Origin of the sequence: Bacillus cereus group sp. Bce019 (assembly GCF_051781745.1) — a bacterium.
GTDB classification, from domain to species: Bacteria; Bacillota; Bacilli; order Bacillales; family Bacillaceae_G; genus Bacillus_A; species Bacillus_A cereus.
Genome location: NZ_JBPWJX010000009.1, coordinates 1 through 57,671 on the forward strand (window position 1 = coordinate 1; position 57,671 = coordinate 57,671).

The window sequence follows — 57,671 nt, forward strand, 5'->3', positions numbered from 1 at the left end:
TCCGCAGTAGCTCAGTGGTAGAGCTATCGGCTGTTAACCGATCGGTCGTAGGTTCGAGTCCTACCTGCGGAGCCATATTTATAGAGAAGTACCCAAGTGGCTCAAGGGGCTCCCCTGCTAAGGGAGTAGATCGCGAACGCGGTGCGAGGGTTCGAATCCCTTCTTCTCTGCCAGAACTGGCCCGTTGGTCAAGTGGTTAAGACACCGCCCTTTCACGGCGGTAACACGGGTTCGAATCCCGTACGGGTCATACTAAAAGAGATAGCATAATCTGCTATCTCTTTTTTGTTGTATAAATATGAAGTATTCGCTGTTGCAGTTGGGTACATAGAGAGCCGTAAATACAATCATGTTAATTATTTGGACCTGTATGAATATGAAGGAATTAACTTCAACTTGAACTTTTACCCCAGCTGTATGGCTGTAGCCTCCTACACTTGGAGAAACCGATGAAAATGCATCTGGGAGCTACTGTGGAAAATAAATAATATATAGAAGAAGTTGCTTTCTCTCAATAGCTGTGATCTACTGAAGACAGCTTTTTTATGTTGTCAGTATTGTCGAGTTTTGTCGGTAAGTCGATATATTGCAAAAATCGCTGATATAATTTGAGTTACGATCGATAAATTTTAATAATCGCTGATATATTTGGAGTTACGGTCGATATATTCTAAAAATCGCTGATATAATTTCACTTACCGACAAAAACCACAAGAAAATCCCTTTCACAATCTAAAGAAAACGCCTCCATTGAAATGGATTCCACACCTATTCCAATAACTTTACACTCTATGTGAAAAAGTTCACAAATAGGTCATAATTTGTGAAGTAATTCACAATAATACGTGCTACAATATGAATGTAAAGAAGTTAAACAACATTAAATTAGTATTTTAATTAATTACTTAAACAATCATAAAAAAATATATGTGAACAATAGAGAGGGGAAATTACCATGAAAAAAGGTATCAATCGTGTAGTATTAGTAGGAACAGGAGCTGTAGGTTGTAGTTATGCTTACTCAATGATCAACCAAGGTGTAGCTGAAGAATTCGTATTAGTAGATGTTAATGAAGCAAAAGCAGAAGGGGAAGCAATGGACTTAAGCCATGCGGTACCATTCTCTCCATCACCAACAAAAGTTTGGAGCGGTAGCTATGCAGATTGTAAAGATGCAGATTTAGTTGTTATCACTGCTGGGTTACCACAAAAGCCAGGTGAAACTCGTTTAGACTTAGTTGAGAAAAATACAAAGATCTTTAAACAAATCGTTCGAGGCATTATGGATAGCGGATTCGATGGAATCTTCTTAATCGCAACTAACCCAGTTGATATTTTAACCTACGTAACTTGGAAAGAATCTGGTTTACCGAAAGAGCGCGTAATCGGTTCTGGTACTACTTTAGACTCTGCTCGTTTCCGTTACATGTTAGGTGACTACTTAGATGTAGATCCACGTAACGTTCATGCTTACATCGTTGGTGAACACGGTGACACTGAACTTCCAGTATGGAGCCACGCTACTATCGGTGTACAAAAATTAGAAACAATCTTAGCTAACAACGAACAGTACAAACAAGAAGACTTAGAAAAAATCTTCGAAAACGTACGTGATGCAGCTTACCATATCATCGAGCGTAAAGGTGCAACTTACTACGGAATCGGTATGTCACTACTTCGTGTAACTAAAGCAATCTTAAATAACGAGAACAGCGTATTAACTGTATCTGCATACCTTGAAGGTCAATACGGCGAGAAAGATGCTTACGTAGGTGTTCCAGCTGTAATTAACCGCGAAGGTGTACGTGAAATCGTAGAACTTGAGCTAAATGAAGATGAAAAAGCGAAGTTCGCTCATTCTGTAAAAGTATTAAAAGAAACAATGGCACCAGTACTATAATAATTGCTAAATAGTTCAGAGGTGGGAAACTGCTTCTTACCTCTGAACTTATATAATTTAATATAAATTCCTTTTCCGGTTTCCCTTGTATATCCCCAATATACCCCTTTTGCTGGATAAGGGTCGTTTATAGAAAAAGAGCACTCTATTTTACGTAGAGTGCTCTTTATTATTCCGCTATTTGCCGGGCAGTAAAACCTCAATTGATTAAAGTTTCACTTTATTATTTTTTAGGCATTAATCCTAATTTCTTTAAAATATCTGCCAGTGTACCGCTTTTTGATTTTTCAGCAGCTGTTTGTGATTTAGATACATCCGAACCTTTTTTTCAAGAAGTTCTTTTCGACGAAACGAATATCTTTATCACCTGCAAGGTTTTCGTCATGTTTTGCATAATAATATTGACCAAGTAGCTTTCAGTATCTAATTTTGTTATTAGACAGCTTGAAATGAGTTACTCGGTGTTTCGGAATCACTGAAATAAGCAAATAAACCACCGAATGTAAGTGATAAACTGAGCGTTGCCGTGCCAATTTCCATTTCTAATTTTTGTTTTACTGGCATAAGAACCTACTTTAATTTAATTTTTTATCACATTTTCATTTTGGATATAAATAGGGTAGAACAAATTATTTTAGTATGCTTTATTGAGAACAAAAATGTCTACTTATGAATTTCGCATTTCAATAAAATTGTTGTAAAAATGTTGAGAAATATTTTTTATGACAGATTATTTTTCTATGATTTCAAGTAGGAAATAACGTGAAAAAGAGGAAAAAGCTAATAAAATAGAGGTTGAGAAATAAATATGAAGATGAAAGATTAGTGGGAAATAAAGCGTTTTCAATGAATATTCGTCAAAATTCGATATTTTACACGGAAATGTGAAGGAAAACTAACATTTTTAAGAAAAAAACGAATGTTTTTTATAAATTAACAAGGATATTGCAGTTTTTCGCAGAAATAGTTAAAGTATAAAAAATTCTGTCATCTAAGTGAGGTGAGCATATTGAGTGTAATAAATTGTGAAGAAGTGAAACGAGATGAGTTTCATACAGAAAAGTACTATGAAAGTTATAACATCTTTGGCGCACATGTTGTGACGGAAGATGAGATTCAAGGGGTACGATTTACAGTGTGGGCTCCTCATGCGAAAGCAATGAGTGTTGTTGGAGATTTTAATGAGTGGGATTATGAGCAACATAAAATGCTACAAGTGACAGAAGAAGGCATTTGGTCCTTGTTTATACCGCATATTGAAGAAGGAGAAATATATAAATATGCGATTGAAACGTTGGCTGGTGACGTCATTTTAAAGGCAGATCCGTATGCTGTATATGCAGAAGTAAGACCGAATACGGCATCTGTAGTTTTTGATATAAAGGGATATGAATGGAATGATAAAAACTGGACTCGTAAGAAAAAGAAAAAATCGATTTATAAAGAAGCGATGACAGTTTATGAATTGCATTTTGGTTCTTGGAAAAAGAAAGAAGATGGAACACTGTATTCTTACAGGGAAATGGTAGAAGAACTCATTCCATATGTGGTGGAACATCAATTTACACATATTGAAATTATGCCGCTTGTTGAGCATCCATATGATCGTTCTTGGGGATATCAAGGAACGGGATATTATGCAGCGACGAGTAGATTTGGTACACCGCATGATTTAATGTATTTTGTCGACGAATGTCATAAATATGGAATCGGTGTCATTTTAGATTGGGTGCCGGGGCATTTTTGTAAAGATGCTCACGGTTTATATTTGTTTGATGGCACACCGACCTATGAATATAAAGATAAAGATGTACAAGAAAATCCAGTATGGGGAACTGTCAATTTTGATTTAGGAAAGAGAGAGGTACGTAATTTCTTAATTTCAAATGCGTTATTTTGGATGAGATATTTCCATATTGATGGTTTCAGAGTAGATGCAGTTGCGAACATGTTGTACTGGAATAAAGAAGGACAAGAGCAAAGTAATGAGCATGCTGTTTCATTTTTAAGAGAGTTAAATGAAGCAGTGTTTGCAGAGGATGAAGATTTTCTTATGACGGCAGAAGATTCAACAGCTTGGCCACTTGTAACAACTCCAACGTATGAAGGTGGGCTTGGATTCAATTACAAATGGAACATGGGCTGGATGAATGACGTGCTGAAATATATGGAGTGTGCGCCTGAATATAGGAAACACATTCATGAGAAAATGACGTTTTCTTTGCTATATGCGTACTCTGAAAACTTCATATTACCGCTTTCTCATGATGAAGTCGTTCATGGGAAAAAGTCGTTATTAAATAAAATGCCAGGTGATTACTGGGATAAGTTTGCTCAGCTTCGTTTATTATATGGATATTTCTTTACTCACCCAGGAAAGAAATTACTTTTCATGGGAGGGGAATTTGGACAGTTTGATGAGTGGAAAGACCTTGAAGATTTAGATTGGAATTTACATGATTTTGAAATGCATCGTTATATGCATGATTACTTTAAAGAGCTCATAGCATTGTATAAGCGCTCAAAACCACTTTGGCAGCTTGATCATTCGCCTGAAGGTTTTCAGTGGATTGATGCTAATAATAACGAGCAAAGTATTTTCTCGTTTATCCGCCAAGGGGATAAACAAGAGGATGCGTTAGTTATCGTATGTAATTTTACGAAAGCTACATATGAAAACTATAAAGTAGGTGTACCAGATTTCGAGTATTATAACGAGATTTTAAACAGTGATGCACAGCAATATGGCGGTTCGGGGCAAGTGAATAAGAAACGTCTTAAGACGATTCTAGAACCGTACCATAATCAAGCAGCACATGTAGAGATTACAATTCCACCATTTGGCGTATCCATATTACGACCAGTGAAGACGAGAAAGGGGAGCAAAAAACAAGATGGCTCAAAAACAAAAGTGCGTAGCAATGTTACTAGCAGGGGGAAAAGGTAGTCGATTAAGTGCATTAACAAAAAATTTAGCCAAGCCAGCTGTTCCATTTGGTGGTAAATATCGCATTATTGATTTTACGCTAAGTAACTGCGCAAATTCTGGTATTGAAACGGTTGGGATTTTAACGCAATATCAACCACTAGAACTTCATAATTATATCGGAATCGGCAATGCGTGGGATTTAGACCGAGTAAGCGGTGGAGTCACAGTATTACCTCCTTATGCGGAGTCTTCAGGTGTGAAGTGGTACACAGGTACGGCAAGTGCCATTTATCAAAACTTAAACTATTTAAGTCAATATGAACCAGAGTATGTTCTTATTTTATCAGGCGACCATATTTATAAAATGGATTACAGTAAGATGCTAGATTACCATATTGAGAAAGAATCGGACGTATCCATTTCTGTTATTGAAGTACCTTGGGATGAAGCGAGTCGCTTTGGCATTATGAATACAAATGAAGAAATGGAGATTGTTGAGTTTGAAGAGAAACCACAATTTCCAAGAAGTAATCTTGCATCAATGGGAATCTATATTTTTAATTGGTCAATTTTGAAAGAGTATTTAGAGATGGATGCAAGAAACCCTGAATCTAGTAACGATTTCGGAAAAGATGTACTTCCGCTTTTATTGGATGAAGGGAAGAAGTTAATGGCGTATCCGTTTGAAGGATATTGGAAAGATGTTGGAACGGTGAAGAGCTTATGGGAAGCGAATATGGATTTGCTTCGCGATGAAACATCACTGAATTTAAACGATCGTAATTGGCGTATTTACTCTGTCAATCCAAACGAACCGCCTCAATATATTGCTGAAAAGGCGAAAGTAGAAGAATCGCTTATTAACGAAGGATGCGTCATTGAAGGGGACGTGAAGCATTCTGTGTTATTCCAAGGAGTGACGGTGGAAGAAGGAAGTATGGTGATTGATTCTGTCGTTATGCCAGGGGCTAAGATTGGTAAAAATGTTGTGATTGAAAGAGCGATTGTTGGATCAGAAATGGTTATCGAAGATGGAACAATCATTCGTCCAGAAAAGAATGTTGACGATGTAGTATTAATTGCTGAAGGGAAATAGAAAAGGGGGATGAAATGAATGGGAGAAAAAATGTTAGGAATTATTAATGCAACGGGAAGTTTTCCTTCCTTAAAGAAAGTAACAGGGCATCGTTCACTAGCGGCGTTACCGTTTGGGGGCCGTTATCGACTCATTGATTTCATGCTTTCAAATATGGTGAATTCTAGTATTCATAGTGTGGCAGTTTTTACAAGCCATAAAAATCGTTCGTTAATGGACCATGTTGGTTCAGGAAAACAGTGGGATTTAGATAGAAAACGAGACGGACTATTTTTATTCCCGCCAAACTGCCAATGTGACCAAGATGAATTTGGGTCTTTTGCACACTTTAGAAGACATATTGATTATTTTCTAAGAAGCAGAGAAGAGTACGTTGTTATTACGAATAGCCATCTCGTAACAGCATTAAATTTTCAAGCGGTGTTAGAGCGACATATACATACGGCAGCTGATATTACAGAAGTTTGCCATGAAGGGGTTTCGCTTCAAACATACGTGTTAAAGAAACAATTATTGTTAGACTTATTTGAGTCATATAAAGGTGTGGAACAATACAGTTTATTTGATGTAGTGAGAGAAAAGCGCGGGAAATCATTACACATTGCTACATATGAACATACTGGATATGTAGCAATTATTGACTCGATTGAAAGTTACTATAAACATAGCTTAGAAATTTTGCAACCTGCTATTTGGAAGCAATTATTTAAGAAAGAAGCACCGATCTTTACGAAAGTAAAAGATGAGCCACCAACTCGTTATTTAAAGGGTGCAGTCGTGAAAAATACAATGATTGCAAATGGCAGTATTATTGAAGGGGAAGTCGAAAACAGTGTTGTTTCCCGTTCGGTTAAAATTGGAAAAGGTTCAATTATTCGTAACAGTATTATTATGCAAAAGAGTCAAATTGGAGATAACTGTATAATAGACGGTGTTATTATTGATAAAGACGTGAAAATTGGCGACGGTGTCGTATTAAAAGGAAGCGCCGATGAGCCGTATGTTGTAGAAAAAGGAAGCGTACAAAACAGTACGATTAATAGTTATTCCTAAAGAATCAGTGGGGGCTTTTTCCTCCACTGATTAAAGTTTTAATTTAAATGAAAACTCGAAGGGAGGAAGCTGCAAGAGGAGTAATAAAAACTTTTCGCGCAGTGGGACAACAAGTGAATATTTTATTTGCAGTATCAGAATGTGTACCGTTTGTGAAATCGGGAGGATTAGCTGATGTAGCGGGTGCGCTCCCAAAAGAGCTAAAAAAATTAGGAGTGGACGTTCGTATTATACTTCCGAATTATAGTCTCATTCCGCAAAAGTTAAGAGATGGATGTACGTTACATAAAGTAATTAACGTCCCTCTTGGGTGGAGAAATCAATATTGTGGAATTTTAAAAGGTGAGCAAGACGGAATTACGTATTACTTAATAGATAATGAATATTATTTTAAGAGAGATTCTCTGTATGGTCATTATGATGACGGAGAGCGTTTTTCTTATTTCTCAAAAGCGGTGTTAGAGTGTATTCCGTACCTTGATTTTGAAGTGGATGTTCTTCATAGCCACGATTGGCATACGGCTATGGTTAATTTCTTACTTCGTGAAAAGTATCAAGATAACCCGTTATATGAGCGTATTAAAACGGTATATACGATTCATAACTTGCAGTTCCAAGGAGTATTTCCTCCTGAAGTGATGTACGACTTGTTAGAGCTTGGTGATGAATATTTTCATAGTGAGCAGCTAGAGTTTTATGGAAACGTAAACTTTATGAAAGGCGGTATTATTGCTTCGGATCAAATTACAGCGGTGAGCCCGACGTATAAGGAAGAAATTCAATATGAATTTTTCGGTGAGAAGTTAGATGGATTACTGCGAAAATATAATGATAAGCTTAGCGGCATTGTAAATGGTATTGATACGAGCGTATATAATCCAGAAACGGATTCGTATATTAAGGCCCAGTATGATGCAGAGTCATTATATGAAAAGAGTGAAAATAAACGCGCCTTGCAGCGTTATTTTGGTTTGCCAGAAAAAGAGGATACACCAATTATTTCAATGGTAACGAGATTAACGAAGCAAAAAGGTCTTGATTTAGTACGTACTGTATTCCGCGAAATAATGGAAGAAGATGTACAATGTATTATTTTAGGTTCAGGTGATTCGGAATATGAGCAATTCTTTGAGTGGATGGCATATGAGTATCCGGAGAAGGTAAAAGTTTATATCGGATTTAATGAAGAATTAGCTCACCAAGTGTATGCGGGAAGCGATTTGTTTTTAATGCCATCGCTGTTTGAACCGTGTGGACTTGGACAACTTATCGCATTAGCATACGGTACAATTCCAATTGTAAGAGAAACAGGTGGGTTAAACGACACGGTACATTCTTATGATGAAGAAACAGGCGAAGGAAATGGTTTCAGTTTCACGAATTTTAATGCACATGACATGCTGCATACGATTCATCGTGCAATTGAATTCTATCATGATAAACCAGTGTGGGAGCAGCTTGTAAAACAAGCGATGAATGAAGATTATAGCTGGGAGCAATCGGCTCTTGCTTATAAGGAATTGTATAAAAGTCTCATGGAATAACATGTAGGTGGTGAAAAAATGTTTACTCATGTTGAAAGTTTTAAATCAACTTTTCTAGAAAAGTTAGAGACGATGTATGGTAAAAGTTTTAAAGATTCTACAACTCGTGATCAATATAATACGCTCGGCCATATGGTACGTGAGTATATGAATAGTCAATGGATTGCAACGAACGAGAGTTATCGATCCAGAGAGCAAAAGCAAATGTATTACTTGTCTATTGAGTTTTTGCTTGGACGTTTGCTTGGAAGTAACATCTTGAATTTAGGTATTCGAGATGTATGCGAGCAGGGGTTATCTGAACTAGGGATTTCGTTACAAGAGTTAGAAGAAGTGGAAGCAGATGCAGGCCTTGGTAATGGTGGGCTTGGACGCTTAGCAGCCTGTTTTCTCGATTCACTCGCATCTTTAAACTTACCAGGACACGGCTGTGGAATTCGTTATAAACATGGTTTGTTTGATCAGAAAATTGTTGATGGTTATCAAGTTGAATTTCCAGAACAGTGGCTTCTTCATGAAAACGTATGGGAAGTAAGAAGGTATGATCAAGCTGTAGAAGTAAGTTATTTCGGCAGTGTTGAACCGCTAGAAATTGACGGGCGTTTAGAGTTTAGGCATACAAATGCAGAAGTCATTATGGCCGTGCCATATGATGTGCCGGTAGTTGGCTATGAGACGAGTACTGTAAATACACTTAGACTTTGGAATGCTGAACCAGTTCCTTTCCCGCAAAACTGCAAAGATATTTTGAAATATAAGCGTGAAACAGAGGCTGTATCGGAGTTTTTATATCCAGATGATACGCATGATGAGGGAAAAATACTTCGTTTAAAACAACAGTATTTCCTCGTATCAGCAAGTTTGCAAAATATCGTTCGAATGCATAGAGAAAGATATGGTGACCTTCGTCAACTACATGAAAAAATTGCGATCCACATTAACGATACACATCCGGTTTTAGCAATTCCGGAACTGATGCGTATTTTACTAGACGAAGAAAAGTTAGCATGGGAAGAAGCTTGGCACATAACGACGCAGACGATTTCTTATACGAATCATACGACGTTATCAGAAGCGCTCGAAAAGTGGCCAATTCACATTTTTAAACCGTTATTACCGAGAATTTATATGATTATTGAAGAGATTAATGAACGTTTCTGTCATGAACTGTGGGAACAGTATCCGTATGAGTGGGATCGTATTGAAGCAATGGCGATTATTGCACATGACCTTGTGAAAATGGCTCATTTAGCGATTGTCGGTAGCCATAGCGTAAACGGTGTAGCGAAAATTCATACGGAAATATTAAAACAGCGGGAAATGCGATTATTTTATGAGTTTTATCCAGATAAGTTTAATAATAAGACGAATGGAATTGCTCATAGGCGCTGGCTTATGAAAGCAAATCCACAGTTAACAAATCTCATTTCAGAGGCGATTGGAACAGAGTGGAAGAAAGAACCGATTAAGCTTCAAGAGCTACAATTAGTTCAATATGATGCGAGTTTCCAAGAGAAATTTGCAGAGGTAAAACAAGAGCGTAAAGAGATTTTAGCGGAGCGTATTCATAATACAATGGGGATTACCATTGATCCAAATTCTATTTTTGATGTGCAAGTGAAAAGATTACATGCTTATAAACGACAATTATTGAATGTTCTTCATATTTTATATTTGTATAACCGTTTGAAAGAGGATGCTAGTTTTACATTTTATCCGCGTACTTTTATTTTTGGAGCGAAAGCATCACCTGGCTATTATTACGCGAAAAAAATTATTAAATTAATAAATGAACTCGCAAGAAAAGTAAATAATGACCCGTATGTCAGTCAATATATGAAAGTTATCTTTCTAGAAAACTATCGAGTTTCTTTAGCAGAAGATATATTCCCAGCGGCGGATGTAAGTGAACAAATTTCAACGGCGAGTAAAGAAGCATCGGGAACAGGTAATATGAAATTTATGATGAATGGTGCGATTACACTCGGAACGCTAGACGGTGCTAACGTTGAAATAAAAGACCGGGTCGGTGATGATAACTGTTTTATTTTCGGTTTAACGGCCGAAGAAGTCCTTCATTACTATCAAAATGGTGGCTATCGTGCAAGTGATTATTATCACCACAATAGACACATTAAAAAAGTAGTTGATCAATTAACAAATGGTTTCTTTGCACAATCGGGAGCTGAATTTGAAGCGATTTACGATTCTCTCGTTATTCAAAACGATGAATATTTCGTTCTGCGAGATTTTGGTCCATATGCTGAAAGACAAGAGGCTGTCGGTAGAGCTTATGAGAACCGAACGAAGTGGCTAGAAATGTCGATTTTAAATATTGCACAGTCTGGTCATTTTGCGAGCGATCGAACGATTTTGCAGTACAGTAATGAAATTTGGGGTATTGGTAATGCAGTTAAACAGTTTTAAAGAGGTTGCTATATTGGGAGATATATTATCGATTTACCAACAAAAATGGATATTAATAAATAAAACGAGCTTAATAAAATTAAGCTCGTTTTATTTATTTTGCTTAAGAAAGAAATGGAACAGTGGTATATATGATACCTGCCCCATCATACTCTCCTGTCGCAAAGTATGAAAATGTAAAGAAACCTGTAACCGTAAAAATTACAATGAGAAAAAATGCGAAGATAAATTTTAACATGTAAGGTCCCCTCATCCAAAAATAACTTCATAGATTATTATAGTATACGAATATTTTATTTCCAATTGTTTACTGGTTAAAAATGAGAAGTCAGACATGTTTTGTATGTTGTAATGGAATGATTATTTGTAATGGATTTTGTGTTTTTTGTAAATGTCATGTTGTGATGGACGTGTGCATACTCCCAATCATGATCATTAAAATTTATGTTTCGGGGAGGGAGAAGTGGGACGACATCGAACAAGTTGACGAAACGAAAGCTACTAGCTACTTGTAGTTTATAATAATTTCGAAAAGCGATATCTCCTACTTTTGGAGAAGCGAATGTATAAAGTCCATACTGTGCGAAGGCAGTATTTATACGTGCATCTAATATGTGTAATGTGGCAAGCGCGCCACCTAGGCTATGCCCAGTAGCTAGCAGTTTTTTATGTGCTGGCAATGATACGAGCATATCCATAATAGAATCACGACAAGACTCATAAATAGAGAGAAAACCGTTATGGACATTTCCGCCATTTAAAGCATAAGGATAAGGTTTTTGATTGACAAGAGAATCAATAATCCAATCGGGGTCTGTTTGAGTGCCTCTGAAGGCAACAATAATTGTATCCTCAGATTCTAATATAAATCCGAACCATTCTGTTGTTTGAATGGCCTTTCCTTGAAACCCTTGTACATATTGAAAACCATCTGGTATTTCGAAAATGCCATTTTGTTTATATTGTTCATACGTTAACTCACAACAAGAAGCTAACAGTATGGCAGTGTCTTTATCAAAGGATAAAGGAGTACGCATTAAGGAAGCCCTCCTTAAGAAAAAGTATAGTTTAATATATGCAGTGAGGAACTTGATTCATGCTTTTGGAAAAAAGGCTTGAACCTACAGTTACGTGAGGGAGTATGATTTTTGTAAACATATTGTTAGGAGGAGTGTAAGATGAGCAAAAGGGAAGGCTGTTCAATTGGTGAGTTTGCAAAGAGGACAGGCACATCAATACGGACACTACAATATTACGATGAAATTGGACTACTTAAGCCTGAAAAGAATGTTAGCTCTGGTCACCGTGTGTACAAAGGAAAAGATATATTAGAACTACAGAAAATAGTGAGTCTTAAAGTATTAGGATATAGTTTAGAAGAAATACGCGTTATGCTGAAAATGCCAAGTTTGAATGTAAATTTAAAAGAAACGTTGGAACAACAAAGAAAAGCCTTTGAAGAAAAGAGAAGACACATTGAAGCTTCGATAAAGGCGCTTGAACGAACAATGGTATGTCTTGAGGAAGATGAAGAGTTGGATAGTGACATATTAATGAGTCTAATTAACAGCATTCAAAAAGAAAACGAACAACGTTTATGGCTTGAAGGATATGTATCAAAAGACTTGGCTGATGGATTATATAATAAGTCGGAAGAAGAGGGCATAGCACTTGATAAAGAGTTTGTGCGTTTAGCAAAAGAAGTGAAAAGGTTATTTGGAAGACAAATTGAGGATTCAGAAGTGCAAAAATTGGTTGATGAACATATGAAGGCGACTCTTAAGTATGTTGGTGAAGAGACAATATATTCTTTAGGTAAATTAGAGAATGTAGAAGAACAATATAATAATATGATGCCATCTCCTTACACGGAAGAAGAAGAGGCATGGCTTAATGAAGCGATGGAGTATTATATGATTCGAAATGGTATGTATAGCCCTCCGCAGTAAAAATAAAGTGCCATAGTCATAAACTTTAGAGAAATACCTCCGATGTTTTTTTACATTGGAGGCATTTTTTACTCTTTTCCATCTAAAAGGTGAACAAGGCCACCTAATATACTACTTTCACCAGTACTTTATAATGCTGGGCTTGTAAGAGGTTTGAAAAAATAGTCTGTATATATTTGAACGATGAATAACTTACCTATTTTCTTGTGTTTGTTTACACTATATACAGAAAAATTTGAAAAACAAAACGTATTATTTATCTGTTTGTTTTTGCTTCTTTTTCAAATACTCCGTACGCAATTTTTCAAGTTGTTGCTTTTTATCAAATTTGGCAGGTTTCTGTTTTTCATGGAACTTTGCCACAGCTACCTGACTTTTGGAATCCAATTGATATTTTCCCACTTTGTTCACCTACTTTTCTTGTTTCTAAAGAGAATCTATTCAACAAATATAATATACCTTATTTTCCTGAAGTAAACCTTATTACTTTATTTTAACTGCTTTTTCTCGTTTGTAGACGTAAATTAAAACACCCTTTCACTGCATTACTGCAAGCAAGGGTGTTTTAATTTTATTATTTTATTAGTTGATGGCCATGCCTACATAAGGGTACAGTTTACTCTTTCCCATCTAATAAACGACCAAGTCCACCTAATACACTACCTTCGCCAGTACTTTGCGCTGCTGGGCTTGTAAGGCGTGCTGCTAAGCGGCTAAGTGTTAAGGACTGAATCCAAACTGTTCCAGGACCTTCTAATGTTGCGAAGAATAAACCCTCGCCGCCAAATAGAGCTGTTTTTACTTTACCGACGAACTCGACATCATAGTTAATGTCTTTTGTCATAGCAACGAGACAACCTGTATCAATGCGAAGTTTCTCACCAGGTTTTAATTCACGTTTATATACAGTTCCACCTGCGTGCATGAAAGCAAGGCCGTCACCTTCAAGTTTCTGCATGATGAAACCTTCACCACCGAAGAAACCAGTTCCTATTTTTTTCGTAAATTCAATTCCGATAGAAACACCTTTTGCGGCACAAAGAAAGGCATCTTTTTGACAAACTACTTTTCCTTGATATTCTGTTAAATCTACAGGAATAATTTTACCAGGATAAGGAGCAGCAAATGAGACGTGGCGTTTGCCGTGACCTGTATTTGTAAATACAGTCATAAACATACTTTCGCCTGTAACGAGACGTTTACCAGCCCCCATTAATTTTCCGAATAAACCTCCAGATGGGCCAGAACCATCACCGAAGATTGTTTCCATTTCTATGTAATCTTCCATCATCATCATTGCACCAGCTTCTGCGATTACGCTCTCTTCTGGATCTAACTCAATTTCAACAAACTGCATATCATCGCCATATAACTTATACTCGATTTCGTGTGCTCTCATTTTTTTCACCTCGTATGTAATAGATACTTATATTGTACAGAATTTAATAGGATTAGAATACTTTAGTTTTGTTAATTTTCAAATAAAGTGGAACCAACCAAAACTGATTATCAGCTCCCGCCAATCAAGCTGTCCGCAAATGGCGGGATAATATATGAATATGGAAATTCAACATTATATTAAAATTATAAAAAAATGGTGGAATGAAAGTGTTCTCATTTGACGTTTTGGATATAGCGTGATATAGTGAAATCACTATTGAGCTACATAATGTGGTACGGAAATAAAGCACGTTGAATTAAAGGCTGTAAGCTTGTTATACATTCATGTCCTTTATATCCACCTTTTCATGTGGATTCATAGTTTCATTTTTATTTAGGAGGTACATGACATGCAAACAGGTAAAGTTAAATGGTTCAACAGCGAAAAAGGTTTCGGTTTCATCGAAGTTGAAGGTGGAGACGATGTATTCGTTCACTTCTCAGCTATCCAAGGTGACGGATTCAAAACTTTAGAAGAGGGTCAAGAAGTTTCTTTCGAAATCGTTGAAGGTAACCGTGGACCACAAGCTGCTAACGTTACAAAAAACTAATTAGCTAGCGATAAAAAGCATTCCGATTTTCGGAATGCTTTTTTTTATTCTTTGGAGCTCGACTCATTTGAAGATAATTCACCTTTGAAGGTACGTTCTTCAAAATCATCAAGCATTTGTTCATATTCTTCATGCTCTTCTGTAGCGAAAACTTGTGGGTTTTTCCCGTACATATCCGTACCGATAAAGTTTTCAAAATCCTCCACGTAGCCTACGTTTTCTTCACTATTTACGTACATGCCATTATAGTTTTTTGAATCTTGTCTTTCTAAATCGGACGGCGTTTCAGATGTTCCGTAATTTGCGACATCTTGCCACGCATCTTCCGCATCGTACTCAACAGAATTGTCCTCATCATGCTTGTGGAAAGAAGGAGACAACACTTCTTCTTCAACTGGTCGTGTATTCATATTTAACTTATTTGTCGCGTGCTGGATGCATGTTGTAGCAGTCGGCATTGCTTCCAATCTTTCAAATGGAATCTCTTCGCCAGACACTTCGCAAATGCCGTACGTACCCGCTTCTATTTTTTGTAGGGCGTGTTTCGTGTCCTCAAGCTGTTTATGCCAAAGTTCAATAAGCCCGAAGTCTTTTTCCCGTTCATATAGCTCTGTAGCCATATCAGCTGGATGGTTATCATAGCTAGATAATTCTCCAACGGAATCACGTTCAGAAGCACGGTCTGTATTTTCATGAGTTTGTATCGTTTGCTCTAGTTCTTGTTTTTGTTTTTCTAAAATGGATTTAAATTGACCTACTTGTTGTGGAGTTAACATAGTCGTCCACCTTCCTACAATTCAGTTTCTTTACATAGTATGAGCGTTGCGAGGAGGAATTATGAGCTGAAATTGGTATATGAAAAAGGAGCCGCATTAGCAGCTCCTTTTATAGAAAGTATCCAAGTAATAATCCGATTCCCATGAGGAGACCGAAGATTGTATTTGTTTTTGCTGTTGCAATCATCGCAGGTACCATTTCTATTGGAATGCTTTTGCCGATAAAGCCTTTCGTCGCTTTAAATGCTTTCGGCGCACTTAAAAATACGATAAGCATCCATGGTGATACGATGCCCACGATAATTAAAGCAATTGTCCAAATGTAGGAAACGATGAACATCGAAGCAAGTACACCAACCGCTCGCTCGCGTCCAACGAGAATTGCTAACGTTTTACGACCGTTTTTTTTATCGCCATCCAAGTCGCGAATATTATTAGCTAGTAAAATGGCACCAATTAAAATGGAGCTTGGAATAGATAGTAAAATGACTTCTGATGTTACAGTTCCAGTTTGAATAAAGAATGAAATCCCAATAATAATGACACCCATAAATAATCCGGCTGTCAACTCTCCAAATGGTGTATATGCAATTGGAAGTGGGCCACCTGTATAAAGGTAAGCAACGGCCATACAAACAAGACCGATTGCAGCAAGCCACCAGCTAGAATTCATACAAATATAAACACCTAATAGTATTGCGATGCCGAAAAATCCAAATGCTAAGTTAAGCACTGTTTTTGGCTGAATGCCATCGCGAACGATAGCGCCGCCGATACCAACTGAACCTTCGTGATCGAGTCCTCTTTTATAATCAAAGTATTCATTAAACATGTTTGTTGCTGCTTGAATGAGAAGACAAGCAAGAAGCATCATAAGGAAAAGAGGAAGATGTATTTGATTTATACCTCCGACCTGCATCGAATATGCTGTTCCGATGAAAACAGGCACGAAGGCTGCTGTTAATGTATGGGGACGTAGTAAACTCCACCAGATGCGCCAGCCTGTTTGCTTACTTGGCTTTGGCGCCGTAGGAGAGGAATTCGTTTCGACGTTCATTTCCATGTTGAATCCTCCTTTGGTCACATATTGTACACAACTAAGTGTAGAAAAAGCATCATTTAGTGTCAACGTTTATTTTCTAGGAAGAGAAGGTGAATTTCTCAGAAATGCTAAACGTTGACAGGCCTTTCGTTTGAGGTGTATCTTAAAATCAAGCGTAATTATGACTATTTTTCGCCCATAGGGGGGAGACAATTGTGATTCAAACGAAACAAAAAGGCTTGCAAGAAGTTCTTATTGCAGCCATCAAGCGTGCAACTAACGAAAAAACATTAGTTAGTTTTGTAAAACAAATAGACTGGGTGGATCCGCTTCTGTTCTATGCAGCAGGAAAAAGGATTTCATTCGAAAATAGATGTTATTTTGCAGATCCGGCTCAGCGTGTAATATTTGCAGGAATTGGCTCTGTTTTCACTATAGCAAATTCTTCTCATAAGCGCTTTCAAACCGCTCGCGACGAGTGGGAGAAAGTAAAAGAGAATGCATTTGTCCAAAGAGATGAATATGAATTTGGAACGGGTCCGCTTTTATTTGGTGGTTTTTCCTTTGATCCAGAAAAAGAGAAAACGGACCTATGGAAAGAGTTTAAAGATACGACATTTTCACTACCAGCATTTTTATTAACTGTAAAAAATGAAAAAGCATGGTTAACGATGAATACATTTGTTTCAGCAGCAGATTGTGCAGAAACTCTTTATAACGAAATGATTTCTTTAGAAGAGAAAATTTTGGGAGAGAGTAAATGTGCGCTAAACGGATCGAAATTGACTGTTATTTCTAAAGTGGAAGTGGATCCGAAAGGCTGGATGAAAGCAATTGAAAAAGTACAAAATGAGATGAAGCAGGGGAACGTGCAGAAGGTTGTATTGGCGAGGGAACTAAAAGTAGAGGTGAATCATTCGATTGATTCTGCTCTTGTTTTAGAAGCACTTCGTATTGGTCAACCGGATTGTTACGTATTTTCTTTTGATTATAAAGGAGCATGCTTCTTAGGAGCGACGCCTGAGAGATTAATTCGCAAAGAAGATGAGAAATTTACATCGATGTGTCTTGCGGGTTCAATCGGTCATGGTCATTCTATAGAAGAAAGTAAGCGAAATAGTAATGCGCTTCTTCATGATGAAAAGAATTTAGCTGAACATGGGTATGTTGTTAACATGATCCGCTCGGTACTAAATGAACATTGCGAATACGTTAATATTCCGGAAAGCCCAGGTTTATTAACAACGAAAAACTTAATTCACTTATATACGCCTGTAGAAGCAAAAGGCGATGCGAGTCTTTTAACAATGGTAGAAGAATTACATCCAACACCAGCTCTTGGCGGGACCCCTCGTTTGGAAGCGATGAAACTAATTCGTGATGTTGAATTGTTAGACAGAGGGTTGTATGGTGCACCGATTGGCTGGATAGATGATGAAGGAAATGGTGAATTTGCGGTTGCGCTGCGCTGCGGATTATTAAACGGCGAGAAAGCATCCTTATTTGCCGGTTGTGGTATTGTAATTGATTCAGTCCCACAGCTTGAATATGAAGAAACAAGTTTGAAGTTTAGACCGATGCTTGGTGCTTTGGAGGAATTAATGAAATGAACAATCATATAGAAGCATTATCATATTATTTAGGCGCGTTCGTGGATGAACTGACGCGTCTAGATGTATGTGATGTTGTCATTAGTCCAGGCTCACGGTCAACGCCGATTGCTTTACTAATGGAACAACACGAAGGAATGAACACATATTTACATGTAGATGAAAGATCAGCAGGATTTTTCGCGCTCGGTATTGCGAAAGCAAAAAAACGCCCAGTAGCATTATTATGTACGTCAGGAACAGCAGCAGCGAACTATTATCCAGCTGTATGTGAAGCTTTTCATTCAAGGGTCCCACTTATCGTCTTAACAGCGGATAGACCGCATGAATTAAGAGATGTGGGTGCACCACAAGCAATGAATCAATTTAATTTATACGGTACTTTTGTGAAACAATTTACAGAGATGGCACTGCCAGAAGCAAGTGAAGCGATGTATCATTACGCTCGTATGACGACGCAGCGTATAGTAGCAAATGCTTGTTTAGCGCCGCAGGGTCCTGTTCATCTTAATTTTCCAGTTCGCGAGCCACTTATCCCTGATTTCTCACTAGAAAGCTTATGGGATAAAGGACGTAGTGAATATACAGGAGTAGTTCAGCAAGGAAACGCGGTGATGCCGAGTGAATATGTAGATTCTCTTGTAGGGCGCCTTTCACATATGGAAAAGGGGCTTATTATTTGTGGAGATGATAGTCATGCAGAAATCGCAAAGTTTGCAACGCAACTAGCTGAAAAAACTGGCTATCCTATATTAGCAGACCCACTTTCTAATATTCGTAGCGGACACCACGATAAAACGATGGTAATTGACTGTTATGATACATTTTTACGAAATGAAAAGTTAAAAGAAACATGGAAACCGGACGTTTTAATTCGCTTTGGTGGTATGCCTGTTTCTAAATCATTAACGCAGTTCATAAAAAAACAAACAAAAGCAGTTCATATCGTTGTCGATGAATCAGGACAATGGAGAGATCCAGCTCTTGTTGCGACAGAAGTTGTGCAAGCAAGTGACATTGAATTCTGCAAGGTATTAATAGAAAAAATGCCAGTTATGAAAAAGAATGATTGGTCCCTAATGTGGCAACATATAAACGAAAAAACGAAGGAAACGCTTCGTGAAATGGAAACATATGAAACTGCATTTGAAGGAAAGGTTATTACAGATATTGTGCGCGTATTACCAGAAGACGCAACGTTATTTGCGAGCAATAGTATGCCAATTCGTGATACAGACTCATTCTTCTTCACATCGGATAAAAACATCCATGTGATGGCAAACCGTGGTGTAAATGGTATTGATGGAATCATTTCGACAGCTCTAGGAGCAAGCGTTATTTGCGACCCACTTGTATTAGTAATTGGTGATTTATCATTTTATCACGATTTAAATGGACTGTTAGCAGCGAAATTACATGAATTAAATATAACAATTGTCGTTGTAAATAATGATGGTGGGGGTATTTTCTCATTCTTACCACAGTATGAGAAAAAGGAACATTTTGAATCATTATTTGGAACACCAATTGGACTTGATTATGAGCATGTTGTCAAAATGTACGGCGGTTCATTTAGCCGTGTAAATGGTTGGGAGCAATTCCGAGAAGAAGTTCGAAAAGGAACGACGACAGAAGGTTTACACGTTGTGGAAATTTGTACGAATCGTGATGAGAACTTAACATTGCACCGTACATTATGGGCAAAAACGATGGACGTAATTACTACATCTTTACAAGGTGAATCAAAATGAAAGTAACGCTGCAAGGTGTATCGTATGAATATGAAGTAGTCGGAAGCGGGGAACCACTTCTACTTCTTCATGGTTTTACGGGAAGCATGGAAACGTGGCGTTCTTTTATCTTTTCATGGAGTGAGCAGTGTCAAGTTATTGTAGTGGATCTTGTTGGACACGGAAAGACCGAGAGTCCTGAAGATGTTGCGCATTATGACATCCGAAATGTGGCATTGCAAATGAAAGAACTATTAGATTACCTTCATATTGAAAAAGCACATATACTTGGCTATTCAATGGGCGGTAGATTAGCGATTACGATGGCATGTCTATATCCAAATTATGTACATTCTCTTTTATTAGAAAATTGTACAGCTGGGCTCGAAAACGAAGCAGATAGAAAAGAACGTCGTGAAAAAGATGATCGACTTGCCGATAAAATTGAGCGAGAAGGCATAGAAAGTTTTGTATCCATGTGGGAAAATATTCCGCTTTTTGAAACGCAAAAACGTTTAGCAAAAAATGTACAAGAAGCGGTGCGAAAAGAAAGACTTGCTAACAATCCAAAAGGGCTCGCAAATAGCTTGCGCGGCATGGGAACTGGGGCTCAGCCTTCATGGTGGGATGAGCTGAAAAACTTAAAAATATCTGTTCTTTTAATGAACGGAGAGCATGATGAAAAGTTCTTTCGCATATTAAAAAACATCGAAAAATGCGTGTCTGATGCGAAATTTGTCAAAATTCATGGTGCTGGCCATGCAATTCATGTGGAACAACCGGAAAAGTTTGATACAATAGTAAAGGGATTTCTAAAAACTATGCAGTGATGCTTTTTTCAGTTAAGAATGAAGTTACACTTATAGAGGAGATCAGAAATATACAAGGAGGTAGTTGTAATGGCTATTGAATGGGTAAAAGAAGGCAATTACGAAGATATTATTTATTCAACATACAATGGTATCGCAAAGATTTCGATTAACCGTCCTGAAGTACATAACGCATTCCGCCCAAAAACGGTAATGGAGTTAATCGACGCTTTTGCACAAGCTCGTGATGATGCAAATGTTGGCGTTATCATTTTAACAGGTGAAGGTGGACGTGCATTCTGTTCTGGTGGCGACCAAAAAGTTCGCGGTCATGGCGGATATGTAGGTGATGACCAAATCCCACGTCTAAACGTATTAGACTTACAACGTCTAATTCGCGCAATTCCTAAACCAGTTATCGCAATGGTAGCAGGTTATGCAATCGGTGGAGGACACGTACTTCATATCGTATGTGACTTAACAATCGCTGCAGACAACGCTGTATTCGGACAAACAGGTCCTAAAGTAGGAAGCTTTGACGGTGGATACGGAGCTGGTTACTTAGCTCGTATGGTAGGCCACAAGAAAGCTCGCGAAATTTGGTACCTATGCCGTCAATATAGTGCACAAGAAGCACTTGATATGGGCTTAGTAAACACTGTAGTACCATTAGAAGAGCTTGAAGCAGAAACAGTACAATGGGCACAAGAAATTTTAGCAAACAGCCCAATGGCACTTCGTTTCCTAAAAGCTGCATTCAACGCAGACACAGACGGTCTAGCTGGTATTCAACAACTAGCTGGAGATGCAACGTTATTGTACTACACAACTGACGAAGCAAAAGAAGGCCGCGACGCGTTCAAAGAAAAACGCAGTCCGGACTTCGGTCAATTCCCTCGTTTCCCGTGATCAAACCAAAAGCGGAAGCGGCTTGCTTAGAACAAGAGGGCATTGGAACTCCTGACGTAGAGGCGCTTTTTGCCTCGTAGGAAGGCGTGAAACGACCGACTGTTCTAGCCGCTGTAGCTGGATGAAACCAAAAGCGAAAGCAGCTCGTTCAGAATGTGAGGGGGATGGAGCTTCTGACGTAGAGGCGCTTTTTGCCTCGTAGGAAGAAGTGAAGCCACCGAACATTCTAGCCGCTGTAGCTGGACGTGACCAAAAGCGGAAGCGGCTCGCCAATAAAGTGAGACGCAACGAAAAGGTCAAACCGGAAACAAAACAACTAAGAGACTTGATATCATATCAAGTCTCTTTCTTTCATGAAAGGAGAATGAATGATGGAGACGATGCCAAATTGGTTAATGCAACGTGCATTTTTAACACCAGATCGCACTGCAATTGAAATAGAGGAAGAGAAAGTTACTTTTATGGAGCTGCATGAAAAAGTAGTATCTGTTTGTGAACACCTCACGCATGTTGGAGTGGAGCGAGGGCAAAAGGTGGCTGTTCTGATGAAAAATGGTATGGAGATGATTACAGTTATTCACGCCCTATCTTATGTAGGTGCAGTAGCTGTGCTTTTAAATACGCGTCTTTCAAGAGAAGAGCTACTTTGGCAAATGGATGATGCTGAAGTTGTTTGTTTAGTAACGGATCAAGATTTTGATGCTAAAGATGTTCCTGTTTATTCATTCGCTGAAGTGATGAATGGACCAAAAGAGGAAGCCTCTATACAAGAAGAGTTTTCTTTAGAAGAAACGATGACAATCATTTATACGTCAGGGACGACAGGAAAACCGAAAGGCGTTATTTTAACGTACGGTAATCATTGGGCAAGTGCGGTTGGCTCTTCGCTTAACTTAGGGCTTCGTGATGATGATTGCTGGTTAGCTTGTATGCCGATGTTCCACGTTGGCGGACTATCTCTTTTAATGAAAAATATTATGTATGGCATGCGCATTTTACTCGTTCCGAAATATGATGCGGATTTTATTCATAAAGCACTTCAAACGAGAGGCGTAACGATTATTTCTGTCGTTTCTAAAATGTTAACTGATTTATTAGAGAGACTTGGGGCAGAGACATATCCATCTTCTTTACGATGTATGTTACTTGGCGGAGGACCAGCGCCGAAACCGTTATTAGAAACGTGTGTAGATAAAGGAATTCCTGTGTATCAAACGTACGGTATGACAGAAACGTCTTCGCAAATTTGTACGTTATCAGCTGATTACATGTTAACGAAAGTAGGATCAGCTGGAAAGCCACTATTTCAGTGCCAGCTTCGTATCGAAAAGGACGGCGTAGTAGTGCCGCCACATGCGGAAGGTGAAATCGTAGTAAAAGGGCCGAACGTAACAGGCGGTTATTTTAACCGTGAAGATGCAACGCGTGAGACAATTCAAAACGGATGGCTTCATACTGGCGACCTCGGTTATTTAGATGAAGAAGGGTTTTTATACGTATTAGACCGCCGTAGCGATTTAATTATTTCTGGCGGAGAGAATATATACCCAGCTCAAATTGAAGAAGTGTTACTCTCCCATCCGGCAGTAGCGGAAGCTGGTGTTGTCGGTATATCTGACGACAAATGGGGACAAGTACCAGCTGCTTTTGTTGTGAAAAGCGGGGCGGTAACAGAAGAAGAAATTCTTCACTTTTGCGAGGAGAAATTAGCGAAATATAAAGTGCCGAAGAAAGCATGTTTCTTAGAGGAATTACCACGTAACGCTTCGAAAAAATTGTTAAGACGAGAGCTAAGACAATTAGTGGAGGAGATGTAGGTGGAAATAAAAAAAGCGACACTGTATATAACAGAAATGCCACTCGTAATCCCGTTTGCTGCAAGCTACGGGACTTACGAAAAGCGTGAGAGTATAGTCATTGAATTAGAAGATGAAGAAGGGTACATTGGATTTGGCGAAGTCGTTGCGTTCTCTGAACCGTGGTATACGGAAGAAACGGTGAAGACAGCGCTGCATGTACTTCAGGATTTTTTATTACCTGATTTATTAAAAGCTGAAATTTCTCACCCGAATGAGGTACCGAGCTTGTTCCAGCATATAAAAAGAAACCGAATGGCAAAGGCCGGAATTGAAGGGGCTGTTTGGGATTTATATGCGAAGCGTCAAAAGAAATCGTTAGCGACATTGCTGGACGGAACGAAGTCTGAAATTGAAGTCGGCGTTGTAATTGGGATCAATACGATTCCGGTTATGTTAAAACAAATTGAGAAGTACGCAGAAGAAGGATACGAGCGTTTTAAAGTGAAAATAAAGCCAGAGCATGATTATGAGTTATTGAAAGAAATTCGTAAAGAGTTTCCGCATATCCCGTTAATGGCTGATGCAAATTCAGCATATACATTAGGGGATACGGAGAGGCTGAAACGACTAGATGAATTCCAATTAATGATGATTGAACAACCGTTAGCGGATTACGATTTTCTTGATCACGCGGAATTGCAAAAGAAAATTGAAACGCCGATTTGTTTAGATGAAAGTATTCATAGTTTAGAAGATGCACGCGTTGCGATTACGCTTGGCAGCTGCCAAATTGTGAACATTAAACCAGGGCGAGTGGGCGGATTAACAGAATCGGTTCAGATCCATAATTATTGTATGGAGCATAACGTACCCGTTTGGTGCGGTGGTATGGTAGAAATGGGGATTTCACGAGCGCAAAATGTTGCTCTTGCGTCATTGCCTAACTTTACGATTCCAGGAGATATATCTGCTTCTAGTAGACATTGGGATCAGGATATTATTTGGCCGGAAGTGACGCTTGAGGGCGGGAAAGTGATGGTGCCGCAAAGCGTTGATGCTGAGTATGAAGTAGATCGCGGAAGATTGGCGGAAATTACGAAGCAGCGGATTGTGTTTGAGCGGTAAATGGAAGTTTCATTAGGATGCCCGCAAATAGCGAGAGGATTTTGTCGTTCATTGTCGGTAAGTCGATATATTTCAATAATTGCTGATATAATTTGAGTTACGGTCGATATAATTGGAAAATCGCTGATATAATTCAAGTTGTGTTCGATATAATTAGAAAATCGCTGATATAATTTTATTTACCAAGGTTACTCTAACGAGTAGCCTTTTTGTATTGTACAAATTGGATAGACTAGTTTACAATCGAGCGTATAAAAATGGAATGAAAAAGGGGGAGTAAAATGAAGCGCATTTCAATTTTAATAGCGGATGACGAGGCAGAAATTGCTGATTTAATTGAGATACATTTAGAAAAAGAAGGGTACCATGTTGTGAAGGCAGCGGATGGGGAAGAGGCGGTTCATATTATTGAAACGCAGCCAATCGACTTGGTAATTTTAGATATTATGATGCCGAAAATGGATGGGTATGAGGTGACGCGTCAAATTCGCACGAAACATCATATGCCGATTATTTTTTTAAGCGCGAAAACTTCGGACTTTGATAAGGTGACAGGTCTTGTACTAGGCGCGGATGATTATATGACGAAGCCTTTCACACCGATTGAATTAGTTGCACGTGTAAATGCACAACTGCGTAGGTTTTTTACGTTAAATCAACCGAAAGTAGCGGAGAGTAAATCTGCTTTAGAAATAGGCGGAGTCGTAATTAATCCCGAGCGTAGGACGGTTGATGTATATGGTGAGCAAATTGAATTAACGCCGAAAGAGTTTGATATTTTATATTTATTAGCGAGTCATCCGAAGAAAGTGTACAATGTAGAAAATATTTTTCAGCACGTATGGGCAGACGATTATTATGAAGGTGGAAATACAGTAATGGTACATATTCGTACGTTGCGGAAGAAACTTGGAGAAGATAAAAGAAAGGATAAATTAATAAAAACAGTGTGGGGAGTAGGTTATACTTTTAATGGCTAATATGATGAAAAGTTTTCGATTTAAAATGATTGCCTTATTTGCGTTAAGTATGGTGCTTGCAGCAACTGTAACTTATATAATTTATAAAGGATTGCAGCTGTATTATAAAACGATGGTTCGCTACGAAGAGCCTTTAGCACAATTTAGGTCAATGGTAAGGGAATTTGGAGACATTAATTTCTTTTTAATTTTCTTTATTCCGTTATCTATTATCTTTTTCTTCTTTTTGACAAAACCGTATTTGAAATACTTTGATGAAATTTCTAATGGGATTCATCATCTTGCGAACGGTAACTTTACGAATAAAGTTCAAGTTTCATCAAATGATGAGTTTGGAAATATCGCGCGTGAAATAAATGTTGCAAGTGAAAAGTTAAAAGAAGCTGTTGAAAGAGGAGACTTTGCTGAAAGTAGTAAAAGTCAGCTCGTTGTGAATTTAGCTCATGATTTAAGAACACCATTAACATCCGTGTTAGGATATTTAGATTTAATTCTTAAAGATGAAAATTTAACAAAAGAACAAATTAAACATTTCTCCACAATTGCATATACGAAATCGCAAAGACTGGAAAGTTTAATTGATGAGCTATTTGAAATTACACGTATGAATTATGGCATGCTAAAGCTGGATAAAAAGCCGATTGATATAAGTGAGTTGCTTATACAGTTAGAGGAGGAATTGTATCCGTTATTAGAAAAACATCATTTAGAAGCTAGATTGAATGTGGCTCCTCATTTACCGATGCACGGTGATGGAAAATTGTTAGCTAGAGTATTTGAAAACTTGTTAACAAATGCCGTTCGTTACGGCTATGATGGACAATTTGTTGATATGAATGGGTATGTTGATAATGGAGAAGTTGTCGTACAAATTATGAATTACGGAGATAGCATCCCGGAAGAAGATTTACCGTATCTTTTTGATATGTTCTATACAGGTGATAAAGCAAGAACTGAGAACCGTGGTGGGACAGGCCTTGGGCTATTTATTGCGAAAAATATTGTTGAACAGCATGATGGGACGATTTCTGCTGAAAGTAATGTAGTTAGAACAATGTTTGAAGTGCGATTGCCAAAAGACGAGAACGTAACAATTTAATAAAAATTTAAACTTTACCCCACTTTTTATTTTAATAGTTTTTTCTATTCTATACGTAAGTTACGTTAAGGAGGAACTAGAAATGAAAAAGTGGGTATTTATTTCTTTTTTTATAGTATGCACAGTATGTGTAGGCGTTTATATATCACCGTTATTTCAAAAGGAAATCGACGTTAAAATTGTCGGGAAAGATGAGCTAGTAAAGGCGGCAAACACCGAGGGGAAAGAGATTACGAAGGAACAAATTTATAAGGGCGATTTATTATTAGTTAACAGGGATTACCCAGTAAAAAAAGATAGTATTAGGTCTGATATTATAAATGTAAATCATAATAGTGAATTAGTGAGAGGCTATGTAATATTTGATAGAAACCTTCGTTTATCAAAGGATGTTGTGAAAAAGTTTTTGAACGTTGTCGATGCGGCTGGAAAAGAAAGTGTTAACCATTTTTTGATTAGTAGTGGCTATAGAGATTTCCAAGAGCAAAAACAGCTATATGAAAAAATGGGATCTGATTATGCACTTCCAGCAGGATACAGTGAACATAACTTAGGATTATCACTGGACATTGGGTCTACTCAAAAGAAAATGGAGAAAGCGCCTGAAGGAAAATGGATTGAAGAGAACGTATGGAAGCATGGCTTTGTATTACGTTATCCGAAAAATAAAAGTAACATTACAGGCATTCAATATGAGCCATGGCATATACGTTATGTAGGCTTACCTCATAGCGCAATTATGCAAAAAAAGAATTTTACACTAGAGGAATATTTAGAGTTTTTAAAAGAGGAAAAAGAGATTTCAACTGAAGTCGAAGGTAAGAAATATACTGTTTCTTATTATAAAGTTTCTGAGAATATGAAAGTGAACGTTCCAGCAAACAAGCAGTATGAAATTTCCGGGAACAATATGGATGGGATTATTGTGACGGTTCAGGAATAGAGAAAAAGGCTGTGCCATTTGGGACAGCCTTTTCTTATATAAGAAAGGAAGTGACGTTTTTTGTCGGTAAATCGATATTCTTTGTCGAATCGTTAATATATTATAAGTTATGATAGATATAATTGAAAAATCGTTGATATATTGTAAGTTATGATAGATATATTCAAAAAATCGTTGATATAATTTCCTATACTATTAGCATTTTGGAGGAGCATCTTTTATTCACTTTTAAACGTTATAACGTTATATTTACTTCTCCCTTTTTTTGTGTTACGCTAAACGTGTGAAAGAGATATAAAATGAAACTTTAATGTAAGCGTATTCTTACGGCTTCTTATAGAAAAGGGTGGAAGTACAATGACAGAACGATTCGTACTACGTAATGTGAAACGTGTGAACGGGGAAGAGATTGACATTGTAATTGAAAATAATAAAATCGTACAGGTGACGAAAGCTGGTGCTGCTGAAGGTGGAAAGGTTCTTGATTACTCTGGTACTTACGTATCGAGTGGCTGGATTGATTTGCACGTTCACGCTTTTCCAGAGTTTGATCCGTATGGCGATGAAGTGGATGAAATTGGCGTTAAGCAAGGGGTAACGACAATTGTTGATGCGGGTAGCTGCGGAGCTGATCGTATTGCAGAGTTAGTACAAAGTAGAGAACAGGCAAAGACAAATTTATTTGCCTTTTTAAATATTTCTCGCATCGGTTTGAAACGAATCGATGAATTATCCAATATGGAATGGATAGATAAAGAGAAAGTAATAGAAGCAGTAGAAAAGTATAAAGATGTAATCGTTGGATTAAAAGCGAGAATGAGTAAAAGTGTCGTTTGTGATAGCGGAATTGAACCGCTTCATGTTGCCCGCTCTTTATCTCGAGAAACATCATTACCGATTATGGTACATATCGGTTCAGCGCCTCCTCGCATTGAGGAAGTTGTACCTCTTTTAGAAAAAGATGATGTCATTACACATTATTTAAACGGGAAAGAAAATAACTTATTTGATGAAGAAGGAAAACCGCTACCTGTGTTACTAGATGCAGTGAATCGCGGCGTACATTTAGATGTTGGTCATGGTAATGCTAGTTTTTCTTTTAAAGTAGCAGAAGCGGCGAAGCGTCACGATATTGCCTTTCAGACAATTAGTACAGATATTTACCGGAAGAACCGTATACACGGTCCAGTGTATAGTATGGCTCACGTTCTTTCGAAATTCCTTTACTTAGGTTATCCGCTAGAAGAAGTGATTGATGCGGTTACGAAAAATGCAGCAGAGTGGATAAAAAAACCAGAGCTTGGCCGTATTCAAGAAGGAGATATTGCAAACTTAACTTTATTTACGGTGAAAGATGAGAAGATTACGTTAATCGATTCAGAAGGGGACCAGCGCATTGCTAAAAAAAGAATTGATACAAAAGGGGTTGTAATTAATGGGTCATTCATTGAATGCTAAGTACGGATTAAAAAGAGTAATTAATGCGAGCGGTAGAATGAGTATTTTAGGTGTATCTGCTCCTACAGATACGGTAATGGATGCGATGAAACATGGTGGACAAAATTATGTGGAAATTGCTGATTTAGTAGATAAAGCAGGAGACCATATTGCGAGAATTCTAGATTCAGAGGCAGCGGTCGTTGTGAATTCAGCATCGAGCGGAATTGCGCTTTCTATCGCTGGTATCGTTACAGAAGGAAATCGCCGTAAAAGTGAAAGACTTCATCAAGAAGTAATCGCGAAAAACGAAGTGATTATGTTAAAAGGTCATAACGTTCAATACGGTGCTCCTGTTGAAACGATGATTTACTTAGGCGGCGGTAAACTTGTAGAAGTTGGCTATGCAAATGAAGGGAAAGCAGAGCATATTGAAGATGCAATTGGTGAAAATACAGCAGCGATTCTGTATGTGAAATCACATCATGCAGTGCAAAAAAATATGATTTCTGTTGAAGAAGCATGGGAAGTTGCGCAGCGAAATAAAGTACCGCTTATCGTGGATGCAGCAGCTGAAGAAGACATTCAAAAATATGTGAAGTATTCAGATCTTGCTATTTATAGCGGTTCAAAGGCAATTGAAGGACCTACTTCTGGTATTGTGGGCGGTAAAAGAAAGTATATTGAATGGCTGAAAGTGCAATTACATTGTATCGGAAGAAGCATGAAAGTTGGGAAAGAAACAACTTTTGGTTTACTTCAAGCACTTGATGAGTACGGAGTAAAAGAAGATAAGAGCGAGCAAGAAAAAGAATTGCTACAAGTACTTATGCCGCTAAAAGAATTAAATGGTGTAAATGTAACGATCGTTCAAGATGAAGCTGGAAGAGCAATCTTTCGAGCTCGTATTCATATTAACGAGAAAGAATTAAATAAATCAGCAAAAGATGTTGTGACTGCATTACGCGAAGGGGAAATTGCCATTTATACACGTGATTACGGAGTAAGACAAGGATTCTTTGATATTGATCCACGTCCACTTCAAGGTGATGACATACATGTGATTGAAGAAAAATTGAGAGAAATTGTAGGGGGAAACTAAAATGACAAACATTCAAAAACGTTTTTATAAAGGCCGCGTAGCATTAAATGTATTGGCAAACAATATCCAAAATGCGAAAGATATTTTTGAAGCAGCAGAAGGATATGTAGTAGTAGGTGTTTTATCAAAAGATTATGCAACTGTAGAAGAAGCTGTTACAGCGATGAAAGCATACGGAAAAGAAATTGATGACGCTGTATCAATCGGACTAGGCGCAGGAGATAATCGCCAAGCGGCAGTTGTGGCTGAAATTGCGAAGCATTATCCTGGTAGCCATATTAACCAAGTGTTTCCTTCAGTTGGAGCGACAAGTGCAAATCTTGGCGAAAAAGATAGCTGGATTAATAGTTTAGTATCGCCAACAGGAAAAGTAGGGTACGTAAATATTTCTACTGGCCCAATTAGTGCGGCTGGAGAAGAAAAAGCAATCGTTCCAATTAAAACAGCGATTGCACTTGTACGTGATATGGGCGGAAATTCATTGAAGTACTTCCCGATGAAAGGGCTAGCCCATGAAGAAGAATATCGTGCAGTTGCGAAAGCTTGTGCGGAAGAAGGATTCGCATTAGAGCCAACAGGCGGAATTGATAAAGAAAACTTCGAAACAATTGTACGTATTGCGCTTGAGGCAAATGTAGAGCAAGTTATCCCGCACGTGTACTCTTCTATTATTGATAAAGAAACTGGCAATACGAAAACAGAAGATGTTCGTGAATTATTAGCAGTCGTGAAGAAGTTAGTTGATCAATATGCGTAAGAAAATTGCAGCGTTCGGCGAAGTAATGATGCGCCTGCAAGTACCTGGATATGAATTGTTGTTGCAAGCTAACACGTTAAATTACTCATTTTCAGGTACAGGTGTGAATGTTGCAGCGGCACTTTCTCACTTAGGGCATGAAGGGCTTCTGATTTCAACTTTACCGGAAAATTCGGTTGGAGATGCAGCTGTATCTTACATTCAAAAGTTAGGAATTCAAACTTCTCTTGTTTCAAGAGGTGGTAAATATGTAGGTATGTATTTTTTAGAAAATGGATTCGGTGCACGTGCAAGCCGCGTTACGTATTCGAATCGACTAGAAAGTAGCTTCAATACGGCGTCTGAAGAGATATACCAATTTGAAGAAATTGCTAAGGAAATTGATATCGTTCATTTTTGCGGTATTACACTTGCGATGAATGATACGGTGCGCCATCATATGAAGTCTTTAGCGAGAGCAGTTAAAGAAAACGGAGGAACCGTCGTTTTTGATTGTAATTATCGTCCATCACTTTGGGGAGAAGACGGATATGAACAGGCAAAACCGCATTATGAAGAAATGCTGGGACTTGCTGATATCGTTATGATGAACGAAAAAGATGCAATGTTTGTTTTAGGAATAAAAACCGAAGAAACGGAGCGAGAGGCGCAACTTGTTGATCTTATTCCAAAGGTAGCTGAAACGTATCATATCGCTACAATCGCTGGTACTCATCGCTCTATTAACAGTGATAATACACATTCGCTTCGCGGGTTTATATGTAAAGATGGAACGTTCACTTTTGCAAAAACACTTACGTTTTCTGTATATGATAGAATAGGTGCTGGAGATGCTTATACGAGCGGAATTATTCATGGCGAGATAAAGGAGTTCGCACCAGAGAAAGCTGTTTCATTTGCGTTAGCAGCTGGAATGCTAGCACATACAATCGTCGGTGATACGCCAATGTCATCAGAGAAGGATATACTTCGGGCAATGACGGCATCAGTAGGTGATGTAGAAAGGTAGTGGGTGTAACGGTGAACGTAACGAGAAAAAAAGGACCATTATATTTGCAAATAAAAAATATTATTCGTGATCGAATATTGCATGGTGTATATGCGATTCATACGAATATCCCTTCCGAACCGCAGTTAGAAGAAGAGTTCAAAGTGAGTAAAATTACAGTGCGAAATGCGATTAAAGAACTCGCTCAAGAAGGATATTTGGAAAAGAAAAGCGGTAAAGGAACGAAAGTCATCCGCAATACTTCTGCGACAAAACTGTCAAAGGGTAAGAAATTTACTGAAGTGTTAGTGGAAGAAGGATATAAAGTACAGAAGAAATTGCTAAAAGCAGAAATTGTGCAGAATGAAGAAGGAACAGTGCCATTTCGATTATTCGGTAAGGAGAGTTTTCGTATTGAACGTTTATATACGTTAAATGATGCACCGTACATTCATTATACGCACTATTTCTCAGCAGGAATGGCAAGTTCAGATTTATCGGATTTTGACTTGCAATCGCTTTATGATTTAGTTGAAGACCGAGGTATTCATTTAGAAAACTTCAGAGATGAATTCGCTGTTGGACTCGCGCCTAGTTTCGTTGCAGAAGCGCTAGGTGAAAAAGAGGGGACAGCGCTATTAAAACGCATGCGTTATTCTTACGATGAAGTTGGCGAAGTAATTGAATATAGCGAAGGCTACTACAATACAGAAATGCAGCATTATGTAGTGAATTATGACGTATAAAAAAGAGGGGATTTTCCCTCTTTTTTTATAAAGTAAGGAGAATGGGAGATGGATATATACTTATTAATCGTCACGTTACTTGCAATTGCGATTGTTATTTTAGGGGTATCATGGTGGAAATGGCATGCATTTATTAGTTTAACAGTTGCGAGTTTGTTTTTAGCTATCATGTCTGGACTGAACTTAACGAAAATAGTGACTGCCTATGAAACTGGTGTTGGTAGTGTACTAGGGCATTTAGTTGGTATTTTAGCTCTCGGAACAATTTTAGGGAAAATGATGTCCGATTCAGGGGCCGGCATGCAAGTGGCAGATTTCTTTATTCGATTTTTCGGTGTAAAGAAACTACCTTGGGCTATGTTATTTGCAGGATTTGTTATAGGGATTCCAGTGTTTTTTGAAGTGGGGATCGTCATTTTATTACCACTTGTTATTTCCATTCGAAAAACGACGAAGCAAAATATATTATTAATTGCGTTACCTGTCATTGCAGGATTATCTATTGTTCACGGGCTCGTGCCTCCGCATCCAGGGGCGATGACAGCAATCGGTATTTATAACGCGAACTTAGGAAAGGTACTTTTATATTCATTAATTATCGCGTTACCAACAGCCATTATCGCAGGACCGATATTTGCAAAGTGGGTACATAAAAGGGTTATACCTGAAAATGAACCAGAGCTTATTCGAGTTACGACTGTCTCAACTGATTTGCCAAGTCGTAAAGTTTCATTCTTTATTATTTTACTACCAGTTGTATTGATGATTTTATCAGTAGTTGCACCATATATTTCATTACCGAAAAAAATGACTGAATTTTTTGTTTTTATAGGAAGTCCAGTAATCGCCTTACTTATTTCATGTTTCGCAGCATTTTATTTACTTGGTATCAAACAAGGAATTAATAAAAAGATGATTAAAAAATTAACAGACGAAAGTTTATTACCGGTCGGTTCCATTATTTTAATTATCGGTGCAGGCGGTGGATTTAAACAAATATTAATTGAAAGTGGCGTTGGAACGGCCATTGCGCAAATGGCAGAACATATATCGTTATCACCAATCGTATTAGCTTTCATGGTAGCTGGATTAATTCGAATTGCAACAGGTTCAGCGACAGTAGCATTAACGACAGCGGCAGGAATTGTTTCACCAGTTATTCAGCACATGTCTGGTGTGAATTTAGAATTGCTCGTTATAGCAACCGGTGCAGGTTCATTAATGTTTTCTCACGTAAATGATGCAGGTTTCTGGCTTGTAAAAGAGTATTTAGGTTTGACAGTAAAAGAAACGTTTAAAACGTGGACGGTGCTGGAAACATTGTTATCATTTATTGCATTCGGTTTTGCTCTTTTGTTGAATATGTTTCTTTAAAAGATACCTAAATAGGTATCTTTTTTTTGATTAAGCCCAATTCCTAAAACAAGCCCGTTTTTAGGTAAGCCAAGCTTCCTATTCGCCCTGAAAACATAATATAAATGGAATCCCCTCATTTAGAGCAAGGTGAACTTGTTATGAATGATACTAAAGGAGGAATAGGGTAATGAGCGAAAAGTGTGAACACAGACATGATGATTGTAACCGCAGACATGGTTGCGGAGGCGGTTTTGCGCTTCTAATCGTATTGTTTATTTTATTAATTATCATCGGTGCTAGCTGCTTCGGCGGAGGCGGCGGTTGTGGCTATGGTGGTTATGGCGGTTATGCTGGCGGCTACGGCGGATATTGCTGCTAATTATTAAAAACTATTGAAAATGGCCTTGTGCAATATGCACAAGGCCATTTTATTCATATTTTTATATGCTGTGATAATTTATTAATGTACAGAGAACGGATTAAGAAGAAAAAAATGATCTCGATAATCCCGAAAAAGGTGAGTACGATACATGTCTCTTTTAGTAAGGAGAAAGAAAACATACTTTGTAAAAACTTAACCGCAAATAACGTGTGAACACCAGCAACGATGTAAGGAACGAAAAATAAAATTCCTAATTGAATCGTTGCAGAGCGAAACATTTCTGATTCAGTTAAGCCAAGCTTTGTAATCGTAATATACTTTTGTCTTTCAGTTGTTAAGTCATTATACATACGGAAATATAAAACACTAGCTGCTCCGATAAAGAAAATAAAGCCGAGAAATGCCCAAATAAAGAAAGTAGCAATTGAATTTCCTTTGCTGTATTTTAGGTCATCGGCCGCTGTGTAAATATTAAATAGTGGTTGAAAATCAGCTTCCGCATTTTTGTGTGCCTCATAGAAGTTATCTGTATCATTTCTAATATGTTTTAATATATTTTTCGTAGGAGCAATCGCATTTTCCCAGTTTTCGACGAAGTAATTATACACTATGGTTGTTTCAATATGAGGAATCATATTATTGAATACATCATCTTGTACAACCATTAAATAAGGGAATGCGAAGGCTGGTTCAATGGATTTATTAATAAATCCTTTAATATGAAATTCTTTTTTATTAGATCCGATTGTAATTGTATCTTGTTTTGCGAATGGATTTGATACAAGATTTAAGAGCTCTGGTGAGTAACGAGAAATCATATAAACTTGTGTAGAATCAAGATGTATTTCTGGTCTCCTTAATTGTTTCGCAAGCGTGTTATAATCACTCATTTTCATAAGAGTAATGTCTTCTTTTGAAGCGGTATCTTTTAACAAAATAGACTTATGTTTAGTGTATTGAAAATTAGCATTTGTAAGCTCTGTTTCAATTGTAGCAATATGTTTTTGTTCAAGTGAATTTTCCCCTTTAGATGTATATGTGAAGGGGATAGGAAAGCGTTCTAATATCATTGCTTTCGTATTATTATTAATAGCAAATAATCCGATAATAATCGTAAATGCAAGTGCAGATAGCATAGAAACGATAAAGAGTACATTAATATTACTACGAGTACGGTTAGCTAAATCTGAAATCCATAACATATTTATTTGCTTCATATAAAACTTTCTCCGCTTTTTCAAAATAAAGATAAAGAGAAGAAACGTTTGTGAAAAGAATAAATATGTTCCTACCACTACGAGCGGTAAAATAGATAAAATAATAAGGAGTGCAGACCCGTCTTGTAAATTTTTTTCTGTTATATAACTTTGCGGATAACCAGCAATATAATAGCATAGTCCTAAACAAATTAAAGCAAATAATGAAATGAGTATAGACGGTCTTTTTTCGTTTTTTTCTTTTTTATTATTTTTAATTAATCGAGTTGTTTTACGAGTACGAATGAACATCGGTGTAAACGTGGATACGATAAGAAATAAAATAATAAAAGTTATTGTTGTAACGATAATTGCTTCTGTAGGCCAATATAAATAGAGGCCTTTTGCGTTTGTTAATTTAGAAGTAACGAGTAAGAAAAAGTTAGAAAAAACAAGACCGCCTTGAATACCAGTAAAAATAGCGAGCATTCCAATTATCATATTTTCAGTAAACAAAAGTCGTTTTAATTGTTTTTGAGATATACCGAGAACAGTTAAAATGCCAAATTGCTGTTTCCGTACATTTAAAAATGTCCCAATAGAATATAAGAGAAAGAAGAAAGAGAACAAAACGATAACAAACTGTGCCATTCCGGTTAAGTTCATGAGCGGATCTTGTTCATGTAATTTATTCATAATTTGTAACCGCGGGTGATACGCGTATACAGTAAATGAAAAGAAAACCATGATAGAAAACGCACTACTTACAAAGTAGGCGAAATATGCTTTTGAATTACGTGAGACATTTTTAAATGCGAATTGCCAAAATGTCATCCACGTCTTCCTCCTAATAATGCTAAAACATCTAATATTTCTTGATAAAATTTCTCACGGTACAATCCGCGGTGTAGTTCATTGTAAAGCTCTCCATCTTTAATGAAAATAACACGGTTACAATAACTTGCTGCAAACGGATCGTGCGTAACCATTAAAATCGTTGCATCTTCTTCTTTATTTAATTTCGTAAATAGCTCCATTACGTCAATTGCCGCTTTTGAATCTAAGTTTCCTGTCGGTTCATCGGCAAGTAGAAGTGAAGGATGATGAATAACAGCACGTGCTACTGCGGTACGCTGTGCTTGTCCCCCAGAAACTTCAAAAATACGTTTGTCCAAAATATGATCAATCCCAAGCTTTTTTGAAATGTTATCAAGCTTTTCATCCATTTCTTTTAATGGAACATTATCTAATGTTAAAGGTAGTACGATATTTTCACCGATTGTTAGTGTATCTAGTAGGTTAAAGTTTTGGAAAACAAATCCTAACTCTTGGCGGCGGAAAATAGCTAACTTCTCTCTACGAAATGTGTGCGGTTTTTTTCCGTTAATTACGATATCACCAGAAGTCGGAGAATCGATTGTAGAGATAACGTTTAAAAATGTAGATTTTCCGCTACCAGATGGTCCCATAATGGCAACGAATTCTCCTTTATCCACGTGTAAATTTATATTTTTTAAAGCAGTATGAGGGACTTTTCCCTCATATACTTTTGAGACGTTTTTTATGTGTAATACTTCTTCCATAGTAATCACCTTTCTACTTTTTAAAACTTAATGTGTTGTGATAATTTTTGCATATAAAAGGAACGAATTAAAAGGAAAAATAAAATTTCAACTGTTCCAAAAATCAATAGTACGACTGTAATTTCAGCGAAGAACGAGAGATGTAATATTTCTTGTAGCATCTTTGTCGCAAACATCGTATGGATTGATGCCATAATGTAAGGTACGAAGAAAAGAATCGCAAGCTGAATTGTCGCTGAACGTTTCATTTCAGTCTCAGTTAAGCCTATTTTTGTAATCGTTATATATTTTTCTTGCTCATTTGTTAAATCTGTATACATCCGGAAGTAAAGAACACTGCCAGCACCGATAAAGAAAATAACTCCTAGGAAAGTACCAATTAAGAAGAAAGAAGCGACATTTAGTTTTTTCTTATATAGAGAATCGCTCGCTTCACTTGCATGGAAAGGTGGATGCTCTGCTTGAATTGCTGCATTATCGTTATGGATTTTTGTTATAAACGATGAACCGATATTATGTGCTTTTTCCCAATCTGAAACTTTAAAGCTATATACACTCATTTGTTTTGAAACGTTGGATAATGCTTCTACATTTTCATCAGATAGTATGAGTAATTGGTATATTAAGCTGTTTGGGAATGGGCTATAACTTTTATATTCTTTCACTTGTAGTTGTAAATTGTTTTGAGTAAGTGTAAGAGTATTTTTCTGTTCTTTATTATGGAGCGTTCCAATAACCTGATCATCTAAGTCTTTCATAAGAATATAAGATTCATTCTTATTTACCGTGAGCGTTTCCCAATTTAAAGCCTTAGCCAGTACATTATAGTCACTTTGTTTAATTACGTAATAGAGCTGCGTGTTATCTTCAGCTGAAGATACTTCATATATATCCGTTTTAAATTTTGTGTAAGTAAAGTGTTTTTCATTAAATTGCTGCTCTAACCAGTTTAAATGTTCATCAGCTAACGTATTTTCAGTATGCGATAAATAAGTAAACGGGAAAGGGTTTTGTCTAATCGCATCAAACTTTGTAAATTTCCCGAATCCATATAAGAATGTAATCATTGTAAAAGCGAGCGTCGATAACATCGCCACAATAAAGAGCATATTAATATTCGTCCGAATACGTGATGCTAGATCGGAAATCCAAAGCATATTAATTCGTTTCATATAAAAGGTTCTTCGCATTTTTAAAATACGAATAAGTAAAAAACTAATTTGCGAAAAGAAAAAGTATGTTCCAGCTGCAATAAGCGATGGGATGACAAATATACTAGAGAGGGCATATAAAAGCCCAATGATGTCACCTAGCGACATAAAATACAGCGGATTTGCGGCTAACGCATATCCACATATTAAACAGGTCGCACCAAATAGAGAGATGAGAACGGATGCTTTTCTTTCTTTTTGTTGCTTTCCTTCTTTTAAAAGACGTACGGCTTTTCTCGTACGAATGAGCATAGGTGTAAAAGATGATACGAGAATGAAGAGCCCGAGAAAGATGATGATAGTTAAAACGATAGCACTTGTAGGCGGATATAAATATAAACCAGGTACGTGTGTAATTTTGGCGGTAACTAACAAAAAGAACTGTGAAAAGACAAGTCCAAGTTGAATGCCAAAAAATATAGAAAGAGCACCAATTAACATATTTTCTATAAATATGAGTCGCTTTAATTGTTTTTGAGATATGCCAAGTACTGTTAAAATCCCGAACTGTTTTTTTCGTACTTTTAAAAACGTCCCGATTGAATATAGTAAAAAGAAAAATGAAAAGAATACAATAACAATTTCTGAAATTGTCATTAATATGTTCAGAGCAGCATTCACGTCTGTCATATGCAATTTAGGATGAAATAAATAAACTGCAAATGAGAAAAAAATTGCGATGGAGAACGCACTGCTTACAAAATAGGCAAAATAAGCTCTGGCGTTCCGTGTGACGTTTTTAAATGCAAACTGCCAAAATGTCATTTGCCTAGCCTCCTAGTAGGATGAAGAGGAAAAGGATATAAGAGATACCCTTTTTCTCTCCTAAATATATTCATAAAATTTAACCATTCGTATACTCTGATAACTTTTGCATGTAAAAGGAACGAATGAATAGGAAAAAGACGATTTCAACTACGCCAAAAATAATAAGAACAGCTGAAATTTCTTTGAATAGTGATAGATCAATTATATCTTGTAGCATTTTTGTTGCGAACATTGTATGAATGGATGCCATAATGTACGGAACGAAAAATAAAATACTAAGTTGAATGGTTGCAGATCGTTTCATCTCTGCACCTGTTACACCGATTTTAGAAATCGTTATATATTTCTCTTGTTCGTTCGTCAAATCGGTATACATTCTAAAGTAAAGAACGCTACCGGCTCCAATGAAGAAAATAACTCCTAAAAATGTTCCAATTAGGAAGTATGCAGCACTACCAGATGTTATTCTGTATAACGATCCTGCTGATTCAAAGGATCGAATAAGAGGTTCTTCATACTGAGATTTATTTCGATCTTTTTGCACTTTTTCTATAAAAGTATTAGCAATTTCATATGTCTGTTCCCAGTTTTGAATTTTGTAATTGTACGCCGATATATGCTTTGCTGTGTTAGGTAAGTTGTTCACGATAATATCAGGCAAAACTATTGTTTGATATGAAAAATTAGATGGAATTGCATGGATCTGTTCATAGTCTTTAACTTTTAATTTCGTATTTGTACTAGAGAGTGTAATGTAATCTCTTTTGTAGCTTTGCTCAAATTCATTAAATATAGTGATATAAGACGTCCCCGTTAAAACATATGCCTCGTTATCATTCATAAATAGTTGTTTCATTCGTAAAGAATCCGCAAGTTTGTTATAGTCACTTTGCTTAATTGCGTATACGTCATTATAAATAGCTATATCTTTATCTTCTTCTAGCGGTGTTTCATATATATCAGCTGTTATTTTCTCATAAGGAAAATGCTCTTTTTGTAATTGTTGCTCAAGCCAATTTAAATGCTCTGTAACAAAAGGATTTGCATCATAAGAAAAATAAGAAATTGGGAAAGGCGAAGTTCGATTAACGTCTAGCTTAATAAATTTTCCGAACCCATATAGAAACGTAATCATTGTGAAAGCGATAGTAGATAGCATTGCTACAATAAAAAGCATATTAATATTCGTTCGAATACGGTTTGCTAAATCAGAAATCCAAAGCATATTAATTTGTTTCATATAAAACTTTCTTCTTTTCTTTAAAATATAAATAAGTAAGAAACTAATTTGTGAAAAGAAGAAATATGTACCGATTGTAACGAGCGCTGGAATGACGAAAATACTTGAAACCATATATATAACACCTATTTGTGGGCTTACTGATACGAAATATTTAGGATTTCCAGCTAACGCATAGCCACCAAATAAACAAATCGCACCAAATAAAGAAATAAGTATGGACGGTTTTCTTTCTTTTCGTTTTTTACTATTTATTTTTAAAAGGTGTACCGCTTTTTTTGTACGAATGAGCATCGGTGTCAATGTAGATACAACGATAAAAAGACTAAGGAAGACGATTGTCGTTAAAATAAATGCGTTAATAGGTAAGTATAAATATATGCCCGGTACGTGCGTAATTTTTGCTGTCACTAATAAGAAAAATTGCGAGAAGACAAGTCCAAACTGCATACCGAAAAAGATAGATAAAATACCGATTAACATATTCTCCATAAAAACAAGACGATGTAATTGTTTTCTAGATATTCCTAAAACGGTCAAAACGCCGAATTGTTTTTTTCTAACTTTTAAAAAAGTACCAATGGAATATAGTAAAAAGAAGAAAGAGAAAAATACAATTACTACTTCTGAAAATATCATTAATCCTGAAATTTCAGAGACCATGCCAAATTTTTGTAATTTCGGATGAAACAAATAAACAGCAAATGAAAAGAACACAGCAATGGAAAAGGAACTACTTACAAAGTAAGCAAAATAAGCTCTTGAATTACGCGTTACATTTTTAAATGCAAATTGCCAAAATGTCATAAATTATACCTCCGGCTAGAAGATATAGAAGTAGTTGTATTGCAAAAAATGTATGAGAGTGAGTTCTCATACATTTTGCTTGCATATGTTACGATCATGCTTCGGTCACCTTCTCCGTATGTCCTGCTTGATTATTTGCAGCGTTGTGGAAGATGATTTTAATCGTCGTTCCTTTACCAACTTCAGAATCTAGTTTGACAGAGTGACCTAAATAATCACAAATTTTACTTACAATATAAAGTCCCATACCAGTAGATTCTCCGAATGTACGACCGTTTTTCCCAGTGTAAAACGGTTCAAATACTCTTCGAATATCTTCTTGTGGAATACCGACACCTTCATCACGAACTTCTAAAATAATATCTTTTCCGTTTCGGTAAGCAGATAAGAAAACTTTCTTTCCGCGTTCCCCAGAGTAACGAACAGCGTTTGTCATTAACTGATAGATGATAAATTTTAGCCATTTCGCATCAGAAGCAACTTTTAAATCCGAATGGACTTCTAAAACAGGGAAGACACCATTACGAATGAATAGTTCTTTTAATCCGTTAATATTTTTTGTTACTGTATCTTTTAATGAAATTGTCTCAACATGGAAATCTTCATGGAAGTTATTTAGCCTTGCCATATATAAAGCCATATCGAGTCCTTGATTTAATCGTTCTAATTCTTTTTTGAATTTCGGAATCAAATGCTCATCTTCCATTTCGAGCACCATAAGCTGCATAACGGATACAGGTGTCTTCATTTGATGTACCCAATGGTTAATAAATAATTGATGTTCTTGTTGTTTTACTTCATACGATTGTAGTTCTTTTTGGAAGAGGCGGTACTGCGTACGCACGAGTTCATTGACACCGTGAGGCATCGGAGCAGTCGCTCTTTCAATAAACGCATCTTCCATTTTTTCTGGTTGCTCACTTAATCTATGGTACATTCTACGATTGCGAACGTAACGATAAGCGAGGAAACAAATAAATAAGTATAAACTTAAAACGACGAAGTAAAATTTATTGTTTTGAAATCCATCTACTGCATCATAAAGAACGAAAATGATACCGAAGTTTAATACGTACAGTAGGAAAAATGCAAAATGATCACGTAAAAATAGCTTCATGCTTATTCACTCCAAGTTGCGTTAAAACGATACCCAAGTCCACGTACTGTTTCAATAGAGTTCTCAATACCAAGCTCATTAAACTTTTTACGAAGACGCGTAATGTTTACGTTTAATGTATTTTCCTCAACGAAACTTTCGTCATCCCAAAGCGCAGCTAATAAATCTTCACGGCTCGCTGTACGAGGGAATTTAGATAATAACATTTCTGCTAAAATTGCCTCTTTCTTCGTTAAAAGAACTTGTTCAGATCCAAAATGAATTTCTGGACGTTCAGGGAATAGTTTTAAACCTTCTACTTCAACGATACGTTCAGAAATATTTGGTGCATAATCACCGTAAATACGGCGTAATTGTCCTTTAATTTTTGCCATTACAACGTCGTAGTGGAATGGTTTTGTAATGTAATCATCCGCACCGCTTTCAATTGCCATAATTTGTTCCATCTCACCAGCACGCGCTGAAATGAAAATAATTGGACAAGTAGATTCATGACGAATTTGACGGCACCAGTAGAAACCATCGAATTTCGGTAAGTTTACATCAAGTAAAACAAGATGTGGTTTCACAGCGTTAAACGATTCCATAATATCATCGAAATTCTCCGCTACCACAGCCTCATAACCGTACTTCTGAATGTGAGATTGTAGTAATGATGAAATATTTGGATCGTCTTCAACGATTAAAATTTTATACATATGTATATTCCTCCTCAAAAAAACAATTGTAGCTATAGTGTATCATGTGTTTCAAGTCTTTTCATTATGTTGAAAGATAAGCTAGTAAACAGTATAGGTCAAAAGCATAAAAAGTAAAAAGGGCGCTGGATACAATTGACAAATAGCGGTAATCGGTTTAATATTTAGATAAATATCTAAATGTCTAATTATTGAAAGGGAGAAAGACATTGAATCAAGCATTCAAAGCATTAGCAGATCCAACAAGGCGAAAAATTTTAGACTTATTAAAAGAAGGTGATCTAACCGCTGGTGAGATTGCTGAACATTTCAATATGACAAAACCAAGTATTTCACACCACTTAAGCGCACTTAAAAATGCTGAACTTATTCAAGATGAAAAGAAAGGGCAATTCGTTGTGTACTCTTTAAACACAACGGTCTTTCAAGATTTGTTGACTTGGGTGTTTACATTTACGAATAAGGGGGAAGAGGGGAAATGAAAAAACATCTTTTTGCAATCTTATTAATTGTTACAACTTGTTTAGCTTGGGCGTTTGCTTGGCCGCATTTGCCGGATACAATTGCAACGCATTGGAGCGGCGGTAAGGTAGATGGCTATTCGTCTAAATTTTACGGAATGATTTCTATGGTCGGAATTATGATTGCATTATATATATTTCTAAATGTGATACCAAAGATTGATCCAAGGAAAGCAAATTACGAGAAATTTTCTAAAGCCTTTATGATGATGAATAATGGGGTACTATTGCTACTATTTGTAGGAAATATAGATATTATTACAAGTGGATTAGGATATAACTTATTCATTAATCGGGTGCCGGAATTATTAGTTGGTGTTTTATTTTTAGTAATGGGTAATTATTTACCACAGTGTAAGCCAAACTTTTTTGTCGGGATGCGTAATCCATGGACGTTAAGTAATGAAGAAGTATGGCGGAAAACACATCGGTTTAGCGGAAAAGTATTTGTGGCGTTAGGAATTATTATGATTATAAGTGTTTTCGCTCCGGCTGATTGGAGAACTTATATGATGCTAGGGATTATAGTAGTTGCTGTCATTATAACGAATTTATATTCTTACGTTTTGTATAAAAAAGAAATACAAATGTGAGCTATATTAACAAATTTTATATTTATAGTTTCTATGTGTTAAGAGATTTTAATACTCAGTGGGAATAATGAAAAGCTCACTGAGTAAATTTTTCGTTTTAAGGTCTGAAAATTCAATCGAAAAGGTGATTTGGGGGGATTTACATGTTAGAAATTATAAATTTTAGCAAGACATATAAAGACGGTAAGAAAGCAGTTGATCATTTGAATATTACTGTTAAAGCAGGGGATATCTTTGGATTTATTGGACATAACGGTGCGGGGAAAAGTACAACAATTAAGTCGTTAGTAGGAGTTATAGATTTTGAAGAGGGTGAAATTTTTGTTGATGGACATTCAGTAAAAAAGGATCCGATTGCATGTAAGAGAGTAATGGCGTATATTCCTGATAATCCAGATTTATATGAGCAATTAACAGGAATTCAATATTTGAACTTTGTTGCAGATGTGTTTAAAGTGCCGGCGAAGGATCGGGAAGAACAGATACAGAAGTATGGGGATGCTTTTGAGATTACAACGTACTTAGGGGACTTAATATCTTCTTATTCACACGGTATGAAACAAAAAGTAGCGATTATATCGGCGGTTTTACATAAACCGAAATTATTAGTTTTAGATGAACCTTTCGTTGGTCTTGATCCAAAGGCTGCCGTAGTATTGAAAGGTATTATGAAAGAGCTTTGTGAAAAAGGAAGTGCGATTTTCTTTTCTACGCACGTTTTAGATGTAGCTGAGAAGTTATGTAATAAAGTAGCGATGATTAATAGAGGGAAATTAGCAATTTCAGGAGAAGTAAATTCTTTAATAAAGGAAGGCTCATTGGAAGAGCTCTTTATGAAGGAGCTTGCTAATGAATACTAATAGTTTAGGTCTTTTGAAAATTCGGTTGATAACGCAGCTCGGTTTAAACACCTTTAAATACGAAAAAGATAAAAAAAAGAAGCAGAATAAGATTTTGCTGACAGCATCTATTGCTCTAGTTGGTGTCATGTTAATGTTATATTGCGGAGCTTCGGCATATGGATTGGTAAAACTAGGAATTAGTGAAATTATTCCCGTCTATGCACTAGTTATTAGCAGTGTATTAACGTTGTTTTTCACTATATTTAAGGCAAATGGAGAAATTTTTGCTTTTAAGGATTACGACTTTTTAATGTCATTGCCGATTCGCGTAAGTACTGTTATTGCAAGTAGATTTTTGTATTTATACTTGCTGAATACAATCTTTTCAATCATAATCATGCTACCAATGGGAGTTGTGTATTGCATACATGAAAATCCATCAGTTTCTTTTTACTTTATGTGGTTCATAAGTATGTTTATCGCATCTTTAATCCCAACAACAATCGCAGCAATCTTTGGAGCTTCGATTACGGCAATCGCTTCTAAATTTAAAAATACGAATAAAATAACTACGATTTTAAGTTTTATAGTAATTATCATATTCGGTTCCTTTATGCTAAAAAACGGAAATGCTCAATATATCCTTAATGATATGAACGGAATTGGTGCAATTGTTTCGGAGCAATTAACTAAAGTATATCCATTAGCTAACATGTTTCAAAAAGCAATTGTTAATGCTGATATGGTAGCTTTTATCTTATTCGTGGGGATATCAGTGATTTGGTATTATCTTTTTGTAAAAATACTTTCGTTAAAATATAAGCAAATAAACACAGGGATCACCACCTATCATATGCTTTCAAATTATGAGATTAATAGCATGAAAAAAGAGAGTGTATTGGTCGCATTGTATAAAAAAGAGCTGAAACGTTTCTTCTCTTCTACAGTGTATGTCATAAATAGTGGAATGGGAATCGTGATGGCGCTAGCTTTCTCGCTAGCTATAGTTGTAGTAGGACCAAGTCAATTAATAGCGTATCCTGGAATTGAGCCCCTGTTGCAAAAGATTGCTCCATTTGCTATTGCAGCAGCGATTTCGATGACATGTACAACATGTGTGTCATTGTCTTTAGAAGGAAAAAATGTATGGATTATTAAATCATTGCCTATAGCGCCAAAGATGATTTATGATAGTAAAATTCTTATGAATCTTTCATTAAGTATACCTGCATCACTTATTAGTGCTGTATTACTGATAATCGGGTTAAAGCTAGATGTTTGGAGTTCTTTTTTCATCGTAATAACACCGATAACATATGCATTATTTTCAGCAGTATGGGGGATTTTCATTAATAATCGATTTGGTTATTATGATTGGGTATCAGAAACTCAAGTAGTAAAACAAAGTATAGGATCGTTTGTTGGTATGTTTGGTGGCTTAATTGTGGCGGTTATACCTGCCTTATTAATTGGTACTGCTACTATCTCGAACTACAGAGTATTTACTTTTGTAGTTATTATAGTGCTTACGATTATTACTATTTTCTTGTATAAGAACGAGTCGAGAAGAAGTATAAAATAAAGAAGCTACTTTTCCTTTAAAAAGGAAAAGTAGCTTCTTTATTTTTGAAAAGGTTAGACTCTTATATTACTTTTTTAAAACAGGTACCCATATTTCGCTTCTGAAATTCGGAGAGGATACGTCTTTCTGTTCATTCCACAATATCTCCGGTCCTTCCGCTAGTTCATAGTTCGAAGAAGGGAACCATTCAGAATAAATACGTCCCCATACATTTTGTAGTGCATCAGGAAATGGACCGACAGCTTCGAATATAGCCCATGTTGAAGCAGCAACTTCGAGCTGTTTAAACTGCTCTGGACAATCCTTTGTTGTGGCTACGCCAATATAGTGATCAAGTTCGCCTTTTTCCTCCATTCTTCCTTCAGAAAAGTTAGTAGAAGCACTAATGATTCCAGTAGGTTCAATGTTTGAAAGGGTCTTTAATGTTTGAATAGACTCTGGGTTTAAACTTTTCCACATAGAAGCAATTTCTTCATTTACACCATTAAAAACGATTGGTACTCGTTTTGTAATACCTATAATTCGAAATGGCTCTTTTTCTTCAATTCGATAATTCATTTCATTTCCTCCTTGAATGGATAATTGGAAGGTCATTGGTGAATAAGCCTTCAAAGAATGGCTACTATTTCGGGCTTCTGAAGGTGTTATACCGTGCAAGTTTTGAAATGCACGAGCGAATGAATCTGGTGAGTTGTATCCATATTTTATAGCGATATCAATGACTTTTACATTGCTGTTTTTTAGTTCAAAGGCAGCGAGAGTAAGACGTCTACAGCGAATATAATCAGATAGTGATCTACCTGCTAAAAACGAAAACATTCTTTTAAAGTGATACTCAGAACAAAGAGCTAGCCTCGCAACTTCTTTAAAATCAATTTCATTCGTAAGGTTATCTTCAATATAGCGCATTGCAGCATTCATATTTTTAAGTGAATCCATATTATGACCTCCTCTGTACATAGAATAGCAGGAACGAAATAGCTCCATCCGATATTTCGTGCACAACTTTGTAGGTGCATTTTTTACCTTACAAAATTGTAATGTTCCTGTAAGGAGAATGAATGGATGGTATGATATCCCAATGTTATAGTAACAAAGTACTTTAATTCATTACGTTAACTTTTTGATTTCTTTACTTATGTGCCTTACATAACTGTCATGTTTGTGTAAGAAACATCGATAGTGGCAAGAGTAGAGAGTGTATATAGTTGAGAATAGAGAATAGAAGAAATGAGGGATGTCGAGATGAAAACAGTATTAGAAGCAAAAAATATTGAAAAAGTATATGACACGGGTGGTAATAAATTTGCAGCGTTAAAAGGTATTAACTTACAAGTAAAAGAAGGTGAGTTCGTTGGAATTATGGGACCTTCTGGTTCTGGTAAGACGACTTTACTAAATGTTCTTTCTACAATTGATAATGCGACGAACGGTGAAATTTTAATTGATGGAAAAGATATTGTGAAAATGAATGATGATAAGTTAGCGTTATTTCGCCGCGATCATTTAGGCTTCATTTTCCAAGATTATAACTTATTAGATACGTTAACAGTGAAAGAGAATATCGCTTTACCACTTGCGTTATCAAAGGTGAAAGCGAGTGAGATTGATCGCCGCGTTCTTGAAATCTCAAAGAAATTTGGCATTGATCATATTTTAAGTCAGTTCCCATATCAAGTATCTGGTGGACAGAAGCAGCGCTGCGCAGCATCACGTGCAATCGTTACGAATCCAAGTATGATTTTTGGAGACGAGCCAACTGGAGCACTTGATTCTAAATCTGCAACAGATTTACTTGAAAGTATGAAATCATTAAATGAATATGATAACTCAACAATTTTAATGGTAACGCATGATGCATTTGCAGCAAGTTATTGTAAACGAGTTATTTTCATTAAAGATGGTGAACTATATAAAGAATTGCACCGTGGTGAATCGACGCGTAAACAGTTCTTCCAAAAAATTGTTGATGTAATGTCTTCTATTTCTGGAGGTATGGCTGATGACCTTATCTAGCATTGCCCTCCGCAACATACAGCGGAACTTTAAAGACTACTTTGTATATTTCGCATCTATGATTTTTAGTATCGTTATTTATTTTACATTTAAAGCACTGCAATATAATTCACAAATGGAAAAAGCAGCAGAAGCTTCTAAAAAGATTAGCGGAGCGTTCCAAGTTTCCAGTGTGATGCTTATCATTTTCGTAGCAGTGTTTATTATATATTCGAACGGATTCTTTACACGTAAACGTAAAAAAGAAGTTGGACTCTATTCCTTATTAGGTATTCGTAAAAGACAAATTGGTAAAATGCTCTTTTATGAAAATATGTTAATGGGATTAATGTCTTTAATTATCGGTATTGCGATCGGTAGCGTCCTTTCGAAATTATTCCTTGAACTATTAGTAAGCATGATGGGATTAAACTTAAATGTTCATTTTGAAGTACCGATGGCTGCCATTATTGATACAGCAATTATTTTCTTTGTGATTATTTTATATACATCACTCCAAGGATATCGTTTAATTTATCGCTTTAAGTTAATTGAACTTTTCCGCGCAGAACGTGAAGGAGAAACAATGCCAAAAGGATCTGTCATTATGGCATTAATTTCAGTTTTCTTAATCGGTTCAGGTTATTTTTTAGCGCTAATGTACATGAAAGCAGTTATGTATGCAGACTTTATGGTCGTTGCATTATATATTTTATTAGCGACAGTAGCAGGGACTTATTTACTGTTCATGTTCTTCACAGTATTTGTATTGAAACGTGCAAGAAATAATAAATCATCGTTTTATAACGGTATGAATATGGTAACGACATCGCAGTTACTATATCGTATTAAAGGAAATGCAAAGTCACTTGCGACAATTTCTATTTTAAGTGCGGTAACATTAACAGCGGTTGGTACGTCAGTTACGATGTATTACAACACATTTACGCAATCAAAAGTTGCTGCGCCGTATAGTTATTCCTATGAGAAAAAAGATGCAGCATTAGATAAAAAAGTAAATGAAATACTTGCTGGAGAGAAGAATAATCACCCAGTCACATATGAATCAGAAGTTGAAATGATTCCTGTGAAAGGAACATTTAAAGGTGAAAGAGCTGATCAAGTTCTGAACACACACTATAATGTTACGAATCAGTACCAGCTTATTTCTCAATCAAGCTTTAATAAACATGTGAAACATTTAGAGGTAGAACCTGTAAATTTAAGTGCGAATGAAGCTTTCGTATATGATAGCTTATATATTGAGAAACTTGATTTTGGTCCTCTTTATACAGGAAATACAGCTGTATTCCCTGTTGGAAATGAGTCAAAAGAATTAAAAATTAAAGGTGTAAATAATAGAAGCCTTACAAATTTAAATGAACTATTTGTAATCGTTCCTGATAAAACATATGAGCAAGTGAAACAAGTAAACGAAACGCGTACTGTAAAAAATATTGATGTAAAAGGTGAGCGAAATAGTAAAGAGTTAACAGCAAAATTAGCAAGCATTATGCCAGCTGGAGAATCAGAAGTTTTAAAACCATTTAACGATTTCTATACAGGATTCCAAATGGGGCTTGAAACGACAGGCTTAATGATGTTTATTGGGTTATTCTTAGGATTAGTATTCCTGTTAGCAACAGGCTCAATCATTTACTTTAAACAATTAACAGAAGCAAGTGCTGACCGTGATCGTTACATTGTCCTTCATAAAGTTGGTGTAACGAAGCAAGAAATGAAGAAAGCTATCGCAAAACAAGTAAGCTTTATCTTCGCTATTCCGTTAGTAATCGGTATTTTACACAGCTTATTTGCACTAAAAGGTTTATCAAATATATTACCATTTGAAATTATGATTCCGCTTCTCATTAGTATTGGAGTATACGGTGTCATCTATATTGGATATTACTTCTTAACGGTTCGTTCTTATTATAAGATCGTGAGTGCGAAGTAATAAGGGGCAGCTATCGCTACACGCGATAGCTGTTTTTTTATTCTTCATAAAATCTTAAGAAACTTCCTCAATTTTTATTAAGAAACGATAGTTATACTTAGACACAAGTTAAAAACTATCGAACGAATGAGGAGAGGTTTACATGCAGCTCATTACATTTTTACATGAATTTATAAAGCATCCAAAACATACTGGTGCAATTGCGCCAAGTTCAAAAATATTAGCAAAGAAAATGGTCGATGTAATTGATTTTAATAAAGCGAAATGTATTGTAGAGTTAGGGCCTGGCACAGGGGTTTTTACGAAAGAGATTATGAAGAGAAAAAAGAAGGAAACAATATTTCTTCTTATTGAAATTAATGAAGTATTTTTCAAAGAATTAAAAAGAAAGTTTAAAGATGAGCAGAATGTCATTGTTGTACACGGTTCAGCTGAAAATATAAAGAAGTATATGGAGGAGCTCAATATAGAATGCATTGATTACGTTTTATCAGGGTTGCCTTTCACTTCTTTACCAGAAGAAGTTTCAAAGCGCATTTTAAACAATGCGATGGAAGTGATACATGAGAATGGTGAATTCATTACATTTCAATATTCACTTGTGAAAAAAGGCTTTATACAGCATTTCTTCCCTGAAATTACACTAGAAAAAGTATGGCTCAATTTCCCGCCAGCCTACGTCTTTAGTTGCAAAAAAGAACTAAGGAGAGCGTATGCATAATGGAATTACATGAATTATTATCCTATATCGAGCAATACGGTTATTGGGCATTATTTTTCTGCTTGTGGTTAGGGATTATTGGTATGCCAATTCCAGATGAAATGATTGTGATGAGCGGAGGATTTGTATCTTCATTAGGTATATTAAATGTCATTCCTGCGTTTTTATTAACGTATTTAGGAGTTGTGTCCGGACTTTCTTTAGGCTATATATTAGGAAAAATATTTGGTGCAAAAGTACTTGATAAGCTAATGAAAAAGAAAAAAGCAAAGTATGTTGTGAAATCGCAAGAGCTGGTAGAGAAGTATGGTCATTATGCATTAGTTACAAGTTACTTCATACCAGTTGTAAGACATGTTGTACCGTATTTAGTTGGAATGAATAACATGTCATTTAAGACGTATGCTTTGTATTCTTATACGACAGGATTTGTTTGGACACTCGCTTATTTCGTACTAGGTTCTTTATTTGGACAACATATTGAAAGAATTGTAGCAGTTGCGATAGAGTATGGTTTGTATTTTGGCGGGATGGTTTTTATTGTTACAGGTATTCTTTATTTATATAGACAAAAAAGAATCACGTTTATGAGTAAATAGAAGTAAAGAAAGTTCCTGCCGGTATGAAGGGTAAGATAGGATTATAAGTATAAAATTACCTTCATTTTATGGGTAAATATAGAAAAAATAGGAGAGGGAGAGCGTTGTGCTACTCATTTTTAGCCTTATCTTAATTGGATTTATGTGCAGTATGAAAATAGTATCCTTACATATGATAGAACGACAAAAGGTAGAAGAACGATATGTATATTGTCCAAAATGTGATGCGAAATTAGAAGCGGAAATTCAGCTCCTTTTTGTTCGAAATGTAATTTGATATTTTTTTTTAAAAAAGTCCGAAATCACTTTATATGGTTTCGGACTTTTTCTTTTTAAGTAAACATTAATCCACCTAGTTCTTTTTCGTTTGTTTATTAGCTAAAATGGAATATGAATAACAATAGTATGTAAACGAAAATAAATATAGATGTACATATGGAGTGCTATATTTGGAGATTTTAATCATAGTAGGATGCCTATTAATAGGAATTATTTTGATTAGTATAAGTAATTATCGATTTATAAAAGAATTAAAAGAAAAAAATTCAAAGAAAGAGAAATGGAAAGTAGTAGCTGGAAATTTGATAGAGTTATTTAGTGATCCATTGCATGGAGTGCCGTTCTATTTTTTAACTGGGGGTCTCTTTTTTGTAATCGGACTGTTGTTATTTCTTTCTATGGGAATGGGGTGGCTTGAAATTGATTAAGGCGTATTAACAAAGATATTTCATAGTTGTATTGCGAAGAGGAGAGAGCAAATGCCGGTTATAAGAGATATACAATTGAGTTTTCTAAAAGTAAAAGAGCATACCAGAAACATAGAGGCATTACAGTTAACATCTACAAGCAACTACGATGAAGATATCTCTTTTGGTAAAGAGACGAGCAGTATTACTTCTTTATATTGTCGACATATGCCAAAGTTAAGAATGGATTATGAGAAAGGGATTTTGATTCATTGTGTGGATGATATTTCATTACTCGATGAGTGGGAGAAGAAATATAGAATTTTCCCTGAATATATGAATGTTTTTGTGGAGTATGAGAGTGTGAAGGATTTTCCATATTTATCAGATAGAGAGAAAAAAGAATTAGCCCTTCAAATCGTTCATGTTGAAATGAAGCGTTTAGCTGTGAAATATGATTGGGATATAGAAGAGTTAGAAAAAGTGAAGAATAAGATACTAGAATTGAATTATAGAAACGAGTTCGTATATATAAAAAAGAGTAGTCCGAATAAAAAATACGTATGTAGTATAACATGTCAGCATGAAGTGGCTTATGCTGACGTGTACTTAGAAATAAGAGAGTATAGAACGAGGCGGTTAATCAAAAAGGAAAAGCTTATTAGAGAAGAAGATATGTATAAGATGTTTCATCATGTTAGTGAAGTGGCTTGGAAGTTAAACCATAAAGTGCTGCTGATGAATGATAAAGGAAAAACTGTATGGATGTTAACCTTTTTAGAGAAAGATAGCCCAGCTAATTTAGTTTGGAAGATTGAAAGAATAGATTGAAAATAGATGAGAAGTGGAGTGCATATGATGGAGACACAAATCGTTATTGGAGTACCTGGTTTATGGAAAGATAGAACAGAATTAATACAAGAAGTTGTGAGTAAAAGTAACTATATATTAGCAGGAAATATTATGCACCATAAGGAGAAAGAGATTGGCTTTGAAATCGATATATATGAACAAGACCCTTCTTTAAGAGAGGCTTTCTTCTATGCAAGTGGTGAGCGTTTTGATGAAGAATTGCTTCAGGAGTTGGAGAAGCATACTTATACAGTGTATGTTATTGCAAAAGTTGACGATACAGAGAGATTACAAGAAGTAATTGATGTAGGAATGGAACTTTTAAATGCAGGTGGACTTGCTTTAAAAGTTGAAACAGCAGGTATGGCTTATTCGAAAGAAGAATGGCAAGAGCTTGCAGAGGATAAGGAAATATTCCCGATGTATTCGCACTTTGTAACTTTAGTTGGAGATGAAGAGGGCGGCTACTATTCATGTGGAATGCAAGCATTTAATCTACCAGATGTTGTTTTAGACAGAGAAATAGATCCGGAAATAGCTGTAAATTTATTAAATGATTTTAACCTACATAATATATTGGAAAAACCTAATTTGAAAGATGGAGATACAATTAGTTTCACAGAAGATGCTCCAGTGTATCTCTTATCTCATTATATAGATGATCGTTATGAACAAGAGGATTCATTTTATAATCCGTATGGGGTATGGAAGTTAGAGAGTGCTTCGGCAAAGAAATCTATCTTTCAAAAATTTGGGAGTGTGCTAAAAGGATGGAAAAATACATAAAAGAGCAAATGAGTATATGTAATAAATATAAAGCGGAGTATGTAGAATCCACGAATGAATTGAAATTAGGAATAGCGCAAAATGTGAAAGATGGTATCACTCCGATTAATGGGTTACGAATGCCTATAGAAAACGGAACGACAGGTTGGTACATTTGGGCTGGTGAAGAAATGGGGACAGAAGAAGATTTCTTTCTTCCTTTACACGTTCAACATATTGATGAATGGGCACCTGAAATAAAGAAGTATTTAGGGTTATCACCTGGATGGAGATTCTTAATTGATGGAGATTACGAAGATGTGTGGTATGATCCGAATTTACTTAATGAAGAGTTAGAAGAAGATTCAGATGCATGAGAAGAAAATATGTTGCAAGAGTATGGATGGTACATGCATATCATATTAGCAGAAGATATTGATGGCATCCATGCTAATTATCATACGCATGGTCTAAGAGATAACCTTAATCATCAAGATTTACAAATAACATTAAATATGGATCCTGAAGTCGCGCATAGTGTTTTTTGTTCCATAATAGAAGAAATAAAGAGCGGAAAAAAGTTTGAACAAGGGATTGAGTATACGAATATTATTGAAGGATATCCCATTATTATGAAGTCTTTCACAGAGATGGATCGAGAAGTTTTGAGGGTTTTATTACCTGATGAAAGAGGGATTCTTCCTACGAGGCCAGAGTGTGATGAGTGTTATAAGACTCAATTGGATGATATTGAGGAGAGTTGATAAAAAAGAGCTTGAAACTATTCAAGCTCTTTTTTTATCACTATTTATGTCCTAAAATATGCTCAATCTCATGCAAACGTAATTTACTTGCCTTAGCAATCGTTTCAAGTGGTATACCAAGATCATACATATTTTTAATCATTTGAATTTTTCCCTGCTGAACTCCTTCTTTTCGACCTTGTTCAATGCCTTTTTCAATGCCTTTTTTAATTCCTTGTTTCATCCCTTGTTCCATTCCTCTTTTTATTCCTTCTGTCTCTGCATGGGCGAATTTTGCTGCTTCATCCATTAAAACTTTCTCCCTTGCGTCATAGGCTTGTCGGAAAGATGAATCTTGACTCATACGTTCCCATTTATTTATCGCTTTTTGTAAAATAGGGTCTTGGTTCATAGCAATATCCTCCAATAGTTTAGTTAAGTGCTCATCCTCATTTGCTGAAAGCAATAAAAGCCAACGAACAAATGGATCTTTCCACGGATTTACTTTTTCTTCATGCCATTGTTCAGTTAACTTTGGAATTTCTATAATGTGGATTTCAATGTCGTCACTCAGGAGTTTTTGTTGTTGTGTATTCCATAATATGCTTGTTGTATGGAAGGCTGGGTGTTCCGAAAACATTACGAAGTTTAGTAAGTTTATGGTGATGGTTTTGTGAAGTGCACTGTAGGGCATCCCTTTTTGTAGTTGAGATGTGTATAGTCTTCCCCAATAATATAAACTGCGTTTAACCATATCGTGATTATTATTGAGTTGTATTTCTACATTGACTTTTGTTCCTGTGTCTAATGTCGCTGAAATGTCTAAAATAGATAACTTATCCTCTTCATATTCCCTGTGTAAATGTGGATCTTCTAGTTGTAGAGAAGCAATGGGCGACTCTAAAGACTCTTGTAACATAGCATTTAAAAATGCAATTAGAATATCTTCGCTACCATTCGTACCAAACAATTGTTTAAATGCAAAATCAATGCGTAAATTAACTAACTGTTGGTTGAACAAAGTTTGTCCTCTCCCTTATATGAAGGTACTTCTTTCCTTCATTGTACATAAAAAGAACTAGAGTATGCAAACAAGCCATTCTTCTATTTTTTAGTAGTTTTATTAGAATGTCACAGGTAAGTATGGTTATGTTATACTCTAGTGAAATTAAAAAAATATTTTTGTTTATATCGGGGTGAAGATGATACATATGCAAAAAGATATTTTAAAACTATTAGATAAAAAGCAAAGTAACTATGAATTTCCTGCCTTTGATAATGAATATATGGATATTTCGCAAGTGAAATTCTCTCTTTTCTTTAAAGATACTAAGGATTGGTTAATGGTGTTTCAACTTGTTGGTGTAGGTTCATTAGGTGTATGTAATGATATTCAAGTATATGGAGATAGAATTACTCATTCAATGGGTGATGATTGCATTTTACAATTAAATGATGGCAATTATGAGTTATTTGATGATGAAGGTGAATTTATGCCGAATATTTATAACGGCAGTTTAAAAATTCGTGAGCATCATTTTGAATATGAATTTACAGAAGAGGATTATATAAATAATGGAATAGAAGTACAAACGACAGATCATTATCCAACATACTTTATGCGTATGCTTGCTACTAATGAAGAAGTTAGAACATTATTATGGTGGAGTAAAGAAGAGATTTTAGAAGAGTTCGGTTTAGAAGGTAATTGGGAACTAGCGTATGAAACGGAAGAATGGAAACATGTTGAAGACGAAAAAGTAAGTGAAAATGAATTCTTCCAATCAGTAGCCTCTGCAATAGAGAAGAAAGATCCAAGTGTTATTGTAAATGAAAATGCTAATACGCATTGGAGAAATTGGGTAGAGTTTGATTGTGACTGAAAAGGATAGGAGAAAGAATAACAAATGAAAAGAAGGAGAAAATCCGGAGAAAAAGTACAAATGCATCGTTTTGCACTACCTCTATGCTACGGAAGTGAAGCGCCATATTATTATTACGAGGTAGCGCCCCATGAAAGAGAGGGACGCTTCCATTTAACATCGGATCTTTGTGTAATGGATGATGAACATTATTTTATTAGAGGATGTTTAGAGCTTCCTATCATTGATTACCACGAAAATTTCATATGGACTGTTTGGGTATCACTTAGTAAAGAAAGTTATGATGAAGTATTAGAAAAGTGGGATGAGAGAGGCCGAGAAAATAGTGATCCTTATTTTGGTTGGTTATCTGTAGAAATACCATTTTATCCAGAAACATTAAATTTAAAAACAAATGTACATATAAGAGAAGTTGGAACGGCACCGTATGTTGAATTAGAGCCAACCGAGCATCCTTTAGCGATCGAACAAAGAAATGGAATTACTTTAGAGAGAGTTAAAGAAATAGAAGAAATGATTCAACGACATAACTAGATTAGAAGAGAAAAAAACGAGTGCTAGCACTCGTTTTTTTCTTTACACAACCGCAGGATTATAAATCATCGTAAAGTGTCCTGGTAATAATTCAATGTGACAAGGTGTGTGAAGCGAACTTTCTCCATCTGTATCTACTTCTTTTTCTTCTTTCGTTTCAATATGAATGGATTTCGCTTTTACGTGGAAGATGTCATTTTCATTTGAATCCTCGAATAGTTTCTTTCCGATGTAATCTTTAAATGCTTGAATACCTGTTGATTTGACTACGAAAATATCAAGTGTTCCGTCATCACATT

The 57,671-nt window shown here is 36.2% G+C and carries 53 protein-coding genes, 3 tRNA genes and 3 pseudogenes (1 of these 59 running past the window's edge); 42 read left to right on the forward strand and 17 right to left on the reverse strand.

The features are described 5' to 3' along the window. The 4 genes from ACS2QP_RS14130 (at nt 1) to ACS2QP_RS14145 (ending at nt 1,900) form a co-directional block, all read left to right on the forward strand. Nucleotides 1-75 (forward strand) — tRNA-Asn (locus ACS2QP_RS14130). Between the two features lie 7 nt (nt 76-82). Further along, nucleotides 83-173: transfer RNA gene (locus tag ACS2QP_RS14135), tRNA-Ser, on the forward strand. A gap of 5 nt (nt 174-178) precedes the next feature. Next, nucleotides 179-250, forward strand: a tRNA-Glu gene (locus ACS2QP_RS14140). A 705-nt stretch (nt 251-955) separates the two neighbouring features. Next, a complete protein-coding gene (locus ACS2QP_RS14145; protein WP_437252704.1) occupies nt 956-1,900 on the forward strand; it encodes an L-lactate dehydrogenase in 945 nt (314 codons plus the stop codon). A gap of 223 nt (nt 1,901-2,123) precedes the next feature. Here the strand turns inward: ACS2QP_RS14145 and ACS2QP_RS14150 are convergent. Both ACS2QP_RS14150 and ACS2QP_RS14155 read right to left on the reverse strand, forming a co-directional pair. After that, a pseudogene (locus tag ACS2QP_RS14150) lies at nt 2,124-2,316 on the reverse strand (dockerin type I domain-containing protein); the annotation flags it as partial. Nucleotides 2,317-2,341: 25 nt separating this feature from the next. Next, nucleotides 2,342-2,464, reverse strand: a pseudogene (locus tag ACS2QP_RS14155) (TasA family protein); the annotation flags it as partial. A 445-nt stretch (nt 2,465-2,909) separates the two neighbouring features. Between ACS2QP_RS14155 and glgB the strand changes: the two are divergent. The 5 genes from glgB to glgP all read left to right on the forward strand — a co-directional run bounded on the left by glgB (nt 2,910) and on the right by glgP (nt 10,949). Beyond that, complete coding sequence (gene glgB, locus ACS2QP_RS14160; protein WP_000111405.1) at nt 2,910-4,847, forward strand: 1,4-alpha-glucan branching protein GlgB; 1,938 nt, start codon at nt 2,910-2,912, stop codon at nt 4,845-4,847. Next, the gene (gene glgC, locus ACS2QP_RS14165) at nt 4,795-5,925 is read left to right on the forward strand and encodes a glucose-1-phosphate adenylyltransferase (RefSeq protein ID WP_000057619.1); all 1,131 of its coding nucleotides are present in this window, start codon (nt 4,795-4,797) and stop codon (nt 5,923-5,925) included. Before glgB ends, glgC begins: the two co-directional genes overlap by 53 nt. A gap of 18 nt (nt 5,926-5,943) precedes the next feature. Continuing rightward, nucleotides 5,944-6,978, forward strand: coding sequence for a glucose-1-phosphate adenylyltransferase subunit GlgD (glgD, locus tag ACS2QP_RS14170; RefSeq protein WP_000504168.1), 1,035 nt, complete (start codon nt 5,944-5,946; stop codon nt 6,976-6,978). A 113-nt stretch (nt 6,979-7,091) separates the two neighbouring features. Further along, nucleotides 7,092-8,522: a glycogen synthase GlgA gene (gene glgA, locus ACS2QP_RS14175; protein WP_438882568.1), complete on the forward strand. Its 1,431-nt coding sequence runs from the start codon at nt 7,092-7,094 to the stop codon at nt 8,520-8,522. A gap of 18 nt (nt 8,523-8,540) precedes the next feature. Then, nucleotides 8,541-10,949, forward strand: coding sequence for a glycogen phosphorylase (glgP, locus tag ACS2QP_RS14180; protein WP_153581631.1), 2,409 nt, complete (start codon nt 8,541-8,543; stop codon nt 10,947-10,949). Between the two features lie 103 nt (nt 10,950-11,052). Here glgP and ACS2QP_RS14185 read toward each other — a convergent pair whose 3' ends face one another. Both ACS2QP_RS14185 and ACS2QP_RS14190 read right to left on the reverse strand, forming a co-directional pair. Next, complete coding sequence (locus ACS2QP_RS14185; protein WP_000911065.1) at nt 11,053-11,187, reverse strand: hypothetical protein; 135 nt, start codon at nt 11,185-11,187, stop codon at nt 11,053-11,055. 76 nt (nt 11,188-11,263) lie between these two features. Continuing rightward, a complete protein-coding gene (locus tag ACS2QP_RS14190) occupies nt 11,264-11,986 on the reverse strand; it encodes a lipase family protein (RefSeq protein WP_001260111.1) in 723 nt (240 codons plus the stop codon). A gap of 141 nt (nt 11,987-12,127) precedes the next feature. On the opposite strand from ACS2QP_RS14190, the gene ACS2QP_RS14195 reads away from it, so the two are divergent. Further along, entirely contained in the window at nt 12,128-12,898 is a 771-nt protein-coding gene (locus ACS2QP_RS14195; protein ID WP_153581632.1) for a MerR family transcriptional regulator, read from the forward strand. Nucleotides 12,899-13,150: 252 nt separating this feature from the next. Here the strand turns inward: ACS2QP_RS14195 and ACS2QP_RS14200 are convergent, their stop codons facing one another. Further along, nucleotides 13,151-13,300 (reverse strand): hypothetical protein, encoded by a 150-nt coding sequence (locus ACS2QP_RS14200; RefSeq protein WP_000521639.1) that lies wholly within the window; start codon nt 13,298-13,300, stop codon nt 13,151-13,153. 214 nt (nt 13,301-13,514) lie between these two features. Then, nucleotides 13,515-14,297: a TIGR00266 family protein gene (locus ACS2QP_RS14205; protein ID WP_001201257.1), complete on the reverse strand. Its 783-nt coding sequence runs from the start codon at nt 14,295-14,297 to the stop codon at nt 13,515-13,517. A 391-nt stretch (nt 14,298-14,688) separates the two neighbouring features. On the opposite strand from ACS2QP_RS14205, the gene cspD reads away from it, so the two are divergent. After that, nucleotides 14,689-14,889 carry a cold-shock protein CspD gene (cspD, locus tag ACS2QP_RS14210; protein WP_001193054.1) on the forward strand — a complete coding sequence of 67 codons (201 nt, stop codon included), beginning with the start codon at nt 14,689-14,691 and terminating at the stop codon, nt 14,887-14,889. A 44-nt stretch (nt 14,890-14,933) separates the two neighbouring features. On the opposite strand, the gene ACS2QP_RS14215 is transcribed toward cspD, so the two are convergent. Together ACS2QP_RS14215 and ACS2QP_RS14220 are read right to left on the reverse strand one after the other, a co-directional pair. Continuing rightward, on the reverse strand, nt 14,934-15,665 hold the full coding sequence (locus tag ACS2QP_RS14215) for a yteA family sporulation protein (protein ID WP_063537866.1): 732 nt from the start codon (nt 15,663-15,665) through the stop codon (nt 14,934-14,936). A 109-nt stretch (nt 15,666-15,774) separates the two neighbouring features. After that, a complete protein-coding gene (locus ACS2QP_RS14220) occupies nt 15,775-16,728 on the reverse strand; it encodes a 1,4-dihydroxy-2-naphthoate polyprenyltransferase (protein WP_438882533.1) in 954 nt (317 codons plus the stop codon). Between the two features lie 194 nt (nt 16,729-16,922). Between ACS2QP_RS14220 and ACS2QP_RS14225 the strand changes: the two genes are divergently transcribed. The 16 genes from ACS2QP_RS14225 (at nt 16,923) to ACS2QP_RS14300 (ending at nt 34,476) form a co-directional block, all read left to right on the forward strand. Next, nucleotides 16,923-18,317: an isochorismate synthase gene (locus tag ACS2QP_RS14225; RefSeq protein ID WP_332283828.1), complete on the forward strand. Its 1,395-nt coding sequence runs from the start codon at nt 16,923-16,925 to the stop codon at nt 18,315-18,317. Continuing rightward, entirely contained in the window at nt 18,314-20,068 is a 1,755-nt protein-coding gene (gene menD, locus ACS2QP_RS14230) for a 2-succinyl-5-enolpyruvyl-6-hydroxy-3-cyclohexene-1-carboxylic-acid synthase (protein ID WP_438882534.1), read from the forward strand. The genes ACS2QP_RS14225 and menD overlap by 4 nt, the downstream gene beginning before the upstream one ends. Next, nucleotides 20,065-20,877, forward strand: coding sequence for a 2-succinyl-6-hydroxy-2,4-cyclohexadiene-1-carboxylate synthase (gene menH, locus ACS2QP_RS14235; protein ID WP_438882535.1), 813 nt, complete (start codon nt 20,065-20,067; stop codon nt 20,875-20,877). Before menD ends, menH begins: the two co-directional genes overlap by 4 nt. Nucleotides 20,878-20,946: 69 nt before the next feature. Further along, nucleotides 20,947-21,765, forward strand: a complete 819-nt coding sequence (menB, locus tag ACS2QP_RS14240) for a 1,4-dihydroxy-2-naphthoyl-CoA synthase (RefSeq protein ID WP_000963885.1) — start codon at nt 20,947-20,949, stop codon at nt 21,763-21,765. Between the two features lie 371 nt (nt 21,766-22,136). Then, on the forward strand, nt 22,137-23,582 hold the full coding sequence (locus ACS2QP_RS14245; RefSeq protein ID WP_063537856.1) for an o-succinylbenzoate--CoA ligase: 1,446 nt from the start codon (nt 22,137-22,139) through the stop codon (nt 23,580-23,582). Next, entirely contained in the window at nt 23,583-24,689 is a 1,107-nt protein-coding gene (gene menC, locus ACS2QP_RS14250) for an o-succinylbenzoate synthase (RefSeq protein ID WP_438882536.1), read from the forward strand. A gap of 281 nt (nt 24,690-24,970) precedes the next feature. Further along, nucleotides 24,971-25,669, forward strand: a complete 699-nt coding sequence (locus tag ACS2QP_RS14255) for a response regulator transcription factor (protein WP_000822509.1) — start codon at nt 24,971-24,973, stop codon at nt 25,667-25,669. Beyond that, on the forward strand, nt 25,662-26,768 hold the full coding sequence (locus tag ACS2QP_RS14260; protein ID WP_063537850.1) for a sensor histidine kinase: 1,107 nt from the start codon (nt 25,662-25,664) through the stop codon (nt 26,766-26,768). Before ACS2QP_RS14255 ends, ACS2QP_RS14260 begins: the two co-directional genes overlap by 8 nt. A gap of 82 nt (nt 26,769-26,850) precedes the next feature. Then, a complete protein-coding gene (locus tag ACS2QP_RS14265; RefSeq protein WP_332283833.1) occupies nt 26,851-27,711 on the forward strand; it encodes a M15 family metallopeptidase in 861 nt (286 codons plus the stop codon). A gap of 357 nt (nt 27,712-28,068) precedes the next feature. Beyond that, entirely contained in the window at nt 28,069-29,169 is a 1,101-nt protein-coding gene (locus ACS2QP_RS14270) for an amidohydrolase/deacetylase family metallohydrolase (protein WP_438882537.1), read from the forward strand. Continuing rightward, complete coding sequence (locus tag ACS2QP_RS14275) at nt 29,147-30,250, forward strand: DgaE family pyridoxal phosphate-dependent ammonia lyase (protein ID WP_149149983.1); 1,104 nt, start codon at nt 29,147-29,149, stop codon at nt 30,248-30,250. Before ACS2QP_RS14270 ends, ACS2QP_RS14275 begins: the two co-directional genes overlap by 23 nt. A gap of 1 nt (nt 30,251) precedes the next feature. Further along, nucleotides 30,252-31,007, forward strand: coding sequence for a 2-dehydro-3-deoxy-phosphogluconate aldolase (gene dagF, locus ACS2QP_RS14280; protein ID WP_332283836.1), 756 nt, complete (start codon nt 30,252-30,254; stop codon nt 31,005-31,007). Next, nucleotides 31,000-32,016, forward strand: a complete 1,017-nt coding sequence (locus tag ACS2QP_RS14285) for a sugar kinase (RefSeq protein ID WP_438882538.1) — start codon at nt 31,000-31,002, stop codon at nt 32,014-32,016. Before dagF ends, ACS2QP_RS14285 begins: the two co-directional genes overlap by 8 nt. Next, nucleotides 32,016-32,741, forward strand: a complete 726-nt coding sequence (locus tag ACS2QP_RS14290; protein ID WP_000539278.1) for a GntR family transcriptional regulator — start codon at nt 32,016-32,018, stop codon at nt 32,739-32,741. Before ACS2QP_RS14285 ends, ACS2QP_RS14290 begins: the two co-directional genes overlap by 1 nt. A gap of 48 nt (nt 32,742-32,789) precedes the next feature. Next, a complete protein-coding gene (gene gntP / locus ACS2QP_RS14295; RefSeq protein WP_025686764.1) occupies nt 32,790-34,115 on the forward strand; it encodes a gluconate permease GntP in 1,326 nt (441 codons plus the stop codon). A gap of 169 nt (nt 34,116-34,284) precedes the next feature. Continuing rightward, nucleotides 34,285-34,476, forward strand: coding sequence for a YjcZ family sporulation protein (locus tag ACS2QP_RS14300; protein ID WP_001290392.1), 192 nt, complete (start codon nt 34,285-34,287; stop codon nt 34,474-34,476). A 53-nt stretch (nt 34,477-34,529) separates the two neighbouring features. Here the strand turns inward: ACS2QP_RS14300 and ACS2QP_RS14305 are convergent, their stop codons facing one another. The 6 genes from ACS2QP_RS14305 to ACS2QP_RS14330 form a co-directional block, all read right to left on the reverse strand. Then, a complete protein-coding gene (locus ACS2QP_RS14305; RefSeq protein WP_153581639.1) occupies nt 34,530-36,509 on the reverse strand; it encodes an FtsX-like permease family protein in 1,980 nt (659 codons plus the stop codon). Beyond that, nucleotides 36,506-37,258, reverse strand: a complete 753-nt coding sequence (locus ACS2QP_RS14310) for an ABC transporter ATP-binding protein (RefSeq protein WP_000393247.1) — start codon at nt 37,256-37,258, stop codon at nt 36,506-36,508. Before ACS2QP_RS14310 ends, ACS2QP_RS14305 begins: the two co-directional genes overlap by 4 nt. A 20-nt stretch (nt 37,259-37,278) precedes the next feature. Next, on the reverse strand, nt 37,279-39,234 hold the full coding sequence (locus ACS2QP_RS14315; RefSeq protein ID WP_153581640.1) for an ABC transporter permease: 1,956 nt from the start codon (nt 39,232-39,234) through the stop codon (nt 37,279-37,281). 79 nt (nt 39,235-39,313) lie between these two features. Further along, nucleotides 39,314-41,284: an ABC transporter permease gene (locus ACS2QP_RS14320; RefSeq protein ID WP_153581641.1), complete on the reverse strand. Its 1,971-nt coding sequence runs from the start codon at nt 41,282-41,284 to the stop codon at nt 39,314-39,316. 94 nt (nt 41,285-41,378) lie between these two features. Then, nucleotides 41,379-42,401, reverse strand: coding sequence for a sensor histidine kinase (locus ACS2QP_RS14325; RefSeq protein WP_153581642.1), 1,023 nt, complete (start codon nt 42,399-42,401; stop codon nt 41,379-41,381). Between the two features lie 2 nt (nt 42,402-42,403). After that, a complete protein-coding gene (locus tag ACS2QP_RS14330; RefSeq protein WP_000276738.1) occupies nt 42,404-43,099 on the reverse strand; it encodes a response regulator transcription factor in 696 nt (231 codons plus the stop codon). Between the two features lie 209 nt (nt 43,100-43,308). Between ACS2QP_RS14330 and ACS2QP_RS14335 the strand changes: the two genes are divergently transcribed. From ACS2QP_RS14335 to ACS2QP_RS14350, 4 genes are all read left to right on the forward strand, one after another. Continuing rightward, entirely contained in the window at nt 43,309-43,581 is a 273-nt protein-coding gene (locus ACS2QP_RS14335; protein ID WP_001070531.1) for an autorepressor SdpR family transcription factor, read from the forward strand. Then, a complete protein-coding gene (locus ACS2QP_RS14340; RefSeq protein ID WP_088351506.1) occupies nt 43,578-44,213 on the forward strand; it encodes an SdpI family protein in 636 nt (211 codons plus the stop codon). Before ACS2QP_RS14335 ends, ACS2QP_RS14340 begins: the two co-directional genes overlap by 4 nt. Before the next feature lie 143 nt (nt 44,214-44,356). Continuing rightward, nucleotides 44,357-45,073, forward strand: a complete 717-nt coding sequence (locus ACS2QP_RS14345) for an ABC transporter ATP-binding protein (RefSeq protein WP_119684058.1) — start codon at nt 44,357-44,359, stop codon at nt 45,071-45,073. After that, a complete protein-coding gene (locus ACS2QP_RS14350; RefSeq protein WP_438882539.1) occupies nt 45,063-46,637 on the forward strand; it encodes a putative ABC transporter permease subunit in 1,575 nt (524 codons plus the stop codon). The genes ACS2QP_RS14345 and ACS2QP_RS14350 overlap by 11 nt, the downstream gene beginning before the upstream one ends. Nucleotides 46,638-46,703: 66 nt before the next feature. Here the strand turns inward: ACS2QP_RS14350 and ACS2QP_RS14355 are convergent, their stop codons facing one another. After that, nucleotides 46,704-47,576 (reverse strand): AraC family transcriptional regulator, encoded by an 873-nt coding sequence (locus ACS2QP_RS14355; protein ID WP_438882540.1) that lies wholly within the window; start codon nt 47,574-47,576, stop codon nt 46,704-46,706. A 306-nt stretch (nt 47,577-47,882) separates the two neighbouring features. Here ACS2QP_RS14355 and ACS2QP_RS14360 point away from each other — a divergent pair, with 306 nt between their 5' ends. The 9 genes and pseudogenes from ACS2QP_RS14360 (at nt 47,883) to ACS2QP_RS14400 (ending at nt 54,976) form a co-directional block, all read left to right on the forward strand. Then, nucleotides 47,883-48,653: an ABC transporter ATP-binding protein gene (locus tag ACS2QP_RS14360; RefSeq protein WP_000859655.1), complete on the forward strand. Its 771-nt coding sequence runs from the start codon at nt 47,883-47,885 to the stop codon at nt 48,651-48,653. Then, nucleotides 48,640-50,589 (forward strand): ABC transporter permease, encoded by a 1,950-nt coding sequence (locus ACS2QP_RS14365; protein WP_438882541.1) that lies wholly within the window; start codon nt 48,640-48,642, stop codon nt 50,587-50,589. The genes ACS2QP_RS14360 and ACS2QP_RS14365 overlap by 14 nt, the downstream gene beginning before the upstream one ends. Nucleotides 50,590-50,731: 142 nt before the next feature. Beyond that, nucleotides 50,732-51,310: a class I SAM-dependent methyltransferase gene (locus ACS2QP_RS14370; protein WP_153581648.1), complete on the forward strand. Its 579-nt coding sequence runs from the start codon at nt 50,732-50,734 to the stop codon at nt 51,308-51,310. Beyond that, the gene (locus tag ACS2QP_RS14375) at nt 51,310-51,909 is read left to right on the forward strand and encodes a DedA family protein (protein WP_438882542.1); all 600 of its coding nucleotides are present in this window, start codon (nt 51,310-51,312) and stop codon (nt 51,907-51,909) included. Before ACS2QP_RS14370 ends, ACS2QP_RS14375 begins: the two co-directional genes overlap by 1 nt. 151 nt (nt 51,910-52,060) lie before the next feature. Continuing rightward, nucleotides 52,061-52,186 (forward strand): hypothetical protein, encoded by a 126-nt coding sequence (locus ACS2QP_RS14380; RefSeq protein ID WP_438882569.1) that lies wholly within the window; start codon nt 52,061-52,063, stop codon nt 52,184-52,186. A gap of 172 nt (nt 52,187-52,358) precedes the next feature. Continuing rightward, nucleotides 52,359-52,616 (forward strand): hypothetical protein, encoded by a 258-nt coding sequence (locus ACS2QP_RS14385; protein ID WP_000404320.1) that lies wholly within the window; start codon nt 52,359-52,361, stop codon nt 52,614-52,616. Between the two features lie 51 nt (nt 52,617-52,667). Continuing rightward, nucleotides 52,668-53,426, forward strand: coding sequence for a hypothetical protein (locus ACS2QP_RS14390; RefSeq protein ID WP_153581650.1), 759 nt, complete (start codon nt 52,668-52,670; stop codon nt 53,424-53,426). Between the two features lie 27 nt (nt 53,427-53,453). Next, the gene (locus tag ACS2QP_RS14395) at nt 53,454-54,233 is read left to right on the forward strand and encodes a DUF4261 domain-containing protein (RefSeq protein WP_153581693.1); all 780 of its coding nucleotides are present in this window, start codon (nt 53,454-53,456) and stop codon (nt 54,231-54,233) included. Beyond that, nucleotides 54,218-54,976, forward strand: a pseudogene (locus ACS2QP_RS14400) (DUF4262 domain-containing protein). Before ACS2QP_RS14395 ends, ACS2QP_RS14400 begins: the two are co-directional and overlap by 16 nt. A 40-nt stretch (nt 54,977-55,016) precedes the next feature. Here ACS2QP_RS14400 and ACS2QP_RS14405 read toward each other — a convergent pair. Then, a complete protein-coding gene (locus tag ACS2QP_RS14405) occupies nt 55,017-55,976 on the reverse strand; it encodes an Rpn family recombination-promoting nuclease/putative transposase (RefSeq protein WP_438882543.1) in 960 nt (319 codons plus the stop codon). A 190-nt stretch (nt 55,977-56,166) separates the two neighbouring features. Between ACS2QP_RS14405 and ACS2QP_RS14410 the strand changes: the two genes are divergently transcribed. Together ACS2QP_RS14410 and ACS2QP_RS14415 are read left to right on the forward strand one after the other, a co-directional pair. Beyond that, nucleotides 56,167-56,838, forward strand: coding sequence for a DUF7003 family protein (locus tag ACS2QP_RS14410; RefSeq protein WP_332283855.1), 672 nt, complete (start codon nt 56,167-56,169; stop codon nt 56,836-56,838). A gap of 24 nt (nt 56,839-56,862) precedes the next feature. Continuing rightward, complete coding sequence (locus ACS2QP_RS14415) at nt 56,863-57,372, forward strand: DUF2199 domain-containing protein (RefSeq protein WP_061457812.1); 510 nt, start codon at nt 56,863-56,865, stop codon at nt 57,370-57,372. Nucleotides 57,373-57,414: 42 nt separating this feature from the next. On the opposite strand, the gene ACS2QP_RS14420 is transcribed toward ACS2QP_RS14415, so the two are convergent. Beyond that, a protein-coding gene (locus ACS2QP_RS14420; RefSeq protein ID WP_000167897.1) for a diacylglycerol/lipid kinase family protein crosses the window boundary here: on the reverse strand, nt 57,415-57,671 show its final stretch. Its footprint extends 646 nt past the window's final position; only the last 257 of its 903 coding nucleotides appear in the window; its start codon lies off the right edge, out of view; the stop codon is at nt 57,415-57,417.

What these genes read in the sequence shown, in the direction of transcription:
- ACS2QP_RS14145 (WP_437252704.1), top strand. Translation starts at nt 956, where the DNA reads ATGAAAAAAGGTATCAATCGTGTAGTATTAGTAGGAACAGGAGCTGTA.
- glgC (WP_000057619.1), top strand. Translation starts at nt 4,795, where the DNA reads ATGGCTCAAAAACAAAAGTGCGTAGCAATGTTACTAGCAGGGGGAAAA.
- glgD (WP_000504168.1), top strand. Translation starts at nt 5,944, where the DNA reads ATGGGAGAAAAAATGTTAGGAATTATTAATGCAACGGGAAGTTTTCCT.
- glgP (WP_153581631.1), top strand. Translation starts at nt 8,541, where the DNA reads ATGTTTACTCATGTTGAAAGTTTTAAATCAACTTTTCTAGAAAAGTTA.
- ACS2QP_RS14185 (WP_000911065.1), bottom strand. Translation starts at nt 11,187, where the DNA reads ATGTTAAAATTTATCTTCGCATTTTTTCTCATTGTAATTTTTACGGTT.
- ACS2QP_RS14190 (WP_001260111.1), bottom strand. Translation starts at nt 11,986, where the DNA reads ATGCGTACTCCTTTATCCTTTGATAAAGACACTGCCATACTGTTAGCT.
- ACS2QP_RS14195 (WP_153581632.1), top strand. Translation starts at nt 12,128, where the DNA reads ATGAGCAAAAGGGAAGGCTGTTCAATTGGTGAGTTTGCAAAGAGGACA.
- ACS2QP_RS14205 (WP_001201257.1), bottom strand. Translation starts at nt 14,297, where the DNA reads ATGAGAGCACACGAAATCGAGTATAAGTTATATGGCGATGATATGCAG.
- cspD (WP_001193054.1), top strand. Translation starts at nt 14,689, where the DNA reads ATGCAAACAGGTAAAGTTAAATGGTTCAACAGCGAAAAAGGTTTCGGT.
- ACS2QP_RS14215 (WP_063537866.1), bottom strand. Translation starts at nt 15,665, where the DNA reads ATGTTAACTCCACAACAAGTAGGTCAATTTAAATCCATTTTAGAAAAA.
- ACS2QP_RS14220 (WP_438882533.1), bottom strand. Translation starts at nt 16,728, where the DNA reads ATGGAAATGAACGTCGAAACGAATTCCTCTCCTACGGCGCCAAAGCCA.
- menD (WP_438882534.1), top strand. Translation starts at nt 18,314, where the DNA reads ATGAACAATCATATAGAAGCATTATCATATTATTTAGGCGCGTTCGTG.
- menH (WP_438882535.1), top strand. Translation starts at nt 20,065, where the DNA reads ATGAAAGTAACGCTGCAAGGTGTATCGTATGAATATGAAGTAGTCGGA.
- menB (WP_000963885.1), top strand. Translation starts at nt 20,947, where the DNA reads ATGGCTATTGAATGGGTAAAAGAAGGCAATTACGAAGATATTATTTAT.
- ACS2QP_RS14245 (WP_063537856.1), top strand. Translation starts at nt 22,137, where the DNA reads ATGGAGACGATGCCAAATTGGTTAATGCAACGTGCATTTTTAACACCA.
- ACS2QP_RS14255 (WP_000822509.1), top strand. Translation starts at nt 24,971, where the DNA reads ATGAAGCGCATTTCAATTTTAATAGCGGATGACGAGGCAGAAATTGCT.
- ACS2QP_RS14260 (WP_063537850.1), top strand. Translation starts at nt 25,662, where the DNA reads ATGGCTAATATGATGAAAAGTTTTCGATTTAAAATGATTGCCTTATTT.
- ACS2QP_RS14265 (WP_332283833.1), top strand. Translation starts at nt 26,851, where the DNA reads ATGAAAAAGTGGGTATTTATTTCTTTTTTTATAGTATGCACAGTATGT.
- ACS2QP_RS14270 (WP_438882537.1), top strand. Translation starts at nt 28,069, where the DNA reads ATGACAGAACGATTCGTACTACGTAATGTGAAACGTGTGAACGGGGAA.
- ACS2QP_RS14275 (WP_149149983.1), top strand. Translation starts at nt 29,147, where the DNA reads ATGGGTCATTCATTGAATGCTAAGTACGGATTAAAAAGAGTAATTAAT.
- dagF (WP_332283836.1), top strand. Translation starts at nt 30,252, where the DNA reads ATGACAAACATTCAAAAACGTTTTTATAAAGGCCGCGTAGCATTAAAT.
- ACS2QP_RS14285 (WP_438882538.1), top strand. Translation starts at nt 31,000, where the DNA reads ATGCGTAAGAAAATTGCAGCGTTCGGCGAAGTAATGATGCGCCTGCAA.
- gntP (WP_025686764.1), top strand. Translation starts at nt 32,790, where the DNA reads ATGGATATATACTTATTAATCGTCACGTTACTTGCAATTGCGATTGTT.
- ACS2QP_RS14300 (WP_001290392.1), top strand. Translation starts at nt 34,285, where the DNA reads ATGAGCGAAAAGTGTGAACACAGACATGATGATTGTAACCGCAGACAT.
- ACS2QP_RS14305 (WP_153581639.1), bottom strand. Translation starts at nt 36,509, where the DNA reads ATGACATTTTGGCAATTCGCATTTAAAAATGTCTCACGTAATTCAAAA.
- ACS2QP_RS14310 (WP_000393247.1), bottom strand. Translation starts at nt 37,258, where the DNA reads ATGGAAGAAGTATTACACATAAAAAACGTCTCAAAAGTATATGAGGGA.
- ACS2QP_RS14315 (WP_153581640.1), bottom strand. Translation starts at nt 39,234, where the DNA reads ATGACATTTTGGCAGTTTGCATTTAAAAACGTCACACGGAACGCCAGA.
- ACS2QP_RS14320 (WP_153581641.1), bottom strand. Translation starts at nt 41,284, where the DNA reads ATGACATTTTGGCAATTTGCATTTAAAAATGTAACGCGTAATTCAAGA.
- ACS2QP_RS14325 (WP_153581642.1), bottom strand. Translation starts at nt 42,401, where the DNA reads ATGAAGCTATTTTTACGTGATCATTTTGCATTTTTCCTACTGTACGTA.
- ACS2QP_RS14330 (WP_000276738.1), bottom strand. Translation starts at nt 43,099, where the DNA reads ATGTATAAAATTTTAATCGTTGAAGACGATCCAAATATTTCATCATTA.
- ACS2QP_RS14340 (WP_088351506.1), top strand. Translation starts at nt 43,578, where the DNA reads ATGAAAAAACATCTTTTTGCAATCTTATTAATTGTTACAACTTGTTTA.
- ACS2QP_RS14345 (WP_119684058.1), top strand. Translation starts at nt 44,357, where the DNA reads ATGTTAGAAATTATAAATTTTAGCAAGACATATAAAGACGGTAAGAAA.
- ACS2QP_RS14350 (WP_438882539.1), top strand. Translation starts at nt 45,063, where the DNA reads ATGAATACTAATAGTTTAGGTCTTTTGAAAATTCGGTTGATAACGCAG.
- ACS2QP_RS14355 (WP_438882540.1), bottom strand. Translation starts at nt 47,576, where the DNA reads ATGGATTCACTTAAAAATATGAATGCTGCAATGCGCTATATTGAAGAT.
- ACS2QP_RS14360 (WP_000859655.1), top strand. Translation starts at nt 47,883, where the DNA reads ATGAAAACAGTATTAGAAGCAAAAAATATTGAAAAAGTATATGACACG.
- ACS2QP_RS14365 (WP_438882541.1), top strand. Translation starts at nt 48,640, where the DNA reads ATGACCTTATCTAGCATTGCCCTCCGCAACATACAGCGGAACTTTAAA.
- ACS2QP_RS14370 (WP_153581648.1), top strand. Translation starts at nt 50,732, where the DNA reads ATGCAGCTCATTACATTTTTACATGAATTTATAAAGCATCCAAAACAT.
- ACS2QP_RS14375 (WP_438882542.1), top strand. Translation starts at nt 51,310, where the DNA reads ATGGAATTACATGAATTATTATCCTATATCGAGCAATACGGTTATTGG.
- ACS2QP_RS14380 (WP_438882569.1), top strand. Translation starts at nt 52,061, where the DNA reads ATGAAAATAGTATCCTTACATATGATAGAACGACAAAAGGTAGAAGAA.
- ACS2QP_RS14390 (WP_153581650.1), top strand. Translation starts at nt 52,668, where the DNA reads ATGCCGGTTATAAGAGATATACAATTGAGTTTTCTAAAAGTAAAAGAG.
- ACS2QP_RS14395 (WP_153581693.1), top strand. Translation starts at nt 53,454, where the DNA reads ATGGAGACACAAATCGTTATTGGAGTACCTGGTTTATGGAAAGATAGA.
- ACS2QP_RS14410 (WP_332283855.1), top strand. Translation starts at nt 56,167, where the DNA reads ATGCAAAAAGATATTTTAAAACTATTAGATAAAAAGCAAAGTAACTAT.
- ACS2QP_RS14415 (WP_061457812.1), top strand. Translation starts at nt 56,863, where the DNA reads ATGAAAAGAAGGAGAAAATCCGGAGAAAAAGTACAAATGCATCGTTTT.